This is a genomic window from Pseudoalteromonas sp. NSLLW218 (assembly GCF_015864775.1).
Lineage (GTDB): Bacteria > Pseudomonadota > Gammaproteobacteria > Enterobacterales > Alteromonadaceae > Pseudoalteromonas.
In genome coordinates this window covers 518101-575771 of the sequence record NZ_JADYWO010000001.1, presented here as the reverse complement: position 1 = coordinate 575771, position 57671 = coordinate 518101, and the positions used below count along the sequence as shown (strand labels likewise).

General features: G+C 39.1%; 50 protein-coding genes (2 of these 50 only partly in view). 17 read left to right on the top strand and 33 right to left on the bottom strand.

Annotated elements, in window-relative coordinates; genetic code table 11:
- The 5 genes from I6E80_RS02610 to rppH form a co-directional block, all read right to left on the bottom strand.
- Positions 1 to 331, bottom strand: the beginning of a protein-coding gene (locus tag I6E80_RS02610; RefSeq protein ID WP_197184706.1) for a thymidylate synthase. It extends 521 nt beyond the left edge of the window; the window shows 331 of its 852 coding nt (coding positions 1-331); the start codon lies at positions 329 to 331; its stop codon lies off the left edge, out of view.
- A 10-nt stretch (positions 332 to 341) separates the two neighbouring features.
- Positions 342 to 1145, bottom strand: a complete 804-nt coding sequence (lgt, locus tag I6E80_RS02605) for a prolipoprotein diacylglyceryl transferase (protein WP_024598743.1) — start codon at positions 1143 to 1145, stop codon at positions 342 to 344.
- Between the two features lie 13 nt (positions 1146 to 1158).
- Positions 1159 to 1968: a sulfite exporter TauE/SafE family protein gene (locus tag I6E80_RS02600; protein WP_197184705.1), complete on the bottom strand. Its 810-nt coding sequence runs from the start codon at positions 1966 to 1968 to the stop codon at positions 1159 to 1161.
- Positions 1969 to 2058: 90 nt separating this feature from the next.
- Positions 2059 to 4323: a phosphoenolpyruvate--protein phosphotransferase gene (gene ptsP / locus I6E80_RS02595; protein WP_024598745.1), complete on the bottom strand. Its 2265-nt coding sequence runs from the start codon at positions 4321 to 4323 to the stop codon at positions 2059 to 2061.
- A 30-nt stretch (positions 4324 to 4353) separates the two neighbouring features.
- Entirely contained in the window at positions 4354 to 4872 is a 519-nt protein-coding gene (gene rppH, locus I6E80_RS02590) for an RNA pyrophosphohydrolase (RefSeq protein WP_002958704.1), read from the bottom strand.
- 530 nt (positions 4873 to 5402) lie between these two features.
- On the opposite strand from rppH, the gene mutH reads away from it, so the two are divergent.
- On the top strand, positions 5403 to 6074 hold the full coding sequence (gene mutH / locus I6E80_RS02585) for a DNA mismatch repair endonuclease MutH (RefSeq protein WP_197184704.1): 672 nt from the start codon (positions 5403 to 5405) through the stop codon (positions 6072 to 6074).
- 276 nt (positions 6075 to 6350) lie between these two features.
- Here mutH and eno read toward each other — a convergent pair whose 3' ends face one another.
- The 5 genes from eno to rlmD all read right to left on the bottom strand — a co-directional run bounded on the left by eno (position 6351) and on the right by rlmD (position 14012).
- Complete coding sequence (gene eno / locus I6E80_RS02580; protein WP_024589994.1) at positions 6351 to 7649, bottom strand: phosphopyruvate hydratase; 1299 nt, start codon at positions 7647 to 7649, stop codon at positions 6351 to 6353.
- Positions 7650 to 7924: 275 nt separating this feature from the next.
- On the bottom strand, positions 7925 to 9559 hold the full coding sequence (locus I6E80_RS02575) for a CTP synthase (protein WP_154903495.1): 1635 nt from the start codon (positions 9557 to 9559) through the stop codon (positions 7925 to 7927).
- 162 nt (positions 9560 to 9721) lie between these two features.
- On the bottom strand, positions 9722 to 10519 hold the full coding sequence (gene mazG, locus I6E80_RS02570; protein WP_197184703.1) for a nucleoside triphosphate pyrophosphohydrolase: 798 nt from the start codon (positions 10517 to 10519) through the stop codon (positions 9722 to 9724).
- 2 nt (positions 10520 to 10521) lie between these two features.
- Complete coding sequence (gene relA / locus I6E80_RS02565; RefSeq protein WP_024598748.1) at positions 10522 to 12678, bottom strand: GTP diphosphokinase; 2157 nt, start codon at positions 12676 to 12678, stop codon at positions 10522 to 10524.
- An 8-nt stretch (positions 12679 to 12686) separates the two neighbouring features.
- Positions 12687 to 14012 carry a 23S rRNA (uracil(1939)-C(5))-methyltransferase RlmD gene (gene rlmD / locus I6E80_RS02560; RefSeq protein WP_197184702.1) on the bottom strand — a complete coding sequence of 442 codons (1326 nt, stop codon included), beginning with the start codon at positions 14010 to 14012 and terminating at the stop codon, positions 12687 to 12689.
- A 109-nt stretch (positions 14013 to 14121) separates the two neighbouring features.
- Between rlmD and barA the strand changes: the two genes are divergently transcribed.
- Positions 14122 to 16896: a two-component sensor histidine kinase BarA gene (gene barA, locus I6E80_RS02555; RefSeq protein ID WP_197184701.1), complete on the top strand. Its 2775-nt coding sequence runs from the start codon at positions 14122 to 14124 to the stop codon at positions 16894 to 16896.
- An 81-nt stretch (positions 16897 to 16977) separates the two neighbouring features.
- On the opposite strand, the gene pdxJ is transcribed toward barA, so the two are convergent.
- The 10 genes from pdxJ to rpoE all read right to left on the bottom strand — a co-directional run bounded on the left by pdxJ (position 16978) and on the right by rpoE (position 25686).
- The gene (pdxJ, locus tag I6E80_RS02550; RefSeq protein ID WP_197184700.1) at positions 16978 to 17709 is read right to left on the bottom strand and encodes a pyridoxine 5'-phosphate synthase; all 732 of its coding nucleotides are present in this window, start codon (positions 17707 to 17709) and stop codon (positions 16978 to 16980) included.
- Between the two features lie 22 nt (positions 17710 to 17731).
- Positions 17732 to 18424: a DNA repair protein RecO gene (gene recO / locus I6E80_RS02545; RefSeq protein ID WP_002958713.1), complete on the bottom strand. Its 693-nt coding sequence runs from the start codon at positions 18422 to 18424 to the stop codon at positions 17732 to 17734.
- Positions 18425 to 18444: 20 nt separating this feature from the next.
- Entirely contained in the window at positions 18445 to 19377 is a 933-nt protein-coding gene (era, locus tag I6E80_RS02540; protein ID WP_007581730.1) for a GTPase Era, read from the bottom strand.
- Complete coding sequence (gene rnc, locus I6E80_RS02535; protein WP_007581728.1) at positions 19367 to 20044, bottom strand: ribonuclease III; 678 nt, start codon at positions 20042 to 20044, stop codon at positions 19367 to 19369. Before rnc ends, era begins: the two co-directional genes overlap by 11 nt.
- A gap of 2 nt (positions 20045 to 20046) precedes the next feature.
- The gene (lepB, locus tag I6E80_RS02530) at positions 20047 to 20982 is read right to left on the bottom strand and encodes a signal peptidase I (RefSeq protein ID WP_024589998.1); all 936 of its coding nucleotides are present in this window, start codon (positions 20980 to 20982) and stop codon (positions 20047 to 20049) included.
- 16 nt (positions 20983 to 20998) lie between these two features.
- Complete coding sequence (lepA, locus tag I6E80_RS02525; protein ID WP_024598753.1) at positions 20999 to 22786, bottom strand: translation elongation factor 4; 1788 nt, start codon at positions 22784 to 22786, stop codon at positions 20999 to 21001.
- Positions 22787 to 23061: 275 nt separating this feature from the next.
- Positions 23062 to 23511 carry a SoxR reducing system RseC family protein gene (locus I6E80_RS02520; protein ID WP_197184699.1) on the bottom strand — a complete coding sequence of 150 codons (450 nt, stop codon included), beginning with the start codon at positions 23509 to 23511 and terminating at the stop codon, positions 23062 to 23064.
- A 19-nt stretch (positions 23512 to 23530) separates the two neighbouring features.
- Positions 23531 to 24481, bottom strand: coding sequence for a MucB/RseB C-terminal domain-containing protein (locus I6E80_RS02515; RefSeq protein WP_024598755.1), 951 nt, complete (start codon positions 24479 to 24481; stop codon positions 23531 to 23533).
- Positions 24482 to 24485: 4 nt separating this feature from the next.
- Positions 24486 to 25103 carry a sigma-E factor negative regulatory protein gene (locus I6E80_RS02510; RefSeq protein ID WP_197184698.1) on the bottom strand — a complete coding sequence of 206 codons (618 nt, stop codon included), beginning with the start codon at positions 25101 to 25103 and terminating at the stop codon, positions 24486 to 24488.
- Between the two features lies 1 nt (position 25104).
- Positions 25105 to 25686 carry an RNA polymerase sigma factor RpoE gene (rpoE, locus tag I6E80_RS02505; protein WP_002958721.1) on the bottom strand — a complete coding sequence of 194 codons (582 nt, stop codon included), beginning with the start codon at positions 25684 to 25686 and terminating at the stop codon, positions 25105 to 25107.
- 246 nt (positions 25687 to 25932) lie between these two features.
- On the opposite strand from rpoE, the gene nadB reads away from it, so the two are divergent.
- The gene (nadB, locus tag I6E80_RS02500; RefSeq protein ID WP_024598757.1) at positions 25933 to 27543 is read left to right on the top strand and encodes an L-aspartate oxidase; all 1611 of its coding nucleotides are present in this window, start codon (positions 25933 to 25935) and stop codon (positions 27541 to 27543) included.
- Here nadB and I6E80_RS02495 read toward each other — a convergent pair.
- Both I6E80_RS02495 and I6E80_RS02490 read right to left on the bottom strand, forming a co-directional pair.
- Positions 27518 to 27874: a hypothetical protein gene (locus I6E80_RS02495; RefSeq protein ID WP_024598758.1), complete on the bottom strand. Its 357-nt coding sequence runs from the start codon at positions 27872 to 27874 to the stop codon at positions 27518 to 27520. The genes nadB and I6E80_RS02495 overlap by 26 nt on opposite strands.
- 55 nt (positions 27875 to 27929) lie before the next feature.
- Positions 27930 to 28181, bottom strand: coding sequence for a succinate dehydrogenase assembly factor 2 (locus tag I6E80_RS02490; RefSeq protein WP_024598759.1), 252 nt, complete (start codon positions 28179 to 28181; stop codon positions 27930 to 27932).
- Between the two features lie 164 nt (positions 28182 to 28345).
- Between I6E80_RS02490 and I6E80_RS02485 the strand changes: the two genes are divergently transcribed.
- Together I6E80_RS02485 and I6E80_RS02480 are read left to right on the top strand one after the other, a co-directional pair.
- Positions 28346 to 29257 (top strand): folate-binding protein YgfZ, encoded by a 912-nt coding sequence (locus tag I6E80_RS02485; protein ID WP_024598760.1) that lies wholly within the window; start codon positions 28346 to 28348, stop codon positions 29255 to 29257.
- Positions 29258 to 29269: 12 nt separating this feature from the next.
- On the top strand, positions 29270 to 29755 hold the full coding sequence (locus I6E80_RS02480; protein ID WP_007581704.1) for a peptidylprolyl isomerase: 486 nt from the start codon (positions 29270 to 29272) through the stop codon (positions 29753 to 29755).
- Between the two features lie 43 nt (positions 29756 to 29798).
- Here the strand turns inward: I6E80_RS02480 and I6E80_RS02475 are convergent, their stop codons facing one another.
- The 3 genes from I6E80_RS02475 to I6E80_RS02465 are packed head-to-tail and all read right to left on the bottom strand — an operon-like array spanning position 29799 to position 31482.
- Positions 29799 to 30281 (bottom strand): hypothetical protein, encoded by a 483-nt coding sequence (locus I6E80_RS02475; protein WP_024598761.1) that lies wholly within the window; start codon positions 30279 to 30281, stop codon positions 29799 to 29801.
- A gap of 25 nt (positions 30282 to 30306) precedes the next feature.
- Positions 30307 to 31119, bottom strand: coding sequence for a DUF481 domain-containing protein (locus tag I6E80_RS02470; RefSeq protein WP_024598762.1), 813 nt, complete (start codon positions 31117 to 31119; stop codon positions 30307 to 30309).
- A gap of 42 nt (positions 31120 to 31161) precedes the next feature.
- Entirely contained in the window at positions 31162 to 31482 is a 321-nt protein-coding gene (locus I6E80_RS02465; protein ID WP_007581697.1) for an HI1450 family dsDNA-mimic protein, read from the bottom strand.
- 368 nt (positions 31483 to 31850) lie between these two features.
- Here I6E80_RS02465 and I6E80_RS02460 point away from each other — a divergent pair, with 368 nt between their 5' ends.
- From I6E80_RS02460 to I6E80_RS02430, 7 genes are all read left to right on the top strand, one after another.
- Complete coding sequence (locus I6E80_RS02460; RefSeq protein ID WP_197184697.1) at positions 31851 to 32642, top strand: crotonase/enoyl-CoA hydratase family protein; 792 nt, start codon at positions 31851 to 31853, stop codon at positions 32640 to 32642.
- 71 nt (positions 32643 to 32713) lie between these two features.
- The gene (locus tag I6E80_RS02455) at positions 32714 to 33067 is read left to right on the top strand and encodes a CidA/LrgA family protein (RefSeq protein WP_024598764.1); all 354 of its coding nucleotides are present in this window, start codon (positions 32714 to 32716) and stop codon (positions 33065 to 33067) included.
- Complete coding sequence (locus I6E80_RS02450; RefSeq protein ID WP_197184696.1) at positions 33060 to 33803, top strand: LrgB family protein; 744 nt, start codon at positions 33060 to 33062, stop codon at positions 33801 to 33803. Before I6E80_RS02455 ends, I6E80_RS02450 begins: the two co-directional genes overlap by 8 nt.
- A gap of 38 nt (positions 33804 to 33841) precedes the next feature.
- Positions 33842 to 34678, top strand: coding sequence for a mechanosensitive ion channel family protein (locus tag I6E80_RS02445; protein ID WP_024598766.1), 837 nt, complete (start codon positions 33842 to 33844; stop codon positions 34676 to 34678).
- 162 nt (positions 34679 to 34840) lie between these two features.
- Positions 34841 to 38089 carry a winged helix-turn-helix domain-containing protein gene (locus tag I6E80_RS02440; protein WP_197184695.1) on the top strand — a complete coding sequence of 1083 codons (3249 nt, stop codon included), beginning with the start codon at positions 34841 to 34843 and terminating at the stop codon, positions 38087 to 38089.
- 19 nt (positions 38090 to 38108) lie between these two features.
- Positions 38109 to 38504 (top strand): DP-EP family protein, encoded by a 396-nt coding sequence (locus I6E80_RS02435; RefSeq protein ID WP_197184694.1) that lies wholly within the window; start codon positions 38109 to 38111, stop codon positions 38502 to 38504.
- Between the two features lie 169 nt (positions 38505 to 38673).
- Positions 38674 to 39663, top strand: a complete 990-nt coding sequence (locus I6E80_RS02430; RefSeq protein ID WP_024598590.1) for a sensor domain-containing diguanylate cyclase — start codon at positions 38674 to 38676, stop codon at positions 39661 to 39663.
- 78 nt (positions 39664 to 39741) lie between these two features.
- Here the strand turns inward: I6E80_RS02430 and I6E80_RS02425 are convergent, their stop codons facing one another.
- Positions 39742 to 40224, bottom strand: a complete 483-nt coding sequence (locus I6E80_RS02425; RefSeq protein WP_024590009.1) for a winged helix-turn-helix transcriptional regulator — start codon at positions 40222 to 40224, stop codon at positions 39742 to 39744.
- Between the two features lie 169 nt (positions 40225 to 40393).
- Between I6E80_RS02425 and putA the strand changes: the two genes are divergently transcribed.
- Positions 40394 to 44197 (top strand): bifunctional proline dehydrogenase/L-glutamate gamma-semialdehyde dehydrogenase PutA, encoded by a 3804-nt coding sequence (gene putA / locus I6E80_RS02420; RefSeq protein WP_197184693.1) that lies wholly within the window; start codon positions 40394 to 40396, stop codon positions 44195 to 44197.
- Positions 44198 to 44314: 117 nt separating this feature from the next.
- On the top strand, positions 44315 to 45508 hold the full coding sequence (locus I6E80_RS02415) for an HD-GYP domain-containing protein (protein WP_197184692.1): 1194 nt from the start codon (positions 44315 to 44317) through the stop codon (positions 45506 to 45508).
- Between the two features lie 53 nt (positions 45509 to 45561).
- Here the strand turns inward: I6E80_RS02415 and I6E80_RS02410 are convergent, their stop codons facing one another.
- The 6 genes from I6E80_RS02410 to I6E80_RS02385 all read right to left on the bottom strand — a co-directional run bounded on the left by I6E80_RS02410 (position 45562) and on the right by I6E80_RS02385 (position 51000).
- Positions 45562 to 46599 carry a general secretion pathway protein GspB gene (locus I6E80_RS02410; RefSeq protein ID WP_197184691.1) on the bottom strand — a complete coding sequence of 346 codons (1038 nt, stop codon included), beginning with the start codon at positions 46597 to 46599 and terminating at the stop codon, positions 45562 to 45564.
- An 11-nt stretch (positions 46600 to 46610) separates the two neighbouring features.
- Positions 46611 to 47528: an ExeA family protein gene (locus tag I6E80_RS02405; protein ID WP_024598595.1), complete on the bottom strand. Its 918-nt coding sequence runs from the start codon at positions 47526 to 47528 to the stop codon at positions 46611 to 46613.
- Positions 47529 to 47693: 165 nt separating this feature from the next.
- Positions 47694 to 48212, bottom strand: coding sequence for a DUF1566 domain-containing protein (locus I6E80_RS02400; RefSeq protein WP_076923575.1), 519 nt, complete (start codon positions 48210 to 48212; stop codon positions 47694 to 47696).
- A 9-nt stretch (positions 48213 to 48221) separates the two neighbouring features.
- The gene (locus I6E80_RS02395) at positions 48222 to 49871 is read right to left on the bottom strand and encodes a DUF1566 domain-containing protein (RefSeq protein WP_197184690.1); all 1650 of its coding nucleotides are present in this window, start codon (positions 49869 to 49871) and stop codon (positions 48222 to 48224) included.
- A 69-nt stretch (positions 49872 to 49940) separates the two neighbouring features.
- Positions 49941 to 50273 carry a hypothetical protein gene (locus I6E80_RS02390; RefSeq protein ID WP_024598598.1) on the bottom strand — a complete coding sequence of 111 codons (333 nt, stop codon included), beginning with the start codon at positions 50271 to 50273 and terminating at the stop codon, positions 49941 to 49943.
- 22 nt (positions 50274 to 50295) lie between these two features.
- Positions 50296 to 51000, bottom strand: coding sequence for a DUF2982 domain-containing protein (locus I6E80_RS02385; RefSeq protein ID WP_197184689.1), 705 nt, complete (start codon positions 50998 to 51000; stop codon positions 50296 to 50298).
- Positions 51001 to 51246: 246 nt separating this feature from the next.
- Between I6E80_RS02385 and I6E80_RS02380 the strand changes: the two genes are divergently transcribed.
- From I6E80_RS02380 to msrA, 3 genes are all read left to right on the top strand, one after another.
- Positions 51247 to 52299 (top strand): efflux RND transporter periplasmic adaptor subunit, encoded by a 1053-nt coding sequence (locus I6E80_RS02380; RefSeq protein ID WP_024598600.1) that lies wholly within the window; start codon positions 51247 to 51249, stop codon positions 52297 to 52299.
- A 3-nt stretch (positions 52300 to 52302) separates the two neighbouring features.
- Complete coding sequence (locus tag I6E80_RS02375) at positions 52303 to 55401, top strand: efflux RND transporter permease subunit (RefSeq protein WP_197184688.1); 3099 nt, start codon at positions 52303 to 52305, stop codon at positions 55399 to 55401.
- Positions 55402 to 55486: 85 nt separating this feature from the next.
- Positions 55487 to 56023, top strand: coding sequence for a peptide-methionine (S)-S-oxide reductase MsrA (gene msrA, locus I6E80_RS02370; protein ID WP_197184687.1), 537 nt, complete (start codon positions 55487 to 55489; stop codon positions 56021 to 56023).
- A 77-nt stretch (positions 56024 to 56100) separates the two neighbouring features.
- Here msrA and I6E80_RS02365 read toward each other — a convergent pair whose 3' ends face one another.
- A protein-coding gene (locus tag I6E80_RS02365; RefSeq protein ID WP_197184686.1) for a TonB-dependent receptor crosses the window boundary here: on the bottom strand, positions 56101 to 57671 show its 3' portion. The gene runs 256 nt beyond the window's last position; 1571 of the gene's 1827 nt are visible here — the last part of the coding sequence; the start codon falls outside the window, past its right edge; its stop codon occupies positions 56101 to 56103.

The window sequence follows — 57671 nt, the reverse complement described above, 5'->3', positions numbered from 1 at the left end:
GTACGCCATAAACACGTCCCATGTCATCCTCACCTTTACGGTTAGGATTATTAAGCCATGCGTTGTTATCGTTCGCGTTGGCATCCCATGTTTTACAGCCAATTTCTCGAAACTGCTCAGCGCTGTCGTAACCGCGTAAATAACCTAGCAATTCGGCGAGAGCTGCTTTGTAGTAACTTTTACGCGTCGTGATCATCGGAAACTTATTATTAGCCACATCGTATTCTAAATCGGCATTAATAACGGTTAAACAACGTGTACCTGTACGTTTGTTTTCGACCCACTGACCTTCGTCAACAATACGCTGACATAATTTTAAATATTGTTTCATGCTTTTCTTATTATGCCTTAGCTGGTGTAACGTGTTGTGGTTGCTTATATGCCCAAATTAATAAGCCTAAACCACCCACTATCATTGGAAGTGAAAGTATTTGTCCCATTGAAATAAAGTCGGCAAATAAACCGAGTTGTGCATCGGGTTGGCGGAAATATTCAATACAGAATCTAAACACGCCGTAACCTAATAAAAATACACCGGCTACACTCCCTGCTGGACGTGGTTTTTTAATAAACCATTGCAGGATTAAAAACAGCACTAAGCCTTCAAAAAATGCTTCGTATAATTGCGATGGGTGACGCGCAAGCGGACCGCCCGTTGGAAATACCATTGCCCATGGCACATCGGTAACTCGGCCCCATAACTCACCGTTTATAAAGTTACCAATACGTCCAGCTAAAAGTCCTACAGGAACGAGTGGTGCAACAAAGTCGCCCACTTGAAGCAGTGACTTTTTACGCGTCCACGAAAAAATTGCGACGGCGGTTATAACGCCAAGTGTGCCACCATGGAACGACATACCGCCCTGATCTATTCTAAATAAATACAGTGGGTTTTCTATAAAATAACTAAACTGGTAAAACAATACGTAGCCAATACGCCCGCCTAGTATTACCCCTAACATGCCGTAAAACAGTAAATCGCTTACTTGGTCTTTAGTCCAACCCGAATTTGGCTTTGACGCTTGACGATTAGCAAACCACATCGCAAATGCAAAACCTATTAAGTACATTAAGCCATACCAACGTACGCTTAGCGGTCCAACAGAAAAAATAATTGGATCAATTTGAGGAAACTCAAGTGCCATAAAAAATAAACCTTTAGCTAAAAACCATTTTAATTGCGATAACTACAAGCAGCACCGCGAAAACTTTCTTAATTGTATTAACAGGTAAATAGTGAGTTGCTTTGGCGCCAATAGGCGCAACAAACCACGAGGTAATAACAATCCCAAATAATGCAGGTAAGTAAACAAACCCGGCAAAACCATGCTCTAAATCGGTAACATGCCAGCCTGCGCTGATGTAACCAATAGAGCCAAATAATGCAATAACAATTCCGCACGCTGCCGCACAGCCAATTGCTTTTTTTATATCAACCGAAAAATAATTAAGCATAGGTACTATTAAAGCTCCGCCGCCAATCCCTATTAAACCTGATAATCCGCCCATTATTGCAGAAACGCCCCCTAAAACAGGACCTGCCGGCAACGGTTTTTCTGACATCTGTTTATTACGCGCGGAGAGCACCATTCTGGCTGCAATAAATACAACGCTTATAGCAAACACTGTACGTAATATTTGTTCAGGGATTAAACTTGCTGCAAAGCCACTAACAAGTGCGCCTAAAGCCACACCCGACATAACCCATGGTGCAATTGCCCAAGGCACGTTATCATTTTTATGATGAGCCAGCGCTGAAGACGTTGAAGTAAATAAAATAGAAGCGAGTGAGGTTGCAATAGCAATTACTAATACATGATCAGCCGACGTTACATTAAATGAGAGTAGCAGAGTGCTTAGTACTGGAACGATAATTAAACCGCCGCCAATGCCTAGTAATCCAGCTAAAAACCCAACAATACAGCCTAGTAGTGCGCAGCTTGCGACTAACAAACCTAAGTCATACATAGTAATCTCAAATACCTTTTTAAGGTTTATATATTAAAGGATTATAAAACTAATAGCATCTGTGTATTGCAATTAATTAGGCGTACGAGCTTATTTTGGGGTGTAAAACAAATCACCTAATTTATGCTCTAGCATAAAGCTTCGCGTTAAACGTAGTACTTGTTTGGCTGTGGATTGCGCTAAACATTCACTTAATAGTTGTTCCATATCACTGACATTTAAACGCCTAAGTACCCACTTTACTTTATTAAGCGATGATAAGTTCATACTAAGGCGTCTATAACCCATGGCAATAAGCAAAATAGCACCTTCAGGATCGCCGCCTAGTTCACCACACAAACTAAATGGCAGTTCATATTGCTCACATTCGTGCGCCACTTTATTTAATACTCTTAGTACACCAGGGTGATAAGGGTTAAAAAGTTCGGCTACACGTGCGTTAGCTCTGTCTACTGCTAATAAATACTGTGTTAAATCGTTACTGCCTACTGAGCAAAAATCGACTTTTTTTGACCACTCAGGAAGCATAAATACACTTGAAGGTACTTCCAGCATTATACCTATGTCGGGTCTTTCTATGGTTTGCTCTGGGTATTTTTCACTTAATTCAAAATAAGCCTGTTCAAATAACGCAAGTGACTCATCAACTTCTTCAGTGCCACTGATCATAGGGAGCATTATTTTTAAATTACCTAAACCAATATTTGCTTTAAGCATCGCTTTTAGTTGATCTAAAAATAACTCAGGATGATCAAGGCTAATACGAATACCACGCCAACCTAAAAATGGATTCTCTTCGGTAATATTAAAGTAATCAAGTACCTTATCGCCCCCAATATCCAATGTACGCATAACCACAGGATTAGGATGATAGCTAGTTAGTACTTCTCGGTACCAGTTTTCTTGCTCTGATTGCGAAGGAAACTGACCCTTTTGCATAAACCACGCTTCGGTCCGATAAAGCCCCACACCGTCACAAATATGTGCGCTACTTTGCTCGGTATTAAGCTCAAGGCCTGCGTTTAATAATAAGCTAACGTGTTCACCGTCAAGCGTAATTGATTCTGAGTCTTGCTCTGCTAAAAAGCGGTTATTAAGTAGGTTATCTTGATGCTGTAACTCTGTGTATTCATCCATCAGCATTTGTGAAGGCGATATATATAAACGCCCAGCAAATGCATCTAAAATCATCGGTTTGCCATTAAACTGTAGTAGAGGTAAATCTTCTATACCCCAAATGGCAGGGAGCCCCATCGCACGCGTTAATATAGAAGCATGGCTATTTGCAGAGCCATTTACGCTTACAACGCCTGTTAAGTGACCTTTTGGCACTTCAGCAAGCATGGCGGGTGTTAAAGTATTAGCAATTAAAATAGTGTTGGGCGGATAATTTTTAACAGCGTGCTCGGTATTTACAAGATGGTGTAATACGCGAAGACCAATGTCTTTAACGTCAACAGCACGCTCTTTTATATAAGGGTCTTGCATGGCATTAAATTGAGATATTAAACGCTCTATTACAATTTTTAGGGCGCTTTTAGCACACCAGCCTTCTTGTAATTGCATTTCAACATTATGCCCTAAACTTTTAGCATCAAGCAGTTGTTGATACACATCAAATACCGCAAGAGCTTCGTGCGGAATAGAATCGCTTAGCGTCATCGATAGGGTATTAAATTCTTTGCGCGTTGCAGCTACAGCTTGAGTAAATAAACGGCGCTGCTCCGTGACGTCACTGTCTTTTAAAAGCTCAATAGATTTAAAATCAAGTTTTGGTAATACAACAAATGCTTGTCCTATACCTATTCCCGGCGCGCTCGATACACCTTTTAAAACAGACGTTTGATGAGATGACTCATCTTGGCGTAGTATTTCTTTAATTTCAGCATGCGCTAACTGTGACGCAAGTTGAGCAGAAAGCGTTATTAAAAACGACTCTTCGTCTTGGCTAAATACACGTGCCATTTTTTGTTGGACAACAATAACGCCCAGTACTTTTTTTTGATGAACAACGGGCACTGATAAAAAAGCGTTGTAGCCTTCTTCATTTACTTCGGGGGAGAGCTTAAAACGAGGATGCGATTTAGCAAATGCAATATTAATGGGTTCTTCGCGTTGCGCTACTAGGCCAACTAAACCTTCGGTAAAACCAATTCTAAACTTACCTACCGCATCGGGGTTTAGCCCTTCGGTTGCCATAAGTACAAAATTGTCTTGGCTGTAATCTGCAAAATAAATGGAGCAGCACTGGGTTTTCATGGCATCTTTAACCATTTGCACAAAGCACACTAATGCACTGTCTAAATTCGCTTGTCGCGATACAGACTCCGCAATAGATCTCAGTGTAGCCAGCATGTCCTGCTCCTTTATTCTATAGAGAAATTACTACCTTTTACTTCGCCAATGATCTTTATGTTGTTCTCTCTTATTAAAAGGCATGGCGAAAGGAGCAAACTCTTTCATTACACGTCGATAAACATCCCGTTTAAACGATACAACCTGTCTTACAGGATACCAATAACTTACCCAGCGCCAATCATCAAATTCAGGATGATGGGTTTTAAGTAAATTTACATCTTCGTCTTTACAGCGCAATTTTAGTAAAAACCATTTTTGTTTTTGCCCAATACACACCGGACTAGAGTCTCGGCGGATTAATCGTTTGGGTAATTTATAGCGTAACCAATGTTTTGAGCTTGCGACTATTTCTACATCTTCTGGTCGCAACCCTACTTCTTCGTGTAATTCACGGTACATAGTTTGTTCTGCAGTTTCACCATCATCAACACCACCTTGGGGAAATTGCCAAGAGTGTTGACCATAACGTCTGGCCCAAAAAACCTGTCCCTGATTATTGCAAATCACAATTCCGACATTGGCACGAAAACCTTCGGCATCAATCACCTTAGTGCCTCATTTGTAAGTCGATTTTTAATGATTGTTCCACATTAGCCGCAATACGGCAAATACTATTATACCCAACCCGATTAGTAAGCTAAGTTTGAGCTTTTAGTACATTGATAAATTAATGGAGAATAGGTAAATATTTAGAAAATAACTTAACAAGGCTATTGCGGTTCTTGTATTCCTCTAGTTACTCACAGTTTGTGCATAACTTTTGTAAAACGCGCTCATTTTGCAAACAAATCCACAATATTAGATCTTAAAACTTGGCTTCTCCACAGATTCTGTGGATAAACATGTTTATATAGTTGTATTTATCCTTACAACTTTTAAATGGCTTAATCAAAACTGAACGTGAAAATTTAAAAAAACCTGCAGCGTCAGTAACTTAAAGTAAAGTAGCTTAATTTCAATATGTGCAAAATTAACACAAACAGAGGGAGGGTAAAAAACGTACAACCCTAAAGATATCCACGGCTTAGCCTATTTGCTATCATGGCTATGGTATTTATACAACCGAAATTAAGAATATGCGACCTACAAAACCACACTCAATAAACGATTTAATGCAACGCGTTAATAATATTGCCGGATTAACGCTAGGGCAGCTTGCTAACAAGTATAATTTTAAAACGCCAGATGATTTACTGCGCGAAAAAGGTTGGACTGGCCAGTTGATTGAATACGTACTAGGTGCTACTGCGGGCTCAAAACCACTTCCGGATTTTGAAGATTTAGGAATTGAGCTAAAAACACTCCCTATTTCCTATAAAGGTAGGCCACTGGAAACTACGTTTGTATCGGTTACACCTTTAATGGACGTTACAGGAATGACTTGGCATACCAGTTCTGTGCGTAAAAAACTAAATCATGTTTTATGGCTGCCAATTTTAAGCGAACGTGATATTGCCCCGTTTGATAGAACCATCGGCAGCGGCTTTTTGTGGCAACCCACGCCTGAACAAGACGCTTTATTACAGCGAGACTGGGAAGAGCAAATGGAGCTAATTGCGCTAGGTAGAGTCGACGAAATATCAGGCCATTTAGGCGATGCGATGCAAATACGCCCTAAAGCTGCTCATAGTAAAATAGTGACTGATGCTATTGGCCCAAATGGGCAAATAATTAAAACCCTACCCCGTGGCTTTTACTTAAAAACCAGTTTTACAGGTGATATTTTAAAGCAGCAGTTTCAGCTTTGAGCTGTGCAGAAAATATTATGAGTTAAGCAAATCCTTTTTCGCACTTCGTGCGCGTCAGCGTTCTTAACGCCTACTAGGTATTTCACCTTTTTAATAAAATAGTTTGAGGTTTAAATAAAGAGTTTTCGTTTTTGTTGTTCACCCTTTTCGCACTGCGTGCGCGCGTCAGCAAGCTAAACGCCTACAATAAATTTTCATCTCTTTGAGTAGAAATATTTGGCATAAAAAATCCCCGCCTGAGCGAGGATTTTATAATTGTAAATTAAAGAGCAGTAATTACTGACCTTTAACTTCTTTAAGACCGTTGTACGGTGCTTTATCACCTAATTGCTCTTCAATACGAAGCAATTGGTTGTACTTTGCAACACGGTCAGAACGGCTCAATGAACCTGTTTTAATTTGACCTGCAGCAGTACCAACAGCTAAATCAGCAATTGTTGAATCTTCAGTTTCACCAGAGCGGTGAGAAATAACAACAGTAAAACCAGCATCTTTAGCCATTTTGATTGCAGCTAAAGTTTCAGTTAAAGAACCAATTTGGTTAAACTTAATCAAGATTGAGTTAGCAATACCGTTGTCGATACCACGCTTTAAAATCTTAGTATTTGTTACAAATAAATCATCACCTACTAATTGGATTTTATCACCCATTAGTTTAGTTTGATGTGCAAAGCCGTCCCAATCAGACTCATCAAGACCATCTTCAATAGAAACGATTGGGTACTGATTAGTAAGATCTTGTAAGAAGAAGTTAAATTCTTCAGAAGTGAACTTTTTGCCTTCACCCTTAAGGTCGTAGATGTTTGCTTCTTTGTCGTAGAACTCAGATGCAGCACAATCCATCGCTAAAGTAATATCTTTACCTAGCTCGTAACCTGCGTTTGCAACAGCTACTTTAATTGCAGCAAGAGCCGCTTCGTTAGATGCAAGGTTAGGTGCAAAACCACCTTCATCGCCAACCGCTGTTGAATGACCATCAGCTTTAAGTACTTTAGCAAGGCTATGGAATACTTCAGCGCCCATACGTAGGCCTTCGCGGAAGTTTTTAGCGCCAACAGGTTGGATCATGAATTCTTGAATATCTACAGAGTTATCTGCATGTTCACCACCATTGATGATATTCATCATTGGAAGTGGCATAGAGTAAACACCTGGCGTGCCGTTTAAGTCAGCGATATGTTCATAAAGCTCAACTTTTTTAGACTGTGCTGCTGCTTTCGCAGTTGCTAGTGATACAGCTAAGATTGCGTTTGCACCTAATTTTTCTTTATTTTCGGTACCGTCTAAATCTAGCATTACTTTATCTACAGCGCTTTGATCTAATGCACTTTGGCCTTTTAAAGCATCAGCAATTTCGTTATTGATATAACCAACTGCTTTTAATACACCTTTACCTAAGTAACGTGATTTATCACCGTCGCGTAACTCTAATGCTTCACGAGTACCAGTAGATGCGCCTGAAGGTGCTGCTGCACGACCCCAAGAACCATCTGCTAAATGTACGTCTGCTTCAACAGTTGGGTTACCACGCGAGTCCATAATTTCGCGACCGATTACTTTTACGATTTCTGACATCTTGATTCCTCTATATTCCCAAAATGGTGAGTTCAGCTAACTTTACTACGTTTTATATAGTTTATACCAATTGCATTTAATTAGTGAGCTATTATAGCGCTAAGAAAATAGCTCAATAACAAGGCTGAAATTATGACATATAGTTGTTCTATATGAGTAATTTTTAACGCAGTGAGTGAGTTATTTAATGCGATACAATGCTCATGTTTTTAATAAAATTGGTATCAGTCAGCCCTTAAAACAAAAAAGCCGTGCAATATGCACGGCTTTTAAAATTACGAATTCGCTTTTTGGTGGATATGCGCGGCTGCTACAAACCCTTCAAACAACGGATGACCATCACGTGGAGTTGACGTGAATTCCGGGTGGAATTGCGCGGCAATAAACCATGGGTGATCTTTATTTTCGATAATTTCTACCAGTTTTTTATCTTCTGATAAACCAGTAAAGCTTAAGCCTGCTTTTTCAAGTATTTCTACAAAGTTATTATTTACTTCGTAGCGATGACGATGACGTTCAACAATTTCGTCGCTGCCATATACTTCATGAACTTTAGAGCCTGGCGTTAAATGACATTTTTGTGCGCCTAAACGCATAGTGCCACCTAAATCAGATTTTTCGCTACGTGTTTCAACATTACCTTCAGCATCTAGCCATTCAGTAATTAAACCAACTACTGGCGCTTCTGATTTTGCATTAAACTCTGTAGAGTTTGCATCCGTTAAACCTGCAACATTACGTGCGTATTCAATTAATGCTACTTGCATGCCTAAACAAATACCTAGGTATGGTACTTTATTTTCGCGTGCGTATTTAGCCGCTAAGATTTTACCCTCAACACCACGTCCGCCAAATCCACCAGGTACTAAAATAGCATCTAAGTGTGAAAGTAATTCAACACCTTTGCTTTCTAAGTCTTGTGAATCTACATATTCAATATTAATTGTTAAACGGTTTTTAAGGCCCGCATGCTTTAATGCTTCGTTAACCGATTTGTATGCATCTGGTAATTCAATATACTTACCAACCATACCAATGGTCACTTCACCCGTTGGGTTAGACTCTTGATAAAGTACTTGTTCCCACTCAGCTAAATCAGCTTCTGGTGGATCTAAGTGAAAACGACGACATACGAAGTTATCTAATTCTTGTGTTTTTAATAACGCAGGAATTTTATAAATGCTGTCTACGTCAGGTAGTGAAATAACCGCTTTTTCTTCTACGTTTGTGAATAATGAGATTTTTGCACGCTCATTATTAGGTAGTTTACGGTCTGAACGACAAATAAGAATATCTGGTTGAATACCTACTGAGCGTAACTCTTTAACAGAGTGCTGTGTTGGTTTCGTTTTAACTTCACCGGCAGGGCCTAAAAATGGCACTAGCGTTAAGTGAATAAATAGCGCGCGTTCGCGGCCAATTTCAGTTCCCATCTGACGAATTGCTTCAATAAACGGTTGTGATTCTATATCACCTACAGTGCCGCCAATTTCTACAATAGCAATATCATAACCTTCAGCACCGTCGTATACACGTTGCTTAATATCGTTAGTGATATGTGGAATAACCTGAATAGTAGCACCTAGGTATTCACCACGGCGCTCACGACGTAATACGTCTTCATATACACGGCCTTGTGTGAAGTTATTACGACTAGTCATTTTGGTACGAATAAAACGCTCGTAGTGACCTAAATCAAGGTCAGTTTCTGCGCCGTCTTCTGTAACGTAAACTTCACCGTGTTGAATTGGGCTCATTGTGCCTGGGTCAACGTTGATGTAAGGATCCAGCTTTAAAATGGTAACATTTAAACCACGGGCTTCTAAAATAGCGGCCAGTGAAGCTGCGGCAATACCTTTACCCAACGAAGAAACAACTCCGCCAGTAACGAAGATAAATTTTGTACTCATGCGAACCCTAGAATATCAGGAATTAAAAGGAATATAACACCCAAAGAAGAGCCTAAGGGTATATCATCAAGACGGGGCGAAATTGTACCAAAACACTGCTTATCAATCCAGCTAAAATTAGCTAATGCGCGCACAAAAAATGTGCACTATTTAACATTAAGCCTATTTTACTTTTTTAATTGCATCCCATGCACTGTCCATTTCTTCAAAGGTGGCTGTATCTAAGCTTTTGCCTTGCGCATACAAATAGGCGTTTACCTTTTCAAAACGCGCTGAAAACTTATCATTAGCGCTACGAAGCAGCTGTTCGGGGTCTCGTTTAACATGGCGTACAACATTAACAGTGGCAAAAAGTAAGTCGCCGAGTTCTTCCGCTGTATGATCAGATAACGGGTCTTGCTCAATCGCTTCTTTTACTTCAAGCACTTCTTCGCTCACTTTATCAAGTGCACCATGATACGTTGGCCAATCGAAACCAAGTGCGGCAACCCGTTGTTGAATTTTTTTGGCTTTACTTAAGCTTGGCATATTTGCAGGAATATCTTGCCAAAAAGAAGGTAATTTTGTTTGCGCTCTAGCACTGCGTTCTTGTGCTTTGATTGTTTGCCACTGTTGCGATAGCTGCTCGTCTGTTAGCTCTTTTTTATCGCCAAATACATGCGGGTGGCGACGGGTAAGCTTATCGTTTAATTGCTCTACTACATCATCAAAATCAAATAGATTTTGCTCTTGTGCAAGCTGCGCATAAAAAATAATTTGAAATAACAAATCCCCCAATTCACCTTTAAGCTCATCTAAGTTGCCTGACTCAATACAGTCGGCAACTTCGTATGCTTCCTCTAGTGTATGCGGCACAATAGATTTAAAATCTTGTTTAAGATCCCACGGGCAACCGCCCTTGGGATCTCGCAGTGTTTTCATTATGCTAAGAAGCTGTGTAAGCGCTGTATTATCATTCATGATTAATGACCACGCTTGGCATCGTGTACACCTTCAATTTGGTGTAACTTAGAAAGAACACGGTTAGTACCCGATAAGTCATGTACTTCTATTTGCATCGTAAATATAGCTAACTGATTATCCTCAACCGTATTTACGTTCATGTTTAAAACATTTACTTTTTCATTAGCAAGTACTGAGCTTATGTCGCGTATTAGCCCTGAACGATCGGTGGCTTCTATTTTAATACTTAGTGCGTACGAGCCGTTGATATCATCAGACCAACTTACTGAAATAACACGTTCTGGATGCTGATTTTTTAAGTTATTAAACGAATCACAGTCTTCCTTATGAACACCTATTCCTCGACCTTGCGTTATATAACCTATTATTTCATCGCCAGGTACAGGACGACAGCATTTGGCTACATGGCTCATTAAGCTACCAACGCCATCAACCACTATGCCGTTTTTGTCACCAGTTACTTTGCTAGGTGCTTTAATACGAATAACCGGCTCATCTTCTGTCCGATCACTTACAAAGTTAAGCATTTGATTGAGGCGTACATCGCCCGCACCAATCGCAACCATTAAGTCATCAAGTTCTTTAAAGTTAAAACGCTTGATGGCTGGCTCTAAATCTTTGTATGTTAAATTAAGCTTTTGTAGTTCACTGTCGAGAATTTCTTTACCCGCACTTAAGTTTTTGTCGCGGTCGAGCTGTTTAAACCAGTGATGAATCTTGGCTCTAGCGCGCGATGACTTAATGTACCCTAATGACGGATTTAACCAATCACGACTTGGATTTGGTTGTTTTTGGGTCAGTATTTCTACCTGATCCCCAGTTGTAAGTTGATGCGTAAACGGCACTATTTTGCCGAATATTTTTGCGCCAATACAACGATGCCCTACATTTGAGTGAATGTAGTAAGCAAAATCGAGCGGTGTAGCGCCAAGTGGTAAATCGATAATATCGCCGCTTGGGGTAAATATGTATACGCGGTCTTCTACTACTTGGTTTTTAAGCTCTTCTGCTAAATCGCCACCATCAACTACTTCTTCTTGCCATTGGAGTAACTTACGTAGCCAGCTAATTTTTTGCTCATAACCCGAGCCGCGCCCCGGTAATGCACCTTCTTTGTACATCCAGTGTGCAGCCACACCCAACTCAGCATCTTGATGCATATCGCTAGTACGAATTTGTATTTCTACTGTTTTACCTTCAGGCCCAAATACCACGGTATGAATTGACTGATAGCCGTTTTGCTTTGGAGTTGCTACATAGTCGTCAAACTCTTTATTTAGATGACGCCAATTGGTGTGCACAATACCCAGCGCTCCATAACAATCTTGTAGGCGCTCAACAACAATACGCATTGCACGAATATCAAAAAGCTGATCAAACTCGTAGTTTTTTTGCTGCATTTTTTTATAAATGCTGTAAATGTGCTTGGGGCGGCCATAAACTTGGGCCTCTATGCCCGCTTCACTTAAACGGCTTTTTACTTGCTCAACCATATCTTCCATATAGGCTTCGCGCGTAAGGCGTTTGTCGTCAAGTTGTTTGGCTATACTTTTATAGGTGCCTGGGTGCAAATATCTAAACGATAAATCTTCCAGTTCCCATTTTAATTGCCCTATTCCTAATCTATTTGCCAATGGTGCAAAAATATCAGCCGTTTCTTTAGCGGCAATGACGCGGTCTTCTTCATCCGCATTTTTTACATTACGTAAATGACATACCTGCTCGGCAAGCTTAATGACCACGGCGCGCACATCTTCAACCATGGTTAATAACATTTTTCGAATATTATCAACTTGCATAGTTCCTTTACCTTGATGAGATAAAGTACTAATAGTGGCCATTTGTGCAACCCCAGTTAACAGCATGGCTATATTACTACCAAGCTGCTCTTCTATGGTTTCAAGTGATATTAAATCGTTTAAAAAATACGGGGTTAAATACGCAGTAGCTAACGATTCGGGATCGAGATTTAGCTCAGCTAAAATTTCAACCATTTCGATTGCAGTAGTTTGCCTGCTTTCATTATCACATTTTACGCATAGCGCTTGCGCTTTAGTAAGTAGCTCTGTTTTTTCTTCAGACAAAGCAAGAAATGAAAGCCGAGTGCTAAAATCTGTTGTCTCATCTTGTTGATGTGATTGTCGTGTAGCTACCATAATGCGTTCTACCTCCGTTGAAATAACGCCATAGTTTCAATATGCCCTGTATGAGGGAACATATTCATTAGCCCAATTTTATTAAGTTCAAAGCCAGCTTGTGAAATAATTGCGCTGTCACGGGCTAAAGTAACAGGGTCACAAGAGACATATAAAATAGTTTTAAACTGCTTTAAAGATAATTGCTCTAATACAGCTATTGCACCAGTCCTAGAAGGATCGAGTACAAGCACATCTAAGTTTTTACTAAACCATGGGGCGCTCTGTATGCTTTGCGTTAAATCAAAGCAATGAAACTGCGCATTGGTAATAGAGTTAGTTTGCGCATTTTGAGCAGCCATTGCAACCGCTGAAGTCACACCTTCTACGCCAATTACAGATTTTGCTTGTTTTGCCAACACTAATGAAAAATTACCAATACCACAAAATAAATCCAATAAATTTTCATCACCTTTTAAATCAAGCCAATTTGCGGCTTGCTTTAACATAGCTTCGTTAACTTGCGCATTTACCTGGATAAAATTACCTAAACCAAATTCAAATTTTAGATCAAATTCTTTAAGATAATAAAACGGCATGGCTAAGTGTGAATGCTCAATTACATCGCTCTCGCTTTGCCATACAACTTCAAACTGTTGGCTTTTTGTTATGTGCTCAACCAAAGCCTTTGTATCATCGTTAATTGCTTTAGTGTGACGAATAACAACAAAGTTTTTATCATCGCTTTGGCATAACTGTAAATGGCTTATACTGTGTAGCGCTTTGTGTTGATTAATTAAACCATCAAAAAGTGTAAAAACATCCGCAAATACTTCATCAAGTACTGCACATTTATTAATACTCACAATATTTTTTGAACCACTGGCTCTATAACCCACACGCATTTTTTTAGCTGCTTTATCAAACATAACGGCTATGCGGGCGCTGCGCCTGTAATGCACAGACTTACTTAATAATGGAGCTTGCCAGTTTAAGCCGTTTAACTTAGCAAACTTACTAAATAATTGAGTAACTGCAGTTTGTTTTTCTACAACTTGTTGGCTTATTTCTAAATGCTGTAATTGGCAACCACCACACTGATTATAGTGCTCACAAAAAGCGTCTACTCTTGATTCACTCGCTTTAATAACTTTAATTACTTTTGCACTGCTGTATTTAGCTTTATCTTCAACGAGCGTCGCTTTAACTGTTTCATTTGGTAATGCACCGCTTACAAAACATACTTTATTATTATGCTTCGCAATACCACGCCCTTGATGATCCATTCCCGTTATATTTAATTCTAATGTTTGTTGCTTAAGCGGTTTTTTTTTCGCTTTAAAAATTTGCGCCATTAGGCATTACCTTCAGTTTATTTATGAAGCACCTATATTTAGATGCTTTAGAATGCGTGTTGAAGCGTATATACTCAAATCATACTAATAACGATAAAACGCTCCCATTATGACCAAATTAGGCTTACGCGATTCTGTTTTAACACTGACCCTGATCCCAACGGTGATCATAGGATTACTACTTGGTGGCTATTTTACAATAAATCGTTACATTGAGCTTGATGAAATTTTATATCAGCAAGGTACTACTATTTCTGAGCCCCTTGCTATTGCGCTTGAGCAGCCCATGCTCGAAAAAAACAAACAGCTATTGAATCGCCTTATAAGCTACACGCATAACAAGCACTCCCCTACAATTAAGTCGATTGCTATTTTTGATAAAAATAATGCGCTATTAATGACCAGTAATTATCACCGCTCATTTGAAAAGTTAATTAATCAAAAAACGCTCATAAATTTAAAAACGACCCGAGTGCAAAAGTCAGATGAGCTTGTTACATTCTTCACGCCCATTATTAACCATACAAGTCACGACTCTAAATGGGATCCATCGGCTTTTCAGTCATCTCTGGGCACCGTTATTATACAGCTAAACAAAGACCAAGCAGTTATAGGGCAGCAACGTGCTTTATTAATTAGCGGTATTGTAATTATTTTATCATTAGTATTTGCAGCAATTTTAGCTTTAAGGTTAAGCCGCATGTTTATGACGCCGCTTAATAAGTTAGTACTTGCAACCGACAAGTTAGTCGAAGGTAAAAGAAGTACTGGCCTTAACGACAACATGATAGGTGAATTTGAGCTATTGCGAGAAGGCTTAAACACCATTGCTCACACTATGGTGATGCAAAAAGATGAAATGCAAAAAAATATTGATCAAGCAACTAGCGACTACCGCGAAACACTAGAGCAATACGAAACTTCAAATATAGAGCTCTCGTTTGCAAAAAAAGAAGCTCAAGATGCTAACCGCGTAAAATCAGACTTTTTAGCTAAAATGAGCCACGAACTTCGTACTCCGTTAAATGGTGTTATTGGATTTACACGCCAGCTTTATAAAACACCACTAAACAAGCATCAAAAAGATTATCTCGACACTATTATGCTATCAGCAAATAGTTTAATGACTATTATTAGCGACATTCTAGACTTCTCCAAACTAGAAGCGGGTGCAATGGAACTTGAGTCGATTCAGTTTCAACTTCGTGATGCTGTAAATGAAGTGATGACGCTACTAGCTCCTAGCGCACACGATAAGCAATTAGAGCTATCCATTTACATTAACCAACAAGTACCGGATGACTTAACGGGCGATCCCACTCGCTTTAAACAAGTGCTGATAAACCTATTAAGTAATGCGATTAAATTTACCGAAAAAGGCTCAATTAAGGTCGATATAAGCCATCGGTTACTCGACGACGAACGCACTTCTTTACTTGTGTCAGTAACAGATACTGGCGTGGGTATACCTATGGATAAGCAAGACTCTTTATTTACTCCATTTGGGCAAGCAGACTCAAGCATTACACGTAAGTTTGGTGGTACAGGTCTTGGTCTTATTATTACCAAACATATTGTTGAAGCGATGAGTGGCCGCATAACACTAAATTCTGCGCCAGGTAACGGTACCTGTTTTACATTTAATAGTGTGTTTAGTTTGCCAAATCATGTATTTACTAACGACTTACCGACTAAATCGCTCATTGGTAAACGTATTTTGTATTTAGAGCCACACGAGCATACACATCACGCTGTACTTTCGTTATTAACTCAGTGGGAATCAAGCGTGACGGCATGTTTTAACGAGACTAGCTTTTTAGACGCTATAAAAAATACTGAACATAAATATGATGTTTGCTTAATTGGCCACATGGCATCAGTTGATGATATGCAGCAACTAAAAAGCTATGTAAAAGCCGTGCGTGAATCTACTGATTACTTATATTTAATGCTTAATACTGTATCGCACAATATGCGAGAAGCCTTTATAGGTAGCGGTGCTGATGCGTGTTTAAGTAAACCACTTAATCACCGTAAGTTATGTGAAGTACTTGCCGCACCTTACAGGCTTGACCACCCTACTCATAATATTGAACAAAACGATCAAGCTTTGCTGCCGTTAAAGGTATTGGTTGTTGATGATAACGATGCTAACTTAAAACTTCTCCATACTTTATTAAGTGAACAAATTGAAGTAATAGAAACGGCTCATAATGGTTCACAAGCATACAGCTTAAGTAAAAGTCATAAATACGACATAATTTTTATGGATATACAAATGCCAATTATGGACGGTATAACCGCATGCAAGCTTATTCGCGAATCATCACTTAATGAAGATACACCAATTATAGCTGTAACGGCACATGCCCTTCAAAGCGAAAAAGAGCAACTGTTAAAAGATGGCTTTAAAGGCTATTTAACTAAGCCTATTGATGAAGATATGCTTAAACAAATTATTAGCGACCATAGTCCACAGACTCCTGTTAATCGTGACAAAGCTAAAACAGATACACCACAAAGTCCTGCACCATTTCAAAGTAGTCGAATTGATTGGGCACAAGCCCTGCAGCGTGCTGGCGGAAAGAGCGAGTTAGCGCTAGAGATGCTTAACATGCTACTTTTAAGTGTCCCTGAGACCCTTACATTACTTGCTAAAGCGATAGAGAGCAATGATTGTCAGCAAGTGTTAAGTATTGTTCATAAATTTCATGGTGCATGTTGCTACACTGGTGTACCTAAACTTAAATCACTCGCAGAAACAATCGAAACATCGCTTAAAAATAAATGCTTGTTAGAAAATATTGAACCTGAATTATTTGAGTTACAGGACGAGCTTGAAAACCTACTTGCAGATGCAAGTGTGACCGAACTGCAAAGATAAGCTTTGAATTTTAGATACAAAAAAACGCGGTATTTACCGCGTTTTTTAATTAAGCTTTTTAAATGCTTATGTTTGCTTATCTTACATTCTTGCTTCAATCATTAATCGTTTCATGTCACGTACGGCTTTATCGAGCCCATCTATCGCTGCACGAGCAATAATAGCGTGGCCAATATTTAGCTCATAAATCTCAGGCATTGCAGCGATTGGTTTCACGTTATGATAATGAAGACCATGGCCAGCGTTAACAATCAAACCTAAGCTTGCTGCGTATTTAACACCTTCACGAATGTGCCCTAACTCTTTGTGTAAATCAGTATCATTTGTGGCATCAGCGTACGCGCCTGTGTGTATTTCTACATAAGGAGCACCACATTCTTTGGCTGCATCTAACTGTGCTTTATCTGCATCAATAAATAGCGATACTTTAATACCCGCTTCGGTAAGCGTTTTTGTTGCTGCTTTAATTTTATCTATATTACCGGCTACGTCTAAGCCACCTTCGGTTGTTAATTCTTCGCGCTTTTCAGGTACTAAACACACGTACTCAGGTTTTACTTCAAGCGCTATTTTTATCATTTCATCGGTAACAGCGGTTTCAAGATTCATACGAGTTTGAATGGTTTTAGCCATTACATAAACGTCGCGATCTTGAATATGGCGTCTGTCTTCACGTAAGTGAATCGTAATACCGTCTGCGCCTGCATGCTCTGCTACACTGGCTGCATGAGCGGGATCTGGATAGCTTGTTCCACGCGCTTGGCGAAGTGTTGCAATATGATCTACGTTTACACCCAAAAGAATATCTTTCATTTTCTTACCTGTAAAATTACGTTTATTGAGAGGCCATAAATAGCTCGCGGCTTTTTAATGGTTTACTACCTAATAAGGGTTTTAATAAATAGCGACTTAATTGCTTTGCCATATATAGCACATCATTTTGGCTAAAGTCATGATTTGCTATGGCGTTGAGTTGTTTGCCACTAAATCCAGAACGCGTATCTTCTTGTACTAAAAAACCAAGTTCAGGGAAATAACTATACGTCTGCTTTTCATCAATTGGTTCACCACTGGCGTCAAAACTAAAATCCACGCCATAACCGAGTAATTCCAATAGTTGAAACTCGTATGAACGCAGCACTTCTTGTAAATTGGCCCCGCTGTTTAGGTTTGATAGATGAGTTTTATATAGCTCAAATACTTGTTCAATTGGCTCGTTAACAGGAACGATACGATTAGTAAGCTCATTTAAATAAAAACCACAATAAAGCTCATCACCTTTTAAAAAGTGCGAGTTCCCATGCAGTTCAAACTTATTGATATATTTTAAATCGTACTTGCCACTGTAATTAACAAGCAGTGCCTGAAACGGCTGAAGTTGTGCTTTATGTTTAGTGGCCTGGCGACCACTAATTCGGGCCAGCATTCTTAACTGACCAACGCCTTCTACAAGCATATCTAACATTACTTGGGAGTCACTATAAGGACGCCGATGTAATAAATACGCGGTGTAGAAGTCGCTATCCATTCACTAAGCTACTGCTTGGTTTAGTCTTCACTGTAACCTAAGCTTCTTAGTGCACGTTCATCATCAGCCCAACCCGACTTAACTTTAACCCAAAGCTCTAAAAATACTTTGTTATCAAGCATTTCTTCTATGTCTTTACGAGCTTCACGGCCAATGGTTTTTAGCTTTTCGCCTTTATTACCAATAACCATGCGTTTTTGTGTTTCGCGCTCAACAAGAATTAACCCATTGATGTGCCAAATACCGTTGTCTTGCCATTTAAACTGCTCAATTTCAACAGTCACAGAATACGGTAGTTCTTCACCCATAAAACGCATTAGCTTTTCACGGATAACTTCAGCTGCCATAAAGCGCATTGAACGGTCAGTTACATAATCTTCAGGAAAGTAAAATTCGCAAGGAGGTAAGCGTTTAGTTACTTCTGCTTTGATTAAATCAACGTTTTTACCTTGCGTTGCTGATACTGGCATAATTCCAACAAAATCAAACTTGTCACTTAACCACTTCATATGAGGCAATACAAGATCACGGTCTTTAACTTGGTCAATTTTATTAATAACTAATAATACAGGCTTACCACTTTGCGATACTTTATTAAGTACCATATCGTCATCTGCATTCCAATGAGTGCCTTCAACGACAAAAATAATAAGCTCTACATCGCCGATAGAACTAGACGCTGCTCGATTCATTAGACGGTTAATAGCACGCTTTTCTTCAACGTGTAGACCCGGTGTATCTATGTATACCGCTTGGTGTTTATCTACGGTATGAATACCCATAATACGATGACGTGTAGTTTGTGGTTTACGTGAGGTAATACTCACTTTTTGCTCAATTATTTCATTAAGCAAAGTCGATTTACCTACGTTTGGTCGACCGACAATCGCCACCATTCCACAAAATGTATCTACATCACGTTCATGAGGCTGTATTAAGGTATCAAGGTTCATTTTTAAGTATCTTCAATGCTTTTTCAGCAGCTTTTTGTTCGGCCTTACGGCGCGAGCTACCAACAGAAATTATGCTATCCATTCCATCAACAATACATTCAACCGTGAATGTTTGATTGTGTGCTTGGCCTTGTGTATCAACCACTGTGTAGCCCGGTAACGATAATTTACGGGCTTGTAAATACTCTTGCAGCAGGGTTTTAGGATCTTTCTGGTTAAGCCCTGGTGAAATAGCATCCAAACGTGATTGGTACCACGCCAATATAAGATCGCCACAACTGTCGATACCTGAATCTAAAAATGCAGCGCCTATAATAGCTTCTACTGCATCAGCAAGCGTTGACTCGCGACGAAAACCGCCACTTTTAAGCTCGCCCGGCCCTAAGCGTAAATAATCGCCTAGACCAAATTCAAGACCAAACTCAGCAAGTGTTTGACCACGCACAAGTGTTGAACGCATGCGGCTTAAATCGCCTTCACGCGCTTTAGGGAATTTGGCATAAAGTGCATTGGCGATCACAAAGCTTAAAATCGAGTCGCCTAAAAATTCTAGTCGCTCATTATGTTGGCCTTTGTGGCTGCGGTGCGTCATTGCTTGTTCAAGTAAACCTTGATCAGCGAATTCATAGCCAATTTTTTTATATAATTCTGTTACATTTTTTTTCATCGTTACTGAATATTACCTAGGCGTTCAAAGCGAACACCAGTTGGAACCCATCCTGGTAAAATATCATCAGGGCCATTCTCAAATTCAAAACTCATCCATATAAAGACAGCTTTACCCACCAAGTTTTCTTTTGGTACAAAGCCCCAAAAGCGACCATCTTGGCTGTTGTCGCGGTTATCACCCATCATAAAATAATGATCAGCAGGAACAGTCCATTCATCAGAAGGCGTGCCCGGTTGCTGATAGTAACGCCCTTTTCTTTCAGGCGCTTGTGGGTTGATTAATATATCATGCGTAACTGTTGTTAAATTTTCATTCACACGAGCTAGAGGCATTGGGCCTTGTTTAAATTCGTTATCATTAATTAGTTTAAAATCAATTTTATTGAATTCATTACATAAAAGCTCACCCTGTTGGGTTTCGCCTTCTTTACAGTTTGGCTGAATATATAAACGTTTATCACGATAAACAATTTTATCGCCAGGTAAACCAATCGTACGTTTAATATAGTCAACACTTTCATCTAAAGGGTATTTAAAAACAACAATATCACCACGCTCTGGCTCACCTACGTCAACTAACTGAGTGCGCCAAACTGGGTCTTTTATTCCATATGAATACTTTTGTACTAAAATAAAGTCACCCACTAACAGTGTAGGCATCATTGAACCAGATGGAATTTGAAACGGTTCAAAAATAAATGATCTAAAAATAGTAATTGCTGCAATCATCGGGAAAATCGACTTTGCTGTTTCTGTTAGTACTGGTTCTGGTGCAATTAATGCCGCAGTTTCTTCATCTAACGGAGCTCCAGCAGACGTTTGCGCTATCGCTAAGCGTTCCTGTCTTTTAGGTGCATACATTAAGTGATCTATTAACCATATTAAGCCTGAGCCTAAGGTTAATAGCACCAATAAAACTGAAAAATAACCAGCCATTTATAATCCTTTGTTTTTATTTACCAACTTTTAAAATAGCTAAAAACGCTTCTTGAGGCACTTCAACATTACCTACTTGCTTCATACGTTTTTTACCATCTTTTTGCTTTTTAAGTAGCTTTTTCTTACGACTCACATCGCCACCGTAACACTTAGCAATTACGTTTTTACGTAACTGTTTTACCGTAGTACGTGCAATAACGTGTTGTCCAATAGCTGCTTGAATCGCAATATCAAACATTTGACGAGGAATAAGCTCTTTTAATGCATCAGCTAATTGACGACCACGAGACTGTGCACCGTCTCTGTGAACAATAATCGCAAGTGCGTCAACACGCTCACTATTGATTAAAATATCAACACGCACCATATCTGATGTTTGAAAGTGTTTAAAGTTATAATCAAGCGATGCAAAACCACGGCTTGTTGATTTTAATTTATCAAAAAAGTCCATTACCACTTCAGCCATAGGTAGCTCATACGTAACAGCTACTTGCTTTCCGTGATAGGTCATTTTTGTTTGGCTACCGCGTTTTTCAATACACAAAGTAATAACATTACCTAAGTATTCTTGTGGTACCAAAATATTAGCTTCAACAATCGGCTCACGAATTTCTAAAATATCGTTTACTGCAGGTAAATCAGACGGGTTATCAATCTGGAATGTACCTTCTTTAGTAACTATCTCATAGATTACCGTAGGTGCCGTTGTAATTAAATCAATATCGTATTCACGCTCTAAACGCTCTTGAATGATTTCCATGTGTAGCATACCTAAAAAGCCACAGCGGAAACCAAAACCTAGTGCAGTTGAATTCTCTGGTTCAAAGAATAACGACGCATCGTTTAAGCTTAATTTATTAAGTGCATCACGGAACGATTCATACTCATCTGATGCAATTGGAAACATACCTGCATAAACCTGTGGCTTAATTTTTTGAAAACCAGGTAAACGAAGTGGAGCAGCATTTTTTTGATGAGTAATAGTATCGCCAACTGGTGCACCATGTATCTCTTTAATGCCAGCAATAACAAAGCCTACTTCACCTGTTCTTAAAATACCGGTATTAGTTTGCTTAGGTGTAAACACACCTACTTGGTCAGCTGTATGTATATGCTCGTTCGACATTATTTTTATTTTGTCGCCTGTGCGTAATTCACCGTGTTTAATACGCACAAGTGATACAACACCTTGGTATGGGTCAAACCAAGAATCGATAATAAGCGCTTGTAGAGGTGCGTCTTTGTCGCCTACTGGCGGTGGAACATCTCTAACAATCATTTCGAGTACTTCGGCAATACCTACACCCGTTTTAGCGCTACATTGCACTGCATCAAGGGCATCAATACCAATAATTTCTTCAATTTCTTCTGCAACGCGCAAAGGATCTGCTTGCGGTAAATCGATTTTGTTAAGTACTGGAATTACTTCTAATTCCATTTCAATAGCGGTGTAACAGTTAGCTAATGTTTGTGCTTCAACGCCTTGGCCTGCATCAACAACGAGTAGCGCACCTTCACATGCGGCTAAAGAACGCGATACTTCATACGTAAAATCAACGTGCCCTGGAGTATCGATGAAATTAAGTTGATAAGTTTCACCATCGTTCGCTTTGTAATTCAACGTTACACTTTGCGCTTTAATGGTAATACCACGTTCGCGCTCAATATCCATTGAATCCAAAACTTGTTTTTGCATTTCACGGTCGGTTAAACCGCCACAAACTTGGATCAAACGATCTGAAAGGGTCGATTTACCATGGTCAATATGGGCGATGATCGAAAAATTACGGATATGCTTCATAAACTGGATTCTATACTTCTATTTTAATGGACTAAATATGAATACCTAAGTGACTTGAAAATACTTACTTTAGGATGCCATAAGCTCAGTTTGTAAGTTACAGACTTCACTCACGCTTTTTAAGATCGGTTACAATTATTTTATTTATTAAATAACAATAAGTTATGCTTTATTAACTTAAATAACCCAACTAGATAAAATAATTTTAAAAACCACTATTCCCTGTATTTCCAAGTTACTTTGGTATAAAACGGCAATTTTACATTTAATTGGCGTCAATCACCATCTATTTGAGTTAAAGGGATACTAATTGGGTGAATTTTTATAACTTTTATATCGTGCTTTAGCGATCTCACGCGAGTTTTAGCTATAAAAAAGCCAGTAACACCACCTAAAGCTGCAGCTAAAATTTGCCAACCTTCGGAAGCCATAAACAATTGCGCTGCAATCAGTGCAAAAACCAAACTTAGAAGGAGCGGAAGCATGTATACCGCAAATGCATGCTTAACGACGTGACTATCGTCAAGTGACAAGGTTACCTTTTGTCCTACTTCAACAGAGGATTCAAATTTATAAGGGAAGGTTTTTTTTGCAGTGCCAAACAGTTTACCAAACACTTGTGAGCCGCAACGACCATTGCAGCCTTCACATGCTTGTTTTTGTTGTGCTTCTAAATGAGCAATGTGGCCATCGAGGGCCACAACAGTGAGGGTTTGTTCAATCATAACAATCCTTACGAATCGTTTATAATGCGCGGGTAACTGACTCAGCAATCGCTTTTGCGGTCATACTCGGTACATTACCAACAACCGATACATCAAAATTACCGCCATTATGCACATATACTGTCGTTGCACCAGAGGTTAGTGCACCACTTAAACGCTTACCCGGCAATGGACGCTGAATAAATACCGAAATTTCAACAAAACCATCAGAGAACAAGTAATAGTCTGTTAATTCGTTATTTAAATCGAGCTTATGTCTGTCTGATTTTAGTAATTCAAAGCCATCTGGTAACCAACTGATTTGCCAATTAGTAGCAGTACTATCTTCATTTACAAGTGCATCGTTTGGTAACGGCGTTGGAAAGTTTCGATTGAGCACTTCAAGTAACATACCTGCTGGCTGCTCTGTCACACTAATATGAGTAAGCTGTAACTGCTCTAAAGCTTCACCTTCGTGGTTAACGTAAGCGGCTTTTAGTAACAACGACGATTCCATATCCAGCCAAATCCAATAATTATATTTATACTCGTCTTTAGATTCTATGCGAACTAGTTGTGCAGCACGCCCTGCAATACGACCTTTACCACCTAGTACAAAATCATAGTGCGCGCTTAAGCGATCTATATCTTTAAAAAGTACTTCAGGAATTGGACCAGCTATTGAATCTGTTTTTAGGGAATATGGTTCTGACTGAGGTTCAAAATAAGTAACTTGGTTGTCAATACGGACCATTTCAAGCCCAGCACCGTTAAGTAAACTTAAATGCTCAAGTTCTGTGTCACCTTGTAAAGCATGCACCCATCGGTAGGGTTCCATTGTTTTACCTTTGACAACCACAAACGAAGCGTCAAAATTACGGGTGTGAACGGCATTAGCCATTTTTAGTAATAAATCTTTGGCAGGATTTGTGTCGTTGGCAAATGCATTAAAGCTTACTACCAACGACAGAACAAAAGTGATTACTTTCATTTAATTAGTTTTTTTCCTCAGACGCTTTGGTATTATTTTGCGCTGTTTCTAAAGAATTCGCAACTCGTGCTTGGCGTTGATGCTCAAGAACTAATGCACCAATACGTTGTTGCTGTAATTCACGTAAACCTTGCTCTGCATTTTCAAGCGCAGGCTCAGATGAGTAACTTACTGGCGATGCCATACCTGTCAGCGGTGTGGTTTGTAGTAATGGAATTTCGCTTTGTTGCTCGTTGTTACTTTGAGGTAACGTATTAACGCCTACAATAGCAAACATTGCCACACTGGCTGCAATTGCTAGTTGAGCAACTGGCTTGCGCCAATTAAAAGCCACTACTTTATTATCTTGTACCGTTTCAGTGATTGCTTGAGGCTGTGTTTTTGACTGACTAAAGTCAGCATAAACAGGCTCGCTTTCTAGTGCTAATGCAACGCGATCGCTAATATCAATATGTATGTCGTTATTATTTTTTTGAGCACGCATCGCATCACCAATTAACGCATAACGGCCAAACGTAGTTACATCTTGCTCTGCAATTTTTGCATCAGTCAGATGTTGCTCGCCATCAAGTAATGCCGATAACGCTTCGTTATCTAACTTGTTAAGGTGTGCTTTTGTCATACTAAGACTCGCCTATTAATGGGTTTAATTTGTTATCTATTGCTTCACGGGCACGAAATATACGCGAACGCACAGTCCCGACCGGGCAATCCATTACCACTGCTATTTCTTCATAGCTCATCCCTTCAATTTCTCTAAGGGTGATTGCGGTTTTAAGATCTTCAGGCAAACTATCAATCGTATTAAAAATAACAGCGCGTACTTCTTCGCTTAAAAGTAGGTTTTCAGGAGATGCATTAGATCGCATTGAATCTGCACAATCATAAAACTCGGCATCTTCGGCGTCTATATCATTTGCTGGCGGCTTACGCCCCTGGGCTACTAAGTAATTTTTAGCACAATTAACGGCAATACGGTATAACCACGTGTAAAAGGCGCTGTCACCTCTAAAGTTAGGAAGTGCACGGTAAGCTTTAATAAAAGCCTCTTGTGCTACATCAGCAATATCGCCTTGGTTTGATACATAACGTGAGATCAAACCTGCAATTTTGTTTTGATACTTCTTTACTAATAGGTTGAAGGCGTTTTTATCTCCTTGCTGGACCCTTTTTACTAGCACTAAATCTAATTCCTGCTCGCTCATTCGAGCCGGTACTCCTATGTCTGATTTTTGCTTGTTATTCATATTGTCGTCATTGTTCACAAATACTCTGACCTCTTTATGAATAAAAAGTTCTGCTTAATATTATTTTTTTATAAAATAGATGATAAATAACGGCGCTAAGCCTTTAAAATCACTACGTAGTAGTATGACAAATATGGTACAACTACAGATATTAAAAACAAATATTGCTCTATATGGGCATTGTAACCGCAAAGTACCTCTGACATGAACCAAAATAAACATCACATTGCAGATGTCGCTATTATAGGTAGCGGCGCAGCAGGCTTATCACTTGCATTATCTCTCGCTAATTATTGTAACGTTACCGTGATCAGTAAAGGAGCGCTTACAGAAGGTTCTACTTTATATGCTCAAGGTGGTATAGCAGCTGTATTTGATAAACAAAACGACAGCATAGAATCTCATGTTGAAGATACACTCGATGCGGGCGGCGGTTTATGCGACAGAGACGCTGTTCATTATACTGCCAGCAATGCTCACGATTGCCTACAGTGGTTAATCGATCAAGGTGTTCCCTTTGATATGGAGTTTGATAGCAAAGGAAAAGAGCGTTTTCATTTAACACGTGAAGGCGGTCACAGCCATCGTCGTATTTTGCATGCAGCCGATGCTACTGGTAAAGCGGTGCAAACCACACTTATTAGCCAAGTTAAAATTCATAAGAACATAACGCTCCTAGAACAATACAATGCCATTGATTTAATTACAGATAAAAGCGCCGGAAAAACAGGCTCACACATTGAGGGTATGTATGTGTGGAACAAAAAAGCTAAAAAGGTAGAAACCATTTCAGCTAAATTTGTTGCCCTTGCCACTGGTGGCGCAAGCAAAGTGTATTTGTATACATCTAACCCGGATGTATCAAGTGGTGATGGCATTGCAATGGCATGGCGCGCTGGCTGTAAAGTTGCCAATATGGAGTTTAATCAATTTCATCCAACAAGCCTTTATCATCCAGAGCTACAAAACTTTTTAATTACAGAAGCAATGCGCGGTGAAGGGGCTTATTTAAAACGACCTGATGGTACTCGTTTTATGAAAGACTTTGACAGCCGTGAAGAACTCGCTCCACGCGATATAGTGGCACGCGCAATCGATTTTGAAATGAAGCGTTTAGGTGCTAATTGTGTTTATTTAGATATTAGCCACAAAGATAAAGACTTTATTATTGAGCACTTTCCTACTATTTACGCAAAATGCCTAAGTGTAGGGCTTGATATAACAAAAGAAGCAATCCCAGTTGTACCTGCTGCACATTACACTTGTGGTGGCGTAATGACCGACTTTAACGGTAAAACAGATCTCGATAACTTATATGCAGTTGGCGAAGTCGCTTACACAGGCCTACATGGTGCAAACCGTATGGCAAGTAATTCTCTATTAGAATGTATTGTGTTTGCCCACGCCGCAGCTAAAGATATTTTAAGTAAAATTGAACAAGCACCAGAGCCAATGGCTCTACCTCATTGGGATGAAAGCCGTGTTAGTAACTCTGATGAAGAAATAGTTATTACCCATAACTGGCATGAACTACGTTTATTTATGTGGGATTATGTAGGTATTGTACGTTCTACTAAACGCTTAGAACGTGCACTGCATAGAGTTGAGTTGCTACAGCAAGAAATACACGATTATTATGCAAACTTTAGAGTAAGTAATAACTTGCTTGAGCTTCGTAACTTAGTACAAGTGTCAGAACTCATTATCAGAAGTGCAATGGAGCGAAAAGAAAGCAGAGGCCTACATTATACTATTGATTACCCAGAACAAAATGAAAACCCAACACCGACTATTTTGACTCCTCAGCGCAACTAATCGCGCTTAAAGTAGCACGTTTTAAACGCGCATAGCTTTGTTTGTTAACACCATTGGCTGAAATTATTAGCCAATGGTTGTCACTAAAACCCTTAATATGCAGCCAAATGCTATTGCCATAAAAGCGGCTTTTTTTACTAATTTCACCCTGGATTTTTAAGCTCCCGCCCTCAAACCTAAATAGCTTAGGCTCTAATATTATAACGCCATCGGTTGGATGAATCGCTAACACTTTTTGCCAAACTACAAAACCAGCGGTCACATTCATTACTAAGCAAAAAATAATGGCTAATACTGAACTTAAAAATAGGCATAATATTAAACCGAGCATACAAAAAAAGACCACAATAGGTTTGTGGTCAGCTTTATTATTTGTAACCGTAAACCTATACACGAACTCGGTCTAAGATAAGCTGAACCATGCTATTTAGTTGCTCATCTTTACACTCTTGATGGCCCATAAACCATGCAAATAAATCAGGATCTTCTTCTGTGAGCAAACGCTGAAAGATAGCTTGCTGCTCTGCGTTTAAAGAGTCGTATGCTTCTTCTACAAACGGCATAAACAAAACATCTAGCTCTAACATGCCACGACGACAGGCCCAACGAATACGTGCTTTACTATGAATTTCAACCATTTTAAACCTCATACTTAATTGACTTAAGTTTAACAAACACAAGCCTATTTAGCAGCTATTAATCTCTTATTAAACAATAAACCCGCACCAATAAGCGCTTGTCTGTACCATACGTAACAACTGCGTTATTATGTCACTTCATTTCTATTGCAAAGAAGGTTTTTATGTCGAGCGTTTATGCATGTCCGTTATCTCATCAACTTATTAGCCTCTCAGGCGCTGATAAATTATCTTATTTACACGGGCAAATCACTCAAGATCTAAATAAATTAACCAGCAGTAATTATTTGTGGGCTGGCCATTGCAGCGCTAAAGGTAAACTTTGGGGCGTATTTAAATTATTTTCTTATCAAGACAGCTACTACCTTACAGGCAGCGAAAACGAAGTAGAAAAATCGTTAGCCGAGCTAAAAAAGTATGCCGTATTTGCAAAAGTTGACATTAGTGCATGCACAAAGCGATTAATTGGTCTCATTGGTGATGATTTATCGGATGTACTCGCACAACTTGATATTAACTTTGAAGGTGATGCGAGCGCGTGTGACTTTGAAAACGGGAAAGCACTAAAATTAGCTGATAACCGTGTTTTATTAATGGTTGATAGTCAGTTTAGTATGCCTGATGACGTATCTACACTTGATAACGAAGCTCCTTGGCAACAAGCATCTATGCTTGCAGGTGAACCTCAGTTAAGTGCAGATGCAATTGGCGAGTATGTTCCTCAAATGGTAAACCTACATGCTATTGGCGGTATAAGCTTTAAAAAAGGGTGTTATACCGGTCAAGAAACTGTGGCTCGCATGAAGTACCTAGGTAAAAATAAGCGTGCAATGTATATAGTCTCAGGTCAAAGCGAAGGGATACTTTCAGAGCCTGATTTGGAAACCCAATTAGGCGAAAACTGGCGCCGTGCGGGTAAACTTATTGCACAAAGCTTTAATGAACAAACAAAAAAATTAACCGGCCTTGTTGTGTTGCCAAACGATACTGATGTAACTCAGGTACTTCGTGCAAAACACACACCTCAGGTGGAGCTAAGCATTCTGCCTCTACCCTACTCTCTTGAAGATGAATAAATAGGAATGACTATGATCGTTGCGGCAAACAAAGTGGTAAAAATGCATTATTCGGTAATGGATAATGATGGCAATAGCATTGATAATTCGTTCGGTGGTGAGCCACTACACTTTATCATTGGCACAGGCTACTTAATTTCAGGCCTAGAAAATGCTTTGCAAGGCAAACAACCAGGCGACACACTTAGCGTAAAAGTTGAACCTGATGAAGGTTATGGCGAACGCCACGATAACCTAATGCAAGCTGTACCTAAGTCGATGTTTGAAGGTATGGAAATTGAAGTCGGCATGCAATTTCGTGCATCAACAGACGATGGTGACCAATCAGTAATGATCATCGATATCCAAGATGAAGAAGTTATTGTAGATGGTAATAACCCACTTGCAGGCATAACACTTAACTTTGATGTGGAAATACTAGAAGTACGTGATGCAACCGAAGAAGAACTTACTCATGGTCATGTACATGGTGAAGGTGGGTGTGGTCACGACCACTAATACACTGTTATACCAATTAAAAAAAGCGCCTAAGGCGCTTTTTTTATATCATATTGTTGCGCTTAACTGTTTCAGTTTTTGCCTTACTAGGCAGCGCGATTGATACATTCTTTTCTTTTAAAGCGGCTAGTAAACCTTTTTGATCGTTTGTGCCAACTCGATACAAAGTGCCATCTTTAAGCGTTAGCTGTATTGCACTAAAGCCAGATACTGTATACACCCAACCATCGTGGGTAATTCGCATACCAATACCGTGTCTGTAAGAGTTTTGAACTGCCTTAGCTTCTACTACTTCGCCAAGCTCAATGCTTTGCCCTGCAACGCCTGGGCCAAACGCCCAGCTAATTTTTTTATCATCTACTTTTACTGTTAGACCATGGAACAAAAAGCCCACCAGCACTAAAATCCCAGTAAATATCATTAAAGGTCCATCAGCGCCTAACAAGTTCCATGCAAGCGCTACAAAACTGCCTATCCACGCTAATACAAAAAAGATAAACACCGCATACTGTTTATGCTGATACATAATATTCTCTAAATTAAATAAATACTTAAAAGCTGTACACCAATGTAGCACTCAGCTCTGAGTCAAACTTGAGTTTATCATCTTCGGGTTTTGAATTATAACGATACATATAGGTAAATTTGAGTGATACCGCGCCAATCACTTGGCTTATCAGTGCGGTTTCCGATTTTAAGCGAGAATTAAGACCTGAGAGCGACTGCTCTATACTCACATCTTGATTAAAACGAGTACGCTTAGAAACCAAACGTTCCCACTGCATTGCAACACGTACTAAATAACCGGTTTTATTGATTTCATCTTCGCTCACATCCGAATCTTCATCAGCTACTGAACGATATAAACCAGGTCCTATATCAATATCTACTTTGTTTTTAGAACCTTGATATACACGCGCACCGTAGCCTGTCGCCACCGTACTTTTAAAATCAAGTCCACTAAACTCATCTTCTTCGTAATCGCCGTAAATAAAAAATGAAGAGTTTTTAACACCTACTTTATAGTTACCTTGCGCTGATACAAAAATCCGATTAGCTGTCACATCAGTGCCACCGCTTTCGTCGTTCTCATCGCGCTTATAAAGAGAGTCTATTTTGAATTGGTTACGCCACTTTTCAAAGTCTTGATATAAATTACCTTTGAGCTTAAAACTGGTCGAATTGGTGTTACCTTTGCTTAGAATAAAGCCAAATTCGGTATCGCCGTAAAACATTTCACCTTTGTGTAACTCATGAATTTCTTCATCAGAGAGCTTGCCATATTCATGAAAATCTTCAAATGGATCAACGGCCCAACTTGGGCAGCTAATTATTAAAAAAATTAAAAATAAATACTTACGCACAACACTCTCTCTGCACACAATTATAAAAATAAGCAGTATTGCTTATTCAGTTTCTTTCCATAAAATATGACAAAACGGAGCATCTTTATCACGACTAATCAAAATTTTAGCAAACAAAACATCATCATTTTCAAATTCTAAACCAACCAACACCTGAATAAAGTGCTCTGGCTCTATTTCAAGGGCTACAAAGTCTTGCCACTGATCATCTGGCTCGTCTTCTTCAATGAAGCCTAGGTCTTCTCTAAACTCATTAAAGTCTTCAACATCTTTTTCACTCAAGTTATTTGGCGCTAACTCTAAAAAAATATCATAAGCTTGGTGAGTGGCTTCTTCTACCGTATATAAACGTGGACCCGACATATGTGCTTAACCTTAAGCTTTTAAGTTGGACTATATTATCAAATCTCATCATCATTTTGATAAAAAAAAGCCTAAAACACTGACTTTTTTGTAACCGAGTCATGCTTTATTCAGCATACAACTAAAACAACAAACAACAATTCATCTAACCTATTGAATATAAAGGTTACTTTTTATAATTTAAGCTTAAAATAACAACGTGAAGAATTTTATTATCTCAAGTTCTAATTATTTAGCTTTTTCTCATCTAAAACCAATTTATTAAGACTACAGCTTTAGAAATAAATTCCATTTATTTAAGAAATACCGTCACTTTACTTAATTCCTATAACAACATAAGCTCAAGCAACAGGTCAGAGGAGTGTGTAATGATAAAACTAGAAAAACAAAATGGCATTGCAACTGTCACGCTTAGCAGAGCAAAAAAACAAAATGCATTAAGCTTTGAAATGTTTGTAGAGCTAAACAAAGCCATTAAAAATATAAAAAGAGATCGCAGTATTCGTGCTGTGGTAATAAAAGGCGATGGCGAGCATTTTTGTGCAGGCCTTGATATATCTGCAGTAATGGCTACACCAATGAACATAGTGAAATTATTGCTTAAATGGTTACCTGGCAATCAAAATTTAGCGCAAAAAGTAGTATTAGGCTGGCAGTCACTGAGTGTGCCCGTTATTGCACAAATTGATGGCAACTGTTTAGGGGGTGGTTTGCAAATAGCGTTGGGGGCAGATTACAGAGTTGTTAATATTGATGCCAAACTTGCCATTATGGAAGCGCGTTGGGGATTGTGCCCCGATATGGGAGCAAATGTAATGATGAGCGGTTTAGTTAAGCGCGACCAAGCACTTTGGCTTGCAAGCCACGCAAACCCAATCACTGCACAACAAGCAAATGAGCTAGGTTTGGTTACTAAACTTACCGATGATACTCAGCAAGCAACGCAAAACATGCTCGATACATTACTTGAGCGTTCACCAGATACGCTTGCTGCTATTAAACGTGTTACACAACTTAGCTACAAACCAAACCAACGAAAAATACTCGCTAAAGAAACCTTCAGCCAAATCCGCTTATTGCTAAACCCAAACACTAAAAAAGCAATTGCTAAAGCAAAAGGAAAAGCGGATATAACCTACGCAAACACAAAGCACTGGTAGACTATTGCACAATGCATAAAAGAGTTTGATTTGTTAAAGTTAAGCTCTTATCTTTTCTGTGAGCCACTTTGATGAAATATCTGCTCAGTAGCGCTATTATTTTACTATGTTTGGCCTTAGCTAAACTCATTATGCATTTTATTGGTGGAAGCTTTCCTGCACCGTTACTTGCGATGGTTATTCTATTAGTTTTACTCTTATCTGGTATTGTAAAAGAGCAACACGTAAAACCATGCGCCTCCCCTATTTTAAATATTATGCCTATATTTTTCATTCCTGCGGGCGTGGGATTTATTGAACACCTCGGCCTTATAAAATCACACTGGGCATTTTTAGTCTCAGTTGTGGTGCTAGTCCCTATAACTACCTTGTTGCTTGTTAGCAGTGTAATTGCGTACTTTAAGGGAAAAGAAAATAATGAATAATTTTACTTTTTCTACAATATCAGAGCTACAGCCTAATTTATGGTGGCTAAGTATTCCTTTTATTATTGTATTATTTTTAGCACTAAGGGCCGTAAACCAAAGTATAAAAAACAGCGTATTTAAATCGCTCACTAACCCCGTATTTTTAAGTATTAGTATTATCGCTTTATTACTAATTAACCTAAATTTGCCTTATACGCAATTTGCCTCGCACAGCAAATTACTAAGCTGGTTATTAGAGCCCGCGATTGTGGCTTTAGCACTTCCGCTATATCAACAGTTTACACACGTACGAAAAAACCTATTACTCATAGTCGCAACATGTAGTTTAGGGATTGTTAATGCAACCGTGGTAGCATTTTTACTAAGCATACTATTTAGTGCGCCTGCGCAGCTAAGTGCATCTGTTGCCGCTCTCAGTGTTACAACCCCAATATCTTTAATTGTTACCGACTCATTAGGCGGTATTAGCTCTCTTGCTGCGGCTTTAGTTATTTTTATTGGTTTACTAGGCGCTTTATTTGGCTTTATGCTTTTTAAACTCATTAATCTTTTTAATCACGAATCTCAAGGTGTTGCAATGGGCACAGCTTGCCATGCAATTGGGACTGCTGCTGCTATTGCTGAGCATCCAAAAGTAGGCGCTTACTCCTCAGTTGCAATGGCGCTAAGTGCTTTATTAACAGCAATTATAGTGCCGCTGTTATATCCATTTTTAGTCAACATTTTGCTATAGTTGGAAAAATACAACATAGCCCTAACATAGAGCGCTTTATGATCAGTTCTGAAATCGAACAGTTTGAAAAATATTACACTATGCTTACTGAGTATATGGTTACCTACAGCATGCAAATTGTTGGCGCTATTTTTATCGTCCTCATTGGTTTGTGGATAGCACAAAAGCTTGCCAAATTTGTAGCCGCGTTAATGACCCGCCATAACGTTGATATTACGCTCACTAACTTTGTCAGTAGCGTGGTAAAAGTACTGCTAATTGTAATGGTTATAATTATTGCACTTGGCAAAATAGGTATTAGCGTTACGCCATTTGTAGCGGCCATTGGTGCAGCATCTTTAGGTGCAGGTTTAGCACTGCAAGGCATGCTTTCTAACTATGGTGCGGGTCTAGCCATTATAGCCACTCGACCTTTTGTTGTTGGTGATACTATTGAAGTTAAAAATGTAAGCGGCCAAGTTAAAACAATTGAGCTTGGCTACACTATTTTAATCAATGAAGAAAAAGTAGAAATTACTATTCCAAATAAGCACATAGTGGGTGAAATACTTCATAACTCATTTAGTTACTCATTGGTCAAAGGTGAAATAGATATAGCTTATAGTGCATGCTCTGATAACGCGATTAGCCTTATTGAAGACGTACTTAAAGCCCATGAATTAGTCGCGCAAAATCCATTATCACAAGTGGGTATTGAACGCTTTGCTGATAGCGGCGTAACTATTAGTTACAGGTATTGGGTACCTACGACTAAAATTATCGAAACCAAGTTGGCTATTAACGGTGGTGTTTATAAAGCAATTAATAATGCTGATATTGAAATCCCATTCCCTCAACGCGTAGTTACCATAAATAAAAGCGATATAGAGTCATAAAACTCAGTGGGTAACTCAATATTGAATTACCCACATCAATAAACCACTTTTACTGCGTAAAAACGCTTTATCTGTTTGTTATTTTATCTGTAATATAAAGACTTGGTTAAAAAAGTCGGCAAATCACTCGCTTTAATTACATAATAACAATAATGAGCCATTATGAATCGCAGCCCTTTTTATTTAGGTGATTGGCAAGTCAATCCCCAGTCAAATACTCTTCAGCGTGCAGAAAAAACTAAACAGTTAGAACCAAAAGCCATGGATGTATTAGTCCATCTGTGCTTACAAAAAGGCGAAATTGTTACGAGTGACGAGCTATTAGATCAATGCTGGAAAAATGTTGAGATAGGCGATAACCCGCTGCATAAAACAATTACGCAGTTACGAAAAGCCCTTGGTGATAAAGCAAGTGAGCCCACCTACATAGAAACTATTCGAAAGCGTGGTTACCGCGTTATTGCAAAACTTGAGTTTCCTCTAGCTGAAGACATAAAAACAACTGAAAACACATGGCAAGGTGGCTCTCCTTTTTTAGGATTAAGCGCCTACAACCCAAGCGATACACACCTATTTTTTGGCCGTAATCAATCTATAGAAACGTTACTCAATAGAATATCGAGCCAAGTTAAATTTGGTCGTGCATTTTGCTTAATACTCGGTCCTAGTGGCACGGGTAAATCATCACTTGTTAATGCGGGTATATTGCCTAAATTACTTGATGAGCGAGGCTATAATGGCATTGGGGTTATTTCTTATAGTCAACTCGACTTTGCAGATGTTCATAAAAATAGACTTTTTCTAGATTTAGCTTCCGTACTGCTGGATTGGGATATAAACGCCCAGCCTGTGTTTGAAGGATTAAGCGCGCAAACACTTGCAGAACAGCTAGAATTGGCAATCGATGGCGTAATTAACGCCATACAAGTTGCACTTAGCAAAGCCTCTACACAACTTAAAACACCACAGTTATTTTTATTTATTGATCGCTTAGAAGTACTACTTTCTTCACCTATATTTAGTAGCGAAACACGCAGCCATTTTTTATCGGTTATTGAGCGCTTAGCAACCTCTAAAACAGTGATTGTATTTAGTGCGTGTCGTAACGACTTTTACCCTTTAGTGGTTGAACAACCCAGCCTAATGGCAGGCAAAGCCCATGGCGCGCACTACGATTTAACACCGCCAAATCGCCAAGAGCTTCAACAAATTATTCGTCTGCCAGCGTTAACCGCTAATTTAACGTTCTCATATGACCCACAAACCCAAACACCACTGGATGAAATACTTTGTGCAGATACAGCCAATAACCCCGATGCACTGCCCATGCTGCAATACACATTGCAAGAGCTGTATTTACAGCGCAGTGATAATAACGAGCTACTGCACAGTGTTTACAAAAAACTCGGTGGTATTGAGGGCGCCATAGGCAAAAAAGCAGAAGATATATTTATTGACCTCAGCAACGAGCAACAACAGCAACTAAAAAGCGTGTTATCACAGTTAATAACGCTTAACCATGATGGTAAAACCATTACGAGCCGCGCTGCCCGCTGGCAAACATTAACGAACACAAGCCAAAAAGAGCTTGTGCAAGCCATGGTCGATAGCCGTTTATTTGTATCGCACCTTCAAAACGAAGAAGCCTGTTTTAGCCTTGCTCACGAGGCATTATTACGTCAATGGCCGCGCGCAAAACAATGGATTAATGACCATAAAGATGCCTTAGCAATAAAAAGCCGCTTACAACACCAAGCGCAAAATTGGATAGATGAAGGTAAAAGTAGTGCCTACCTCCTAGCGCCAGGTAAACCGCTACAAGAAGCGCAGCTATTACTTAACGACAAACTGTTTAGATTAGATGATAACGAGCACGCTCTTATCAAAAGCTCTATTAAAAAAACAAAAGCAAAAATAAGAGTAAAACGAGTGACCGTTGCTTTATTGTGCTTACTTACATTCACCGCGTTATTAATGAGCTTTACTAGTTTTAAGGCCCAGCAACATGCGCAAAAAAAACAGCTTGAGGCCGAAAGCTTACTAGGGTTTATGGTGGGTGACTTTGCCGACAAACTGCGTAGCGTAAAGCGTATGGACTTACTTGATGGTATTAGTAATAAAGCACTTGAATATTTTACAAATCAAACAGACGAATCAGGTTCACTCTTCGGCTTTAGCGATAATAAAGCACAATTTAACAACCGTTTTCAATACGCACAAACTCTTGAAGCAATGGGTGAAGTGGCCTATTCACGGGGTAAAACCGATGAAGCCTTTACCGCCTTTGAAAACGCCAGCACCCGCCTTGAGGCATTATTAAAAATCAAGTCAAACAATTTAGAGCTACTCACGCTTGCGGGTGCAAATGCCTTTTGGCTCGGCCAGCTCCATTATGATAAAAGTGATTACGCTGCCACAGAGCCATTATTTAAAAAGTACCATACATACAGCGAAACCATGTATTCGTTAGCACCGAATGATTTTAACTCCATTATGGAATTGTCATATTCACATAATTCGCTGGGGTCTTTGTATTTAAAGCAATTTAACTACACTGGCGCGAAGCAACGCTTTACAGAGTCGCTTGCTTTAAAAAATGAAGCCCTTGAGCTTAAACCCAATAATAAAAACTTACTGCGTGATAAAGCGGATACAATCAGTTGGCTCGCCAGCACTGAAGAGAGATTAGGGCACTTTAATCGCGCACTGGATATGTTTAATAATGCTACTAACGAATTAAGAATCATGCTAAACAAGTACCCTAATGACGCTAGTTTATACAAGGGGCTTGCGTCAAATTACATACAACAGAGTTACTTGTTAAGTTATTTAAGTGATAAAAGTCTTGCGTATGAAAAAGCCGAACAGGCGACAACTGCGATTAATATTGCTCGCTTGCAAGACCCTGCAAATAAACAATTTCAACGTTCCTATTTTCGTTTTTTAGCTTTGCAGTTAGTGTTATCTAAAAATATTCAAACTGAAAATGAGGTGAATGAAATCCTGAATTTTTTAGCTCAAGAGAAATTTAACAATACAGAAATAATTAACACCCAAATAAGCCTAATTCAATATTTTTCACAACGGGGTTTCTACTCAAAAGCTGAAGCACTTTTAAAATCACTTGAGCAAAGCGACGATTATAGGGAGCAGGTAAATAGTCTTAATGAAGATGGTTTAGGGTCAATTTCTGCAATAGTAAATTTAGCTAATGCTAAACTAACCCCAAATGAAGAAGAAAAAAAAATATACTGCCAAAACGCACTCAACATTTTGGGAAGTAAAAAAACTAAAAGCTTACATTACACTTTCCCACTAATCCAAGCGCATACTTGCTTAAACAAAGATGCCAAGATTACAAACTTAAAAAACAGCCTAACTAAATTAGGCATCAATAACTTTGAACTATAACAACTTAAAAGGAAAAAGCATGCTTCCAACCTTATCTCCATTTATATTTCATGTGGATATTATTATCAACGATACTGATGAAGCTATAATAACTTACTACCAGAATGACAAAGTGGTTAGCGGTGGTGGCAGCGTCGTAGATGCTAACTCAATTGGCCTTTATATTATTAAAGATCGCCCTACCAATGAAGGTATCACATTCGTTGGCGTTGAGTTCTCGAAAGTAGAAGGATCTGTGGAGCCTTGCGCTAAAGAAGATTTTGCAGGTGCATTAATAAAAGGAGGTAAAGCTATTTGTGTATTTGATTCAAACCAAAATATTGGCCTCACCTGTATGCGTTTTGTAGTAGAGCGAGATGGTAAAGCGTACAAAAGCCCAGATCCACAAGTTGAGAACGATAAAAAACCTAACTAAAGCTGGAGGATAACACCAAAACAATTTGCACAGGCAAATCAAAGCCTGTGAAAAATAAAAATAAAAAAATCAAAGACTTAAAAAGGAAGATTACCGAAAGGTTTAAAAAATATAAATTAAATAAACTACTAGACATAAAGTTTCATTAACAATAAAAATGAGCAACACCATGTCTAACAATAATGAAAATAGCAGAGCAAATAACACCGAAAATGCTGTATCTGCATTAATCAGTAGCATTTCTAATACCGTTAACAATGAAAAAATAAGCGCAATTATTAATGTCACTAATGTCATGGCCGATGCTATTTTTATTGTTAATGCAGATGGGGTATTTGAATCAGTAAATCCCGTTGCGGCTCGTTTTTTTAATGTTACGTCTGATTCATTAATAGGTAAAAAATGGCAAGATTGTTTACAAGAACAGTATCGCGATGACTATGCTTACATGTTTGAAAGTTGGAAAAACAACTATCAAACACCACTCAATCATGGCCCCAAAGAAGTTAAAATAATAAAAAACAATGGTAACTGTTTAGATATAGAGCTCTCAATTTCTTGTATACCCGCATCAACCACAAACAATATCCCCCTATTTATTTGTATTATGCATGATATTTCTAGGCATGTTAAAAAGTATAAAGTACTCGAAAACATAGCCAAAATAGATCACCTTACAGGTATCGCTAATCGCTGCACTTTAGAAAAGGCGATTATTAAAAATTGGCAAGAATGCATAGTAGACAAACAGCCTTTGAGTTTTATCTTGATCGATATTGATTTTTTTAAACTGTTTAACGATAATTTTGGTCATGTAAAGGGTGATAAATGTTTGCAAAAAGTAGCGCAAACAATTGAAGACTGCCTCCCCTCAAAAGATAGTTTAGTAGCACGCTATGGTGGTGAGGAGTTTGCTGTTGTATTACCTCGCTCACATGTCTCAAATGCAGAAATGATCGCAAAACGTATTCAAGAAAAAATACTCAACATTAGTTTTAGAGATATTGGTTTGCCAGCGAATGTAAAGATAAGTGTAAGCCAGGGTTTAGCGTGTGAATACGATAATCAGTACAGAACATCTGAGGCATTAATATGCGCGGCTGATACGGCTTTATATAGAGCGAAGTCGGAAGGTCGTAATAAATTATGTATAAGGTGATGTACTAACTATTTGGTATAGCCTTTATCTACTAAAATAAAAAACCGCAATTGCGGTTTTTTATTACTTGAGAAAAGCTTAAATATCAATTAGCAGCCCTTCGTCTTTTTTAATCTTTTCGATCACCATATAAGTATGATGAGTGCCCACGCCGGGAATATCGACTAAGTCGCCAAGAACTTGTCTATATTCTTCCATATTAGACACGCGGATTTTTAATAAATAATCATAACCGCCTGCCACCATGTCGCATTCAACGACTTGTTGTATTCTTAGTATATGCTCTCTAAATACCTTAAATACTGCTGTATTTGAAGCAACAAGCGACACTTGAACATGTGCTACTAAGCTTTGATTAAGCTTTGCTTCGCTAAGCTTAGCGTAGTAGCCTTCGATATAGCCTTCTTGCTCTAATCGTTTTACACGATCTAGGCACGGGCTTGCACTCAAATTAACCTGTTTTGCGAGGTTAACATTTGAAATTCTGCCGTTCTTTTGTAGAACGTCTAGTATGGCTAAATCAATACGATCTAGCATGCGTAATCTATTTGGAATTGTCATAACAGAATTTTATGCGGATAAGTTAAATTTATGCCCTGTAAATTATCGTAAAACGCGAAATTTAACCAGCATATTCTGCTGAAATTTAATTAGAATGCACTCACAATATCACTGGTAATTTATTGGTAATTAATTTTACTTTAATTCTTAACACTCCTGAGGGTTGCTTATGTTATTCAACGGCGATTTAACAACGATTTGTCCTATTAGACAAAGAATCCGTGACTTCTACCGCATAGATGAAAATGCGGTTATTGATCATATTTTACCGCTTGCAGAAGTAGGCGTAAAAGCACGAAGTCGTGCCTGGGAAAGAGCCCGCCAGATTGTTTTAAACATTCGTAAAGAGCAAGATGGGCAAGGCGGTGTTGATGCGCTTTTAAATGAATTTTCACTTTCAAGTGAAGAAGGCGTTGTATTAATGTGTTTGGCCGAAGCACTGCTTCGTGTACCAGACAAAGCAACTCAAGATGTACTGATTCGCGACAAGTTAGCGAAAGGTGATTGGAGCTCTCATTTAGGAAGTAGCGATTCTTTATTTGTAAACGCGTCTTCTTGGGGATTATTAGTTACCGGTAAAATGGTTAACTACACTGACAAAACGAAAGAACAACAGTTCGGTATGCTTAAAAAGACCATTGGTCGTTTAGGTGAGCCAGTTATTCGTAAGTCTGTAAATTTTGCTATGAAAATTATGGGTAAGCAATTCGTTATGGGTCGTACCATTGACGAAGCAATTGAACGTGCTGCCGATACAGAGCAAAAAGGTTATGTATATTCTTACGATATGCTAGGTGAAGGCGCTCGCACAATGAAAGATGCGAAGCGTTACTTTGACAGCTACATGAACGCTATACACTCTATTGGTAAAGCGGCCAATGGTCGTGGTCCAATTAAGAGCCCTGGCATTTCAGTTAAGCTTTCTGCTATTCATCCACGTTATGAGTTCACTCATAAAGACCGTGTGATGGAAGAAATTGTACCAAAGTTAAAAGAGCTTGCACTTGCCGCTAAGAAATACGATATCGGCTTTACTGTTGATGCTGAAGAAGCTGACCGTTTAGATATTTCTCTAGATGTAATTGAAGCAGTATTTAGTGATGAAGATCTTGGTGATTGGCAAGGATTTGGCTTAGCGGTTCAAGCGTATCAAAAACGCGCTATTTTTGTAATTGAATGGCTAACAGAGCTTGCAACCCGTGTTGGTCGTAAGATGATGGTACGTTTAGTTAAAGGCGCATACTGGGATACAGAAATCAAAACCACACAACAAGATGGTTTAGAGCATTTCCCTGTATTTACTCGTAAAGCAACGACCGATGTTTCTTACAAAGCATGTGCAATTAAAATGCTTGAAGCGCGCGACGTGCTTTATCCGCAATTTGCTACACATAACGCTTACACTGCCGCGACTATTTTAGAAGTAGCGAAAGGCGACAACACAGGTTTTGAATTTCAACGTTTGCACGGTATGGGTGAATCATTATTCGACCAAATCGTTAACGAAGAAAAAATTCAATGTCGTGTATATGCACCCGTTGGTCAACACGAAGACCTACTTGCTTACCTTGTTCGTCGTTTGTTAGAAAATGGTGCTAACTCATCATTTGTAAACGCCATTGTGGATACAACAAAACCTGTTGAATCATTACTACCAGACCCTGTAGAAACACTGCAAGGCTTGCGTAATAAGTACAATACGCAAATCAAAATGCCAATTGATTTATACGGTGAAGAACGTGCTAATTCTAAAGGCATGGATTTAACCGATATTAACGTTATTACCCCTTTCAAAGAGAATCTTGAAACATGGTTTAACGAGCACTTAATTGAGCAAAGCCAAGTACCAGAAGGCTCATTGGCTGTTAAAAACCCAGCGAATCACAAAGAAATCATCGGCCACGTTAAATTGCAAACTGGCGAAGAGATGAAAGTATTACTGGCTAACGCTGAAGCTGCACTTGAATCATGGTCACAAACACCTGTAAAAGACCGTGCTAATCTACTGCGCCGCGTTGCTGATATTTTAGAGCGCCATCATGATGAACTAGTCGCTATCTGTATTAAAGAAGCGGGTAAAGTAGCGCAAGATGGTATTGATGAAGTACGTGAAGCGGTTGATTTTTGTCGTTACTACGCAGCGCGCGCTGAAGAGTTATCTAAAGATGAGCGTTTTGAAGCCCGTGGCGTTATTTTATGTATTAGCCCGTGGAACTTCCCGCTTGCAATATTCTTAGGTCAAGTTGCTGCTGCGATTGTTACAGGTAACACTGTAATTGCTAAGCCTGCTGAGCAAACAAGTTTAATCGCCCTTCGTGCTATTGAACTAATGCTGTCTGTTGGTTTACCTGAGCATGTTGTTCAACCGGTTATTGCTCGTGGTTCTGAAGTAGGTAAAACAATCGTTCCTGATGAGCGCATTCAAGCGGTTATGTTTACAGGTTCTACTGAAACAGGCACATTAATTTCTCAAACACTTGCTGCACGTAACGATATTCAAGTACCGTTAATTGCTGAAACAGGTGGCCAAAACTGTATGATTGTTGATTCAACGGCCCTTCCTGAGCAAGTAGTTGACGATGTGATCAGTTCTGGTTTTCAAAGTGCTGGCCAACGTTGTTCTGCCCTTCGTGTTTTATTCATTCAAGATGACGTAGCTGATGGCATTATTGAAATGCTTAAAGGTGCTCTAGCTGAGTTACACATTGGCGATCCATCGTTACTATCAACTGATGTTGGTCCTGTAATTGATGAAAAAGCACTTAAAAACTTAAATGAACACGTTGAGTACTTAAAAGGTAATTCTATACTTCATTACGAGTGTAAAATCCCTGATAACACTCAAAATGGCGCATACTTTTTTGCCCCTCGCTTATACGAAATCGAAGACTTATCAGTACTTAAACGTGAAGTGTTTGGCCCATGTGTACATATTGTTCGCTTTAAGTCGAATGAACTTGATGATGTGATGGATCAAATAAATAACACGGGCTATGGTCTGACAATGGGTGTTCATTCACGTATTGAAGAGCGTTGTGAGTACCTTGCTAAGATGTCACGTGCAGGTAATGTTTACATTAACCGCAACATGATTGGTGCAATTGTTGGTGTGCAACCGTTTGGTGGCCGTGGTTTATCAGGTACTGGCCCTAAAGCCGGTGGCCCTAACTACCTACAACGTTTAGTAAAAGAAAAAGCATCACCAGATAACGTACAAATGACTAACCTGACGCCAGATGAGCTTGATTTACACCACTACAGCGGTGCGAATGAGCAAGTTCAAAAGCTAATGACGAACTCAATGCGCGATGAAAAAATCTGGCGCGCAACACCACTAAACGACCGTGTTTCGGCTGTACGTCAGTTGCTTGCTAAAATTGCGACGGTAGAAATTATCGACGATTTAGCAGACGATTTAGCATTAACACTATCAGAAGCACGTGCACAGCTTAACCGCCTTGAAAAGCACATGCGTAAGTTTACTACCCTGCCGGGGCCAACGGGTGAGTCTAATACACTTCATCTAGAAGCACGTGGTTGTGTAGTGTGCTATGCAGATAAGAGTACATCATTTAACTTCTGGGCATTGTCTATCATTACTGCTATTGCCGCTGGTAATACGGTAATTACAGTAGCGTCTGAGCTGTTTTATGATGAAGCCGTTGCCTTTAAAGATAAATTTATCTCTACAGGTGTTGCTGAAGGTGTTTTCCAAGTAGCTAAACCTAACCAGTTACAAGCTATTTTGGCCCACCCTCATTTGGCCGGTGCAGTAGTTGCTGCTCGCTCGTCTCGCTTGGGCTACTTTAGCCAACAGCTTGCACAGCGTAAAGGTGCTATTTTACCAGTAATTAGCTCTGAGTATTACGATACATTAATCAAACGTCTTATTACTGAAAAAACAATCAGTATTGATACAACAGCATCAGGTGGTAACACATCACTAATGACGCTTGTTGAAGATGATGAATAATTAAGCTAATGTTTTTTCATTAAAAAATAAAAAAGGCACTGAAAAGTGCCTTTTTTATTAGGTAGTAACGTATGTTTTTGTTAAATTAGTTAAAGATTAGTAACAGAAGCAGTAAATTTGAAAATAATTCCCGTTAGTCAGCTACTCCCAGGTATGTTTGTACAAAGTGTTACCAAGCAAACTGGTAGTATCAAAATTAAAAATCAAGGCTGGGTTAAAACTCAGGCAGGTATTAACAACCTGATAAAAGCAGGCATTCTAGAAATAGAAATCGACCCTGATAAAACCCTCATTGATACAGTCCCCGAAAAAGATCTAATTGCGACACCTACAACAAAAATAAAGCGCGACCCTTGGCAAAAAACACACAGTGCCGAACAAGAAATGGGAAAGGCAAAAAAGCTGTATGACGAAGCTAAAACGCTACAAATAAAAGCATTTAAAGATATAAAAGCAGGCCGCGATATAGATATTGCGCCATTTAAAGAGCTGGCAAGTGGCTTTATGGATTCTGTTTTTAGAAACCAAGATGCCCTAGCCTGCCTTACTCAAATGCGCCAAAAAGATGCCTACCTACTTGAGCACTCTATTAATGTATCGATACTAATGGGGATCTTCGCTAAGCATTTAAGTATAGAAAAAAACATTATCGTTGAGCTGACTACAGGCGCACTTTTACATGACATTGGAAAAATAAAAATTCCAGATGAAATACTGAATAAACCTGGTCGCTTTACTGATGAAGAATTTAAAATAATGAAATTGCACTCGCTTTTCAGTAAAGAAATTTTAGAAGAGTCCGGCTTAACAGGTATCGCTGTTGATATTGCAGGTATGCATCATGAAAGGCTTGATGGTAAAGGCTACCCATTTGGTAAAAAGGGTGACGAAATAAGCCAATACGTACGTATGGCGTCAATTGTAGATGTGTATGATGCACTCACTGCAGAGCGTGTTTACAAGGCAGGAATGGAGCCAATAAAAGCGTTTAAAATACTAAAAGATGGGTGCCCAGATAGCTTCGACCCTGTGCTGCTTAATAAGTTTATTCAATGTATTGGTATTCACCCAGTAGGAACGCTTGTTAGGTTATCGAGTCAAAAAGTTGGCTTAGTGACCGAGAGTAACCCAAGTACACCACTAAAGCCTATTGTTAAAACATTTTACAGCGCCAAACATAGTCGCTATACAGAGATAAAAGATATCGATTTATCTAATAAAAAAACCCTAGATACCCTTGAATCAGCGGTGAAACCAAAAGAGTATAATATTGATTTAGAACGCTTTTATAAAAACTCAATATTATCCTAAGCAATATTGAGAGCTCAACATTCTACCGAGCTCTCAATTAAATAACTAAGCGCTTACTCTGGCCAATCTTGCAAAGCTTTTAAGCTAAACTCATAACCATCAAAATCAAGTACACTTTGTTCAGGTGTGATCTCTCTTACAGTTAAAGCGCCAATCCTCTCACCCTCATGTAGCTCTCGGCCATTTAGCTTGATCCAACGCTTATCCGCACTCGATGAATATATATGTGCTTGATATTTAATACTAGGCAACATTGATTGCAAACCATCAGGCAGCAATTCTACAGGCTCAACACGTGATGACGTTTTTGATGCTTGGGTAACTTCATAATCTTGATTTTTTTCGACGTCTTGTATAGCTTGAGCAAACGCATTTTTAAGTGTTGTAGGCACCTCATCAAGTTCTGGATCGCTCATCAATTGAGATTGGTTGCTACCATTAATTGGCTTACCCAGGACTTTATATTTACTCATATCTAGTTGAGCAGATGCTGTATTTTGACTTTGCCCAAATACCGAAGCGTTCTGCATATTATTTGGATTGTAATTACTTTGTGGATTAAATACTGGCTGATTATAATTTTGAACTGGCATTACTTGCTGCACGCTCTGCTGATTATAACCTGCTGCATCCCCGCCCTGACTCGATGGCATAGGAATATATTGCCCATTAGGCGTTAATAACATTTGCTGTACACCATTAGGTGTTTGCACATGTACAAGTTGTCCTTCAATCGTTGCTGTATTTGTTGGAGCTACTTTAGCAGGCTCTAACTTAGCTATTTGCTGTTTTTCAACTTCAACATCTACCTCTTTAACTTCTTCTTTAGGTGACGATTTTTCACTTTCAACCACCTTAATTACAGCGGGCTCCGATATGTTTAATAAAGTAGTACCTTGAAACCACTTACCCGTAGTAAACCCACCAGCTACCGCAATAAAAGCAGCTAAGCTTGTACCAAATACTAGCGCTAATCGTCTATAACGCTTAAGTGCTTGCTGTTGCTTTAACTGCTCTGATTGTAAGTCGTATTGCTCAGCACTCATATCTGATTGCTGTGACTGCTTTAGCGCATCTAATAAATAAGACATAACTTACCTAACTATAAAATAAATGAAAGCCCAATGCCTACGGCAAATAAAGCAGCGAATGCAAGGCTATATGGTACTAGTGACGTTGCTTTGTTAGCCTCATTAACGGGCGCTACAAAATCCATGGGTAATGACTCATGTGCTGATTTTTTTATTATATCGCTATCAACTATCAACTGCTGCTTTGCAAAAGTGCCTACCAAAGCTCGCTCACAGACCAAGTTCATTAATCGTGGCACACCACCGGTTAATTGATGAACAGCTTGCATAGCATCCATCGAAAAAATTCCTTTATCACATCCTGCAACATGTAAACGGTGCTTTATGTAAGCTACTGTTTGGCCTTGCGTAAGTGGTAATAAATGGTAACGAGCTGTTATTCTCTGGGCGAGTTGCCTTAATTCATTGCGCTTTAAAAGCTCTTGTAGCTCAGGTTGCCCAACCAATACTATTTGTAATAATTTTTTATGATCGGTTTCTATATTTGTCAACAAGCGTAATTGTTCAAGAACATTAGGGGCAAGTAACTGCGCTTCATCAATTATAAGAATGGTATGCCCACCCGATTTATTATTGGTCTCTAAATGCTTTTTTATAATATCGGTAAGACTTTTAAGCGTTGCATTATTAGCATCATAACTAATGTTGAGCTCATCACAAATACTGGCTAATAACTCTAGCTCTGAAAGTGCTGGGTTATGGATCATAGCTACTTGCGTGTTTTCAGGTAACTGCTCTAACATACTGCGGGTAATTGTAGTTTTACCTGTACCCACTTCGCCTGTTAATAATACAAAACCACCGTCTTCACCTAATCCATAGGTAAGGTGTGCTAAGGCTTCTTTATGTCGTTCACTTAAAAATAAGTAATGAGGGTTGGGCGAAATTGAAAAAGGTTTTTCATTCAGGCCAAAATAGCTTAAATACACCGTGATGTTCCTTCGTAATTAAATCACGGCCTATAATGGCAAAAAAACGCGCTAAGTGACAACGTTGTAAGCGCTTTATTATTGAAATAACGTAAATTTATGTAAAACAAAAAAATGCAGCGGTTTTAAGGCTGCACTTTTGTCTGTCTAATCTTAGTATGCATTTTACTCTTCGTAGCGCACTAACCGTAAATACACATTACTGGTTTTGGCATGTAAGCTATTAAGCCCACTATCAAATTGATAAACCCACGCTGAGCTCATCGTGCTAACACCCGATGTATTTGACCAATAGTTTTGAAGCTTAGTACCAAAAAACACCTCTTCATTAATGCTCGGCTCGGTACAACTGTGCTCTAAAATACTCGCAAGCTCTTTAATGTTAGGCATTTGCCAATCATCGTAGTCTGCGGTTGTATCATTATTAGCACCGCGTAGTGCTTCTTGCCAAGTAAGAGAAGGTGTAGAGCCTTCACAAAGCTGGGTCTCTGTATTATAAGTTTGCCCATAACTACAGCGTTGCCACATAAGGCCAGTTTCGGTATCAGACACTGTGCCATCTGTATTTATAGTAAATCTATCTGTCGGTGTTGTGGTATCTGCACCGTCGTAGCACGTTTGCGCCGCTGCAATATTAAAGCTCAAGCTTATAGTTGCTAGTGCATAGAGTAATTTTAATCTCATTATTTTCTCCTAACGGCTTCTAACTAAACGAACATACGCGGTATTTTCTTTTGGATAAGCAAGATCATTACCATCACTCATATCAATAATGTACGCTTGCGATAAACTGGTACCATCGGCTGCGGTTTGTGAGGTCCAGTAACGTAAATGGCTTAATGCACTTTCACTGGGCATATTAGGAAAAAATGCCTCATCAATTAATATGCTTTGCCCTTGTTTACCGTAATCAATTAAACCTAAAAGCTCTGTATAAGTAGGTAACCGCCAGTTTGTACCACCACAAAAATCTAAGTTATTCACTTCGTTTATATAACTTTGTACTCCACAACTCGTATCATCCGGACACGTTGAATTGGCTGTACTGATATCGGTAAAAGTAGTATTCCCTACATCCCAAAAGTAATGATTTTGCCCCTCACGCAAACTTGTATTTGGTAATACTCCTGAGGATTCACTTTTTACTTCCCATACAAGTCCAGTAACATTATCGCGTATACAGGTAAAGTCACTACTATCATCACCAACTTCATCAGCAAACTGATTAAGTTTCGTGTAATCAAACGCTAAGTTACCTTTGCCAACCTTATCTAAGCGGTTTGCATAGCTATCGCGTCCAAGCTCAGCATCTTGCGCTGGAAAGTCATCGCTTTCACAGTTAATTCGTTGGGTGTTGTTATAGCACTCACCAACACCACTATCATTTATAAGCCCAAGCGCTTTTGGTGATACATCAACAAATAAAGAATCTGTATCGGTGCGTCCTTTTGAGTCGGTTACCGTTACTTCAAAGCTCAACGTGGATTCAGTATCTACATCAGAGGCAAAAAATGTCGTTGTACATTGGTCGCTATTACTTAATGTTTCGCTATTACCGGTAAGTTGTTGCCATTTACATTGATACGTATCGGTGACAGTTTCGCTATTCGTTGCATCAAGCGTTACTTCTTCAAACTCTTCGACATTTTGATCAGCGCCTGCATTTGCATCCACTAGTTCATTTGTTTTATTAAGTGTCATTGAATATTGAGTACTCGCCTCACCGCCTTCATCATCAGTGACTGTTAGCTGCCAAGATAAATTTACGTTACTTTCTAGTAATGGATGAGAAAAGCTAAGAGTTGACTCGTTAAAGCTCGCAATATCTAAATCAGGACCTGATAGCAGTTGCCACAAATAACTATCAATTTGGCCATTATCATCAGGATCGCTCGACTCAAGGGCGCTCAAAGTCACTGTATCTTTGTATACAGAAGGAAGTGCTTCAGGAGATGTTTGTGTAACAACAGCAAGAGGAAGTTGATTATTAGAGCTCACTGAAATAGAAATATCGTCACTAACAGCGCTACTACCCGTACTTTGATAGCTCACTCTTAAGATAATTTCGCTGTCAGCTTTTACGTCAGGGGCTGTAAGTGTTTGCTCTGCGCCATCAAGCGGAAAACCTTCTAAGCTTGGGCCGCTAACCTGTTGCCATGAAAACGTACCATCCGCAGGGGAACCTTGTGCTGTGATGGTAAATTCAGTTTTTTCGATAATTTGTAAATCGGTTCCAGCATTAACAGACGTTTCTACAACTGTATTATCGCTATCACCGCCACCGCCTCCACACGCACTCAGCAAACCACAAGAAATGAGGGGGATTAAAGCAAACGCTTTCATACGCAGCACCTTATTATGTCAAATAATTACTATAGTGTAATCATAAGCAATAAAGATGCCATTAAAGTACTACATATATGTATCTTGATGAATGCGTACAAACAACTTTGTACCTATTTTACTGTAATCTACTTTGTATTCACGCCCATCTAAAGCTTGAATAAACAGTAATTGTTTTTCTTCGCCGAATACATCAGCGCTACTCACATAAACCATCTCTAAATAACGTTCTTTTGCGTCACGGCGGTTTTTAGGTAACTCTTCTTTAAATGGCTCTAAGCCATGTTGAGTCACTTTAATTTTGGGATGAATTTCAGAGTTTACAATTACTAAATCGTGCTTTTTATCTTTATGTATTATGGTGTTTCGACCACTTTTTAAAAAGGCTCTGTCTTGGCTCATTTTTCTTTCCTACAGTCGCAGCTTAATTATTAATTTGCGACGCTATAAACTGACTAGGCTCGCGCTTCCATTTATTTAAGTTAGCACTAAATGTCCAGATATCTCTATCCAACACACTGGCTGGCAATAATAAATCGTAACCGGTTAACAGTCGAAGGTGCTTAGTCCTGTTAGCAAACATAGCTATAAGACCAGTATAGCTTATCCCTTTATGGGATGTGTAATGTGTATCTTCTATTAGCCATTCTGATGGGCAATTGCCATTTTTGCAATGTTTTTGAACAACTTGCATGAATAAGTTACGCTGCTCTATTAATAATTTCCCTGCAATTCTAGGCGCTATGCTTGTTAAAAACTCGTCTATGTCGTTTACCTTAACACCAACTGCATTTAATTCTAAATAATCAAAGCCATCTTCTACTTTGGGTATACCACTGTGATGAAAGTTACTATGGGGCATACACCAAGCCCCGTACTTATGGCAATAAACAAGCTCCGACTCACTTAAAATAAGACTATGATATGGCTCTTGGGTTTTCAAAAAGCCAATAAAAATAGCAGCAAGGCACAAACTAACTAAAAACACTTCAAGGATGCTAATTTCACCTGGCCTTAGTATATTGAATAACATAATAAAAGCTAAGCCTATAGCACCTACAGCGAGCACCTCAATTGCGTTTCGCGTACCTTGTGCTCGAAACTTAATGACATTGTTAGATTTATCCATATTGGTAAAACACCATATAAAAAACAAACATAATAATGGCCCAAATTATGACCTTTCTTGTTGTTATACATAAGTTACAGGTAGTTTTAAATTTCATACATTACCGCTTTTACCTCAACAAAATAGGAACAATGAATAAATCTTATTTACTTTTACGCTTAACGCACAAATTTATGAGACACATAACCGTCTTTTCCCGGTCTTATTTCGTACAATACTTACAATTCATTTTCAGGTATGAAATCAATGTACTCAAGACAATCAGGTAAAGCACTTTTTCCATTTATTATTACGTTACTTCTAATATTTAGCGTTTATTTATATCTACCCGCTAGCCACGGCGAACAGGCCGATTCATCACAAATGTCTACTCAGGTAACTGCTCATACTGTTACTTCACAGGAAAATGCTGTGATGATAGAAGCTATCGGTAGCGCGCGTGCAAACCAAGCTATCTATATAAAAAGTGCGCAAAACGATTATGTCACAGATATATATTTTAAAGACGGCGACTTAGTCAGTAAAGGACAAAAACTAGTACAGCTACAAAGCCAACAAGAACAAATTGCAGTTAAAGAGCTTGGCATAAACTTACGTGAAGAAAAGCGCCAGTTAGATCGCCTAACCGAACTTTCACGCTCGCAATCAACGGCAAAATCGTTACTTGAGGAGCAGTTATCTCGTGTTGATGCCACTGAAGCTCAATTAGAAAGCGCTAAAACCAAATTAAACGAAATGACTATTAGTGCTCCGTTTTCAGGTTTGTTAGGTAAGCGTGAAATATCAATAGGTGCCTACGTAAGTAATACAACAATAATCACAACACTTGATGATATTAGTATTATTAAAGTTGACTTTAAAGTACCTGAAAAATATTTAGCACAATTAAATATGGGCATGAAAGTACTTACCCAAAACGATGCCTACCCAGGACAAACATTTAACGGCAAGGTAACGCATATTAGCTCGCGTATTGATTCGGTTACACGCAGTGTTGAAGTAACAGCAAGTTTTGCTAATAAATCAGGATTACTTCGCCCTGGTATGTTATTAAATACAGCACTTGAGCTAAGCAGCAACCAGGCATTAATGGTGCCAGAAAAAGCGGTTATACCTTTGCAAGACAAACACTTTGTTTTTCAAATTCAAGACGGAATAGCTAATCGAGTTGAAGTACATGTAGCCGGCAGAAATAATGGCTGGGTTGCTATAGACGAAGGCTTAACCGATGGCGAGCAAATTGTTACTGAGGGGCTAATAAAAATTCGCTCTGGAAGTAAAGTAAGCGTAAAGGGGTAATACGTGAAAATTACAGATACTAGTGTTAAACGCCCCGTTTTTGCCATTGTAATTAATTTACTGCTGCTTACTTTTGGACTGGTTGCGTTTACTATGCTGCCACTTCGTGAATACCCGGATATTGAAACACCCATTGTAAATATTAGTACTGAATACACAGGTGCTTCTGCCGAAATTATAGAAACAAAAATAACACAAATTATTGAAAACCGTATATCAGGTATTGAAGGCATTAAAAGTATTAATTCATCGAGCCAAAATGGTCGTTCTAATATTACTATTGAGTTTGATATTAACCGCGACATAGACGCTGCATCTAACGATGTACGCGAACGTGTAGCACGTGCACTAGACAGCTTGCCAGATCAAGTACGCCCGCCAGAAGTATCAAAATCAAATAGTGATGAAAGTCCAATCGTATGGTTTGTATTAAACAGCGATAAAATGGACTCATTGCAACTATCTGACTATGCCCAACGTTTTATAGTAGACCGCTTAGCGGTTGTTGATGGCGTATCTAATGTGCGTATTGGTGGCGAGCGTAAATACGCCATGAAAATTTGGCTAAACCGCCAAGCAATGGCTGCACGAGGTATTACCTCAAGCGATATAGAAAACACATTACGTACTGAAAACGTTGAGTTACCAGCCGGCCAAATAGAATCTATCGACCGTGACTTTACAGTACGTACAGCGCGTAGTTACAAAGATCAGCGCGACTTTAATAACCTTGTAATAAAACGAGGTGAAGAAGGTTATTTAGTGCGTCTAGGGGAAGTTGCCGATGTACGCCTAGAAGCTGAAGATGACGAAAGTTTATTTCGTGGCAATGGTCGTAATATGATTGGTTTAGGCATTGTAAAACAAGCCAAAGCAAACACGTTAACCGTAGTAGATAACGCACGTAGTGAACTTGAAAAAATAAAGCGCAACTTGCCAGAAGGGACAACTATTCAAGATAGTTACGACTCATCTGTATTTATTAAGGAGTCGATAAGTGAAGTATATAGCACCCTCGCTGTTTCGATGGGGTTAGTTGTTTTAGTTATATTTTTGTTTTTAGGTAATATACGCGCCACGCTCATTCCTGCGGTAACTGTACCTGTAGCGTTAGTTAGTAGCTTTATGTTTTTACTAGCAATGGGCTACTCAATTAACTTACTAACTTTACTTGCCTTGGTGCTTGCCATTGGTTTAGTTGTTGATGATGCCATCGTAATGCTTGAAAACATTCACCGTCGTATCGAATTAGGCGAACCACCACTACTGGCTGCATACAGAGGTGCACGTGAAGTTGGTTTTGCTATTGTAGCAACTACCCTTGTACTTATATCTGTGTTTGTACCATTAGTATTTATGGATGGCCGTATAGGTGCATTATTTACTGAGTTTGCTATGGCGGTAAGTGCTGCCGTATTTTTCTCAAGTGTTACAGCACTTACTCTCGCACCAGCTTTGTGCTCTAAAGTACTTAAAGTATCAGACAAACCAAATAAATTTAGCCAATGGATGGACCGTCAATTTACTAAAATTGAAGTAAGTTACCGTAATTCACTCTCCACTAACATAACCCGAAAATGGGGCTTAATGGTGAGCTTGTTGCTTGCAGGTTTTGTTAGTTACTCACTCTTTTTACAAGTGCCGTCTGAGCTTACACCTAAAGAAGACCGCGGTACTTTCTTTATACTTATGAATGGACCTGAAGGCGCTAGTTACGAAAATAATGCAGCCAATATGGCTAAAATTGAAGAACGCCTTATCCCCTACTCTGAAGCTGGCGAATTAAGTCGTGTACTTGTGCGAGTGCCTGGTTTTGGTAGCAGCGGTGGTGTAGCAATTGTTGGGATGGCTGATTGGGATAAACGCAAGCGTTCAACATGGGAAGTAATGGGCGAGATAAGCGGTAAAATGCAGGAAGTTACTGACGTACGCGCATTTGCCATTATGCGCCGTGGTATTGGCGGTAGAGGTATATCTCAACCTCTTGAGTTTGTACTGCAAGGTAACGACTATGAGCAACTTGCTGATTGGCGCGACCGTATTATTAAACGCGCAGAAGAAAATCCAGGGTTGTTAAAACTGGATCACGATTACAAAGAAACCTTCCCGCAGTTTTTAGTCAGTATTGATAAAAACAAAGCGGCTGATTTAGGTGTATCAGTATCTGATGTTGGTACCACTCTTGAAACAATGTTGGGTCAACGCCGTGTTACTACTTTTATTGATCGTGGTGAAGAGTACGATGTAATTTTAAAGGGTACAAAAGAAGATTTCACTAACCCTACAGACATCTCAAATATCTATCTTAAATCGCGTAGTGGCGAACTAGTGCCGCTTGATAGCCTTATTAGTTTAAAAGAAGAAGCAACTGCATCTCGCTTGAACCGATATAACCGTATGCGTGCAATTACGCTTAGTGCTAATTTAGCTGAAGGGTATACATTAGAACAAGCACTTAACTTTTTAAATGAAGTAGCAGCTGAAGAAAACGATATAGATGGCGCAATAGATTACAAAGGTGAATCGCAGTTATATTACGAAGGTGCTTCAGCAATGACCTACGTATTTATACTTGCACTCACGGTTACCTTTTTGGTACTTGCCGCGCAGTTTGAAAGCTTTATGCATCCATTTGTAATTATGCTTACAGTACCACTTGGTTTAATGGGTGCTATGTTCGGGCTTTGGGCTACAGGACTTACCTTAAATATTTACAGCCAAATAGGTATTGTCATGCTCATAGGGTTAAGTGCTAAAAACGGTATACTCATCGTCGAATTTACTAACCAATTACGCGATAAAGGCATTGAGTTTAGCGAAGCGATATTGCAAGCAGCGACTCAACGCTTACGTCCAATTATTATGACTTCACTCACAACTGTTATGAGTTCAGTACCATTGGTACTCGCCTCTGGGCCTGGTGCAGAAAGTCGTATGGTAATTGGTGTTGTAATATTCACAGGGGTAATAGTATCAACTTTATTAACTCTTTTTGTAGTACCAGCGGCTTATTATGCATTAGCACGTAATACGCAGTCTCCTGAGTTTTTACAGCAAAAACTAGATAAACAAGCCACAGAAAAGCCTTTAGAAGAGATCTAATCTCTTTATTGCGCCGTAACCTTGTTGTTGCGGCGCATACAATTTATGCTCGCCTTTAAACTCCATATACATTTTAGGAATACTTATGAGCTCAACAACGCAAGTAGCAACATTTGGTGGCGGCTGTTTTTGGTGTATAGATGCTGCATTTAGACGTGTAAATGGCGTATTAGATGTGAGTTCTGGCTATACAGGCGGCGAAACCGACGCCCCAACCTATAATTCTGTATGCTCTGGCACAACAGGGCACGCTGAGGTTGTTAAGATTGAATTTGACGCAACTGTCGTTAGCTTTGAAACACTGCTGGCAATGTTTTTCACTTTGCATGATGCAACACAGCTGAATCGACAAGGTAACGACATAGGCACACAGTATAGAAGCGCTGTTTACTATCACGATGAAGCTCAGCTAAAGCAAACCAATGAAATGATAGCTCAACTACAAAGCCATGTGAGTGAGCCAATTGTGACAGAAGTCAGCCCTGCCACTACATACTATCCAGCAGAGCATTACCATCAAGATTACTATAACGAAAACCCACAGCAGGGTTACTGCAGTATTTTAATCGCACCTAAATTACATAAGTTTGAAACCGTATTTAAAGAGTTTTTAACTGAGTAACTAAGTTTAGTTGCATAGTAAAAAGCCCGATTTAAATCGGGCTTTTGTCTTTTTTACTCTTTAACTATTAAAAGCGATTAAAACTGGTAACTTGCGCCTGCAAAAAAGCGGCGCTCTGGTGTATTGTAGTAATACACTTGACCCGTTGTAAAATCAGCGTTTGAGTCAACCGCGTTATACTCTTTATCAAATAAGTTTTCTACACGAAGCGAAACCTCAATGTGTTCATTTACTTGGTAATTACCCGCTAAATTCCACAGCGTGTAAGAGCCTAAACGCGTTACTGCACCATCTCGGTCGCTACGGTATTGCATGTCTAACCTTGCATCAAAAGCACCAAACTGTTTTGCAAGTTCCCAGTTAAATGTGCGTTTAGCAACATTACGTAACTCTGCGCCCGTTTCTTCGTCTTCTGCACTTAAATAAGCAAAGTTAAGGTTGCTATCAAAACCAAAAAACTGCTGAGATAAGCTAAATTCAACCCCTTCATAACGTGCTTCATCGATGTTAGCTAATGCAAAGTTTGCATCGTAATCAATTTTATCTTCAATATCGTTTCTAAATATTGCAACATCAACTAGCGCGATATCAAAGTCCACACTCAAACCTAACTCACGGTTTACTGATTTTTCAGGCTGTAAATCAGGGTTACCATAAAGTGGGAAATATAAATCGTTAAATGTAGGGGCTTTAAAGCCAGTACTTTGGCTTATACGAAATGTTGCATCTTCAGATAAATGATAACCTGCAGCGGCTGTATACGTTGTTTCGTCGCCAAATTGCTCGTCATCATCTTGGCGAACAGTTAAATTAGCCAATACTTTATCTGCATCGTAGTAAGCACCTACAAACACAGCAAGTACATCTCGGCTGTCTTCAACAAATAGTTGCGAACTATGAGATACATCATCGTTGTACCAGTTAACACCACCACTAATGTTAAGCTCATCAGATAATAGGTATTGGCCGTTATAATCAACCTGTGTGCGTTTAGTTATAAAAGTACTTGTTGTTGGTCCAACTGAAAAATCGACATATGTATTGTCTGAATCATCCGTTGCTAGCGCTAAATCAATACTGTGCGTTTGATTAGTGTAGTTTTTACTCCAACCAGCAGAAAGCTGGTAGTTTTTAAAATCATCTCGTTCAATCGTACTGTCGGCTGGACTAAAGCGACTGTCGTAATCTGCGAAACCTTCATTGTATTGACCTAATAACTTAAAGTCGCCGTAGTGTGCATCAGAATAATTTACTTTAAAACCAAGATTTTTATTTTCATAGCCATCTTCATCGGGTGCTACGCCTTGCAGTACATCAAAGTTATCTGTTTTTTCAAATCCTGCATTAAATGCTGTTGTTATATCGCCTGATTTTACAGAGCCTGCCACTTGATAATTTTGATAAGAATCAGATCCAAACGTAGCACTCAAAGATAAGTTATCTGATTCACGCGTTATAATGTTGATTACGCCAGCGAGTGCATCAGAGCCGTAAACAGCCGCGCGAGAGCCCTTAATAATTTCGATGCGTTCGATACTATTTAAAGGAACATTATTTAATGCTTTTTGACCAAGTGTTGCAGAACCCGTACGTACACCGTCAATCAAAATTAGCGTATCGCCAGAGCCAGTACCACGAAGTGACACAC

What these genes read in the sequence shown, in the direction of transcription:
- lgt (WP_024598743.1), bottom strand. Translation starts at nt 1,145, where the DNA reads ATGGCACTTGAGTTTCCTCAAATTGATCCAATTATTTTTTCTGTTGGA.
- I6E80_RS02600 (WP_197184705.1), bottom strand. Translation starts at nt 1,968, where the DNA reads ATGTATGACTTAGGTTTGTTAGTCGCAAGCTGCGCACTACTAGGCTGT.
- ptsP (WP_024598745.1), bottom strand. Translation starts at nt 4,323, where the DNA reads ATGCTGGCTACACTGAGATCTATTGCGGAGTCTGTATCGCGACAAGCG.
- mutH (WP_197184704.1), top strand. Translation starts at nt 5,403, where the DNA reads ATGCGACCTACAAAACCACACTCAATAAACGATTTAATGCAACGCGTT.
- eno (WP_024589994.1), bottom strand. Translation starts at nt 7,649, where the DNA reads ATGTCAGAAATCGTAAAAGTAATCGGTCGCGAAATTATGGACTCGCGT.
- I6E80_RS02575 (WP_154903495.1), bottom strand. Translation starts at nt 9,559, where the DNA reads ATGAGTACAAAATTTATCTTCGTTACTGGCGGAGTTGTTTCTTCGTTG.
- mazG (WP_197184703.1), bottom strand. Translation starts at nt 10,519, where the DNA reads ATGAATGATAATACAGCGCTTACACAGCTTCTTAGCATAATGAAAACA.
- relA (WP_024598748.1), bottom strand. Translation starts at nt 12,678, where the DNA reads ATGGTAGCTACACGACAATCACATCAACAAGATGAGACAACAGATTTT.
- rlmD (WP_197184702.1), bottom strand. Translation starts at nt 14,012, where the DNA reads ATGGCGCAAATTTTTAAAGCGAAAAAAAAACCGCTTAAGCAACAAACA.
- barA (WP_197184701.1), top strand. Translation starts at nt 14,122, where the DNA reads ATGACCAAATTAGGCTTACGCGATTCTGTTTTAACACTGACCCTGATC.
- pdxJ (WP_197184700.1), bottom strand. Translation starts at nt 17,709, where the DNA reads ATGAAAGATATTCTTTTGGGTGTAAACGTAGATCATATTGCAACACTT.
- recO (WP_002958713.1), bottom strand. Translation starts at nt 18,424, where the DNA reads ATGGATAGCGACTTCTACACCGCGTATTTATTACATCGGCGTCCTTAT.
- era (WP_007581730.1), bottom strand. Translation starts at nt 19,377, where the DNA reads ATGAACCTTGATACCTTAATACAGCCTCATGAACGTGATGTAGATACA.
- rnc (WP_007581728.1), bottom strand. Translation starts at nt 20,044, where the DNA reads ATGAAAAAAAATGTAACAGAATTATATAAAAAAATTGGCTATGAATTC.
- lepB (WP_024589998.1), bottom strand. Translation starts at nt 20,982, where the DNA reads ATGGCTGGTTATTTTTCAGTTTTATTGGTGCTATTAACCTTAGGCTCA.
- lepA (WP_024598753.1), bottom strand. Translation starts at nt 22,786, where the DNA reads ATGAAGCATATCCGTAATTTTTCGATCATCGCCCATATTGACCATGGT.
- I6E80_RS02520 (WP_197184699.1), bottom strand. Translation starts at nt 23,511, where the DNA reads ATGATTGAACAAACCCTCACTGTTGTGGCCCTCGATGGCCACATTGCT.
- I6E80_RS02515 (WP_024598755.1), bottom strand. Translation starts at nt 24,481, where the DNA reads ATGAAAGTAATCACTTTTGTTCTGTCGTTGGTAGTAAGCTTTAATGCA.
- I6E80_RS02510 (WP_197184698.1), bottom strand. Translation starts at nt 25,103, where the DNA reads ATGACAAAAGCACACCTTAACAAGTTAGATAACGAAGCGTTATCGGCA.
- rpoE (WP_002958721.1), bottom strand. Translation starts at nt 25,686, where the DNA reads ATGAGCGAGCAGGAATTAGATTTAGTGCTAGTAAAAAGGGTCCAGCAA.
- nadB (WP_024598757.1), top strand. Translation starts at nt 25,933, where the DNA reads ATGAACCAAAATAAACATCACATTGCAGATGTCGCTATTATAGGTAGC.
- I6E80_RS02495 (WP_024598758.1), bottom strand. Translation starts at nt 27,874, where the DNA reads ATGCTCGGTTTAATATTATGCCTATTTTTAAGTTCAGTATTAGCCATT.
- I6E80_RS02490 (WP_024598759.1), bottom strand. Translation starts at nt 28,181, where the DNA reads ATGGTTGAAATTCATAGTAAAGCACGTATTCGTTGGGCCTGTCGTCGT.
- I6E80_RS02485 (WP_024598760.1), top strand. Translation starts at nt 28,346, where the DNA reads ATGTCGAGCGTTTATGCATGTCCGTTATCTCATCAACTTATTAGCCTC.
- I6E80_RS02480 (WP_007581704.1), top strand. Translation starts at nt 29,270, where the DNA reads ATGATCGTTGCGGCAAACAAAGTGGTAAAAATGCATTATTCGGTAATG.
- I6E80_RS02475 (WP_024598761.1), bottom strand. Translation starts at nt 30,281, where the DNA reads ATGTATCAGCATAAACAGTATGCGGTGTTTATCTTTTTTGTATTAGCG.
- I6E80_RS02465 (WP_007581697.1), bottom strand. Translation starts at nt 31,482, where the DNA reads ATGTCGGGTCCACGTTTATATACGGTAGAAGAAGCCACTCACCAAGCT.
- I6E80_RS02460 (WP_197184697.1), top strand. Translation starts at nt 31,851, where the DNA reads ATGATAAAACTAGAAAAACAAAATGGCATTGCAACTGTCACGCTTAGC.
- I6E80_RS02455 (WP_024598764.1), top strand. Translation starts at nt 32,714, where the DNA reads ATGAAATATCTGCTCAGTAGCGCTATTATTTTACTATGTTTGGCCTTA.
- I6E80_RS02450 (WP_197184696.1), top strand. Translation starts at nt 33,060, where the DNA reads ATGAATAATTTTACTTTTTCTACAATATCAGAGCTACAGCCTAATTTA.
- I6E80_RS02445 (WP_024598766.1), top strand. Translation starts at nt 33,842, where the DNA reads ATGATCAGTTCTGAAATCGAACAGTTTGAAAAATATTACACTATGCTT.
- I6E80_RS02440 (WP_197184695.1), top strand. Translation starts at nt 34,841, where the DNA reads ATGAATCGCAGCCCTTTTTATTTAGGTGATTGGCAAGTCAATCCCCAG.
- I6E80_RS02435 (WP_197184694.1), top strand. Translation starts at nt 38,109, where the DNA reads ATGCTTCCAACCTTATCTCCATTTATATTTCATGTGGATATTATTATC.
- I6E80_RS02430 (WP_024598590.1), top strand. Translation starts at nt 38,674, where the DNA reads ATGTCTAACAATAATGAAAATAGCAGAGCAAATAACACCGAAAATGCT.
- I6E80_RS02425 (WP_024590009.1), bottom strand. Translation starts at nt 40,224, where the DNA reads ATGACAATTCCAAATAGATTACGCATGCTAGATCGTATTGATTTAGCC.
- putA (WP_197184693.1), top strand. Translation starts at nt 40,394, where the DNA reads ATGTTATTCAACGGCGATTTAACAACGATTTGTCCTATTAGACAAAGA.
- I6E80_RS02410 (WP_197184691.1), bottom strand. Translation starts at nt 46,599, where the DNA reads ATGTCTTATTTATTAGATGCGCTAAAGCAGTCACAGCAATCAGATATG.
- I6E80_RS02400 (WP_076923575.1), bottom strand. Translation starts at nt 48,212, where the DNA reads ATGAGATTAAAATTACTCTATGCACTAGCAACTATAAGCTTGAGCTTT.
- I6E80_RS02395 (WP_197184690.1), bottom strand. Translation starts at nt 49,871, where the DNA reads ATGAAAGCGTTTGCTTTAATCCCCCTCATTTCTTGTGGTTTGCTGAGT.
- I6E80_RS02390 (WP_024598598.1), bottom strand. Translation starts at nt 50,273, where the DNA reads ATGAGCCAAGACAGAGCCTTTTTAAAAAGTGGTCGAAACACCATAATA.
- I6E80_RS02385 (WP_197184689.1), bottom strand. Translation starts at nt 51,000, where the DNA reads ATGGATAAATCTAACAATGTCATTAAGTTTCGAGCACAAGGTACGCGA.
- I6E80_RS02380 (WP_024598600.1), top strand. Translation starts at nt 51,247, where the DNA reads ATGTACTCAAGACAATCAGGTAAAGCACTTTTTCCATTTATTATTACG.
- msrA (WP_197184687.1), top strand. Translation starts at nt 55,487, where the DNA reads ATGAGCTCAACAACGCAAGTAGCAACATTTGGTGGCGGCTGTTTTTGG.